The sequence below is a fragment of the Arthrobacter rhizophilus genome (genome assembly GCF_026241105.1).
Classification (GTDB): domain Bacteria; phylum Actinomycetota; class Actinomycetes; order Actinomycetales; family Micrococcaceae; genus Arthrobacter.
In genome coordinates, this window is sequence record NZ_JAPFFT010000030.1 from 1 (window position 1) to 43017 (window position 43017).

Consider the following 43017-nt stretch of genomic DNA (forward strand, 5'->3'; position numbering starts at 1 on the left):
ACGATCAGGCAGCTGGGAAGTCAACCCGCTAAGGATGTGTGAGGTCTCTTCTCCTGCAGCCACGTCCAACCTCTCTTCATTGAATGTCTGGGCGCTTGCACTGTAGTGCGCGCTGAAACGTGCATAGAAATTTCGTATTGTGAGAATAAAATTCTGTATTTCGAGATTAGCCATGCGGTCGCCGGGCGTCAATCTAGCGCCGCGGAGGCTAGTCCCTGCGAGGCTGCACGGCGCCAGATGGCCGATTGTGACCGCCGTCGGGAGCGTAACCCTTGACCAAAGGTGACCTGGCTCATACAGTTATTTCACTATTCAATAACTAGATTCCACGATGCGAAAAAATCTCATCTCCTCTCACAGCGTCTCGGAAGCCTAGTTGCAGCACCACAAAGAAGTGGAGAACCACGATGCAATCGACTCCCCCAGTCGGCGTGACAACGGCTTCGGAGCAGACCATACTGCCTGGCAGTTCGGTACATCCGTCAGTAGGAAATGAAACGCTCTGCGATGTAGCGTCCGTCGCAGCAGGCCGGACCATCAGCCCCAGCCTCTACAACCTGGACCTTGCCCCCACCAAGAGAGAGGGCAGGCGCTGGACCAGCTACAGCATCTTCACCCTCTGGGCCAACGACGTCCACAGCCTTGGCAACTATGCGTTCGCCATTGGCCTCTTCTCGCTTGGCCTGGGCGGGTGGCAAATCCTCGTGGCCCTTGGCATCGGCGCGGTTTTGCTGTTCACGCTCCTGACCTTCTCCGGCTTCATGGGCCAGAAAACGGGCGTTCCCTTCCCGGTGATGAGCCGGATCAGCTTCGGTATCCGGGGCGCCCAGCTGGCCAGCCTGGTCCGCGGGGCCGTGGCCATCGCCTGGTTTGGAATTCAGACCTACCTCGCCTCTGTGGTGCTCCGCGTCATGCTTGTCGCCATGTTCCCCGGGCTCAAGGACCTGGATGCCAATTCCATCCTGGGCCTGTCCACGCTCGGCTGGATCGCCTTCGTGTCGCTCTGGATTGTCCAATTGGTCATTGTCAGTTTCGGCATGGAAATGATCCGCAAGTACGAGGCCTTCGCTGGCCCCATCATTCTCGCCACCATGCTGGCCATTGCCATCTGGGTCTTCGTCGAGGCCGGAGGTGCCATCCAGTGGTCCGGCATCAAGGGACTCGAAGGCGGCGAGATGTGGCGCACGATCTTTGCCGGCGGAGCCCTCTGGGTCTCCATCTACGGCACCTTCGTCCTGAACTTCTGCGATTTCACCCGTTCCTCGGTGTCCAAGAAGTCGATTGTCCGTGGCAACTTCTGGGGCATCCCCATCAATATGCTCCTGTTCGGCGCGATCGTGGTCATCATGGCCGGCGGCCAGTACAAGATCAACGGCAAGATCATTGAAAGCCCATCGGACATCGTGCAGAGCATCCCCAATACGCTCTTCCTCGTCCTGGCCTGCCTTGCCTTGCTGATCCTGACCATCGCGGTGAACCTCATGGCGAACTTCGTGGCACCCGTCTACGCCCTCACCAACCTATTCCCCAAGCACCTGAACTTCCGAAAGGCAGCATGGGTCAGCGGTACCATCGGCCTGATCATCTTGCCGTGGAACCTCTACAACAACCCTTTGGTGATCGAGTACTTCCTGGGCGGACTCGGCGCCCTGCTCGGACCGCTGTTCGGCGTCGTGATGGCCGACTACTGGCTCCTGCGCCGCGGCAAGGTCAACGTCCTCGACCTTTACACGGACCACCCTTCCGGCACCTACTTCTACAAGCGTGGCGTCAACCCCCGGGCGATCGCCGCCATGGTTCCGGCCGCCGTCGTCGCGATCCTCATTGCGTTCGTTCCCGCACTGGAGGCCGCAGCACCGTTCGCCTGGTTCTTCGGCGCCGGCATCGGGGCGTTGTTCTACTACTTGCTTGCGGACAAAAAGCAGCAGCACAGCGACATCTCCGGCGAGCCGATCGCCGTCGTCAGCAACCACTAATATTCAACTGACTCGCAGTTAGCGTCGTTTTGGCTCGTCAAAACGACAACGACTGCGAGTCAGTTGGGCTAACCCCTCCAGGAGGAACCCATGCGAATCCTCGTCGCAAACGTCAACACCACCCAATCCATGACGGACTCCATCGCGGCCCAGGCACGAAGCGTCGCAGCTCCGGGCACTGAAATCATCGGCATCACCCCACGGTTCGGCGCCGATTCCTGCGAAGGGAACTTTGAAAGCTACCTTGCCGCCATCGCTGTAATGGACCGCGTGGTCAATTACCCAGAATCGTTCGACGCCGTCATCCAGGCGGGTTACGGCGAGCACGGCCGTGAGGGACTACAGGAGCTCCTCGACGTCCCCGTGGTCGACATCACCGAGGCCGCTGCCAGCACTGCGATGTTCCTCGGCCACAAATACTCGGTGGTCACTACCTTGGATCGTGCCGTTCCGCTCATCGAGGACCGCTTGAAGCTTGCCGGCCTGGACGCCCGCTGCGCCTCGGTCCGTGCGAGCGGGATGGCCGTGCTGGAACTGGAGGAGTACCCGGACCGCGCTGTGGAGGCCATTGTGGAACAGGCTGAACGGGCCGTGCGTGACGACAAGGCAGAAGTAATCGTCCTCGGCTGCGGCGGCATGGCTGGCCTCGACGAGCAGATCCGCCAACGTTGCGGCGTGCCGGTAGTTGATGGGGTGGCCGCCGCGGTGACCATCGCCGAATCGCTCGTCCGCCTGGGCCTGTCCACGTCCAAGGTCCGGACCTACGCCACGCCGCGTCCCAAGACCGTCGTAGGCTGGCCACTGACTGCGGCGGATGCTCCCGCCGCGCACTAGTTCAACAACCAGGAGAACCGCGTGAGTGAAACCATCCCCACCCAGCCCCGGGTCGCCGTCGTCACTGGGGCGGGCTCCGGGATCGGGCGGGCAGTTGCCAGGCTTCTGTTGGCCGAAGGCTACCGCGTTGCACTCGCCGGACGCCGGGAAGCACAGCTTCTCGAGACCGCAGAGGGCCACCCTGAGGCGCTTGCGGTGCCGTGCGACGTGACAGTGCCCGACGACGTCGCGCGCCTTTTCGTCGCGGCCCGACAGCGCTGGGGGAGGGTCGACATCCTGTTCAACAATGCGGGCATCTTCGGTCCTTCCGGCAGTGTGGACGAGATCGGCGTGGCCGATTGGAATGCCACCCTGGCCGTGAATGTCACAGGCTCCATGCTGTGCGCGGCAGAGGCTGCGCGGACCATGAAGTCGCAGGAACCACAAGGCGGGCGCATCATCAACAACGGCTCAATCTCCGCCCATTCGCCGCGGCCACTGTCCGTTGCGTACACGGTGAGCAAACACGCCATGAGCGGCCTGACCAAGAGCATAGAGCTGGACGGGCGTCCCTATGGCATCAGTTGCGGACAAATTGATATCGGCAACACCCGTACCGAGATCATGGACACCATCGGCGTGGGCTCGGGCGCGCTCCAGGCCGATGGGAGCAAGCGCGTGGAGCCAATGTTCCCCGTGGAGGATGCCGCACGCGCGGTGCTCATGATGGCCAATATGCCGGCGTCGGCCAATGTTGGTTCAGTGGTGGTGACCGCTGCGGGGATGCCGTTCGTGGGCCGCGGCTAGCTGGCTGCGGCTAGCTCGACGCGGCTGGAAGCCCAGCACCGGCTAGAAGATCGACCAGCCCGTGCGGGTGGTGAACTCATCCAGGGCGGCAACGCCCGCCAGCGAATTCCCGGATCGTCCCAGGCCAGGGCTCCAGACGCAGATGGTGCATTTGTTGGGCACAACAGCCACGATGCCGCCACCCACCCCGCTCTTGCCGGGGAGTCCCACGCGGTAGGCGAATTCGCCGGCGGCGTCGTATGTGCCGCATGTGAGCATCACCGCGTTGATCCTCTTGGTCTGGGACGGGGACAGCAGCGGTGTGCCGTTCCCGCGCAGCCCGTTATTGGCCAGGAACCTGCTCGCAAGGGCCAAATCGGTGCAGCTCATTTCCAGGGCGCACTGGTTGATGTAGGCCTCGAGGACTGAGTCCACGGGGTTTTCGAGGTTTCCGTAGCTGGCCAGGAAGTGTGCCAGCGAGGCATTGCGGTGACTGTTCGCCGCCTCTGAAGCGGCCACCACGGGGTCGGCATCGATAGAGCCGTTGCCGCTTTCTTGCCGGAGCAATTCCCGGACGGGAGATGGCGAGTTGCCCGCGATGCTGAGCAGCCTGTCGGTGACAACCAAGGCGCCGGCATTGATGAACGGGTTCCGCGGAATTCCGTCTTCGTGTTCCAGCTGCACCAGGGAATTGAACGGATTGCCGGACGGCTCCCGGAACACGCGCTTCCAGATGCGGTCGCCGTCCCCGTCCAGCACCAGGGCGAGGGCATACACCTTCGAAATGCTTTGGATCGAGAAGGGCACGTCAGCGTCGCCGGAGGAGAATACGTCACCGCTGGAGGTTGCCACGGAAATGCCGAATTGCTTGGTATCCACCGCGGCCAGGCTTGGGATGTAGTCTGCGGGCGCTCCTTGGCCGAGCAGGGGCTGAACCGTGCCGACAATGTCGTCAAGGAGATTCTGGAGATCCATGTTTCTTAGCGCCGTCCTTCGGAGTGGGTCCACAGCCTGAGCTACATTACCCGCACTCTGCCGGTGTGGGGTCCACTGCGTCGGTGCGGGGTCTTCGCAGACAGGAACAGCTGAGTCGAATGATTCCACATTGTGAAATTTGAATTTCCCCTTGTGGAATCGTGTGAGCGGGATTACATTGAATTCATCCCCGAAATCAGGGGCTGTTCCCAAACTGATTGGTTCAGATCAATGAAGATCCCAGACTCTGCGGCGCTGAAGGCGAGTTCGGCCCCGCGGAAGAAGAAGCCACTGTACAAGTCGCTCTTCTTCCAAATTCTGATCGCCGTCGTCGCAGGTGTACTCATAGGCCATTTCTGGCCGAACATCGGGTCCACCCTCCGGCCACTGGGCGATGGTTTCATTCAACTCATCAAGATGATCATCGCTCCACTGATCTTCCTCGTGATCGTCACGGGAATCTCGGCAGTGGGCGACGTCAAGGCGGTCGGAAGGGTCGGGGTCAAGGCCCTCTTGTACTTCACCGGCGCCACGCTTTTCGCACTGGTTTTCGGCCTGATCGTCGGAAACCTTGTCCAGCCGGGTGCTGGACTGCACATCGATCCCAGCACACTCTCCCAAGATGCGCTGAACGCAAAGACCGGGACCGCCCCGCCCAAGGACGCGGCTTCCTTCCTCCTGGACATCATTCCCACGTCTGTGATCGGCGCTTTCGCCAGCAACAGCCTGCTCCAGGTGCTCTTCTTCTCGGTCTTCTTTGGCGCGGCGATCGTCGTCATCGGGCGTGAGCGCTGCCTCCCGGTCATCAGCCTCATGGAAACCGTCCTGGAACTGATCTTCAAGATCATGTCTTGGATCATGAAAGTGGCGCCCATTGGTGCATTTGGTGCCATGGCATTCATCATCGGCCAGTACGGACTGGACACCCTGGGGACGTATGCGCTCCTGATCGCCTCCTGTTACGGGGCGGCCATCGTCTTCATCGGCCTGCTGTTCCTCGTCGCCTGGACCTTCGCCCGCGTGCCCCTGTGGCAGTTCCTGAAGTACACCCGTGAGGAATTCCTCCTGGCACTTGGCACGGCATCCACCGAAGCCGTCATGCCGCGCATCATGACCAAGCTGACCAATGCCGGCTGCTCCCGTGCCACCACAGGCCTGGTTGTCCCCACGGGCTACTCATTCAACCTCGACGGCGCCGCGATCTACCTTTCGATCTCGTTGCTGTTCCTGGCCCAGGCCTTCGGTCATCACCTCGACCTCGGGCAGCAGTTGGCAGCCCTGGGTGTCCTACTCCTGACGTCCAAGGGCATGGCCGGCGTACCGGGCTCGTCGTTCCTGGCACTGTCCGCCACGGCGGCCGCGCTCGGCATCTTCCCGGTTGCAGGCGTCGCCCTGCTCCTCGGCGCCGACCGCCTCATGGACTCCATGCGCGTCGTCGTCAACCTTCTAGGCAACTGCGTAGCCACGTTCGTCGTCGCGAAATGGGAAGGTCAGTTCGACCGTTCTGTTATGCTCCGTGCCTTCCGCGGTGAAATCACCAACGAGGATTCCGCCATTATGCTCGGAGCCGAGGACGTCTTTGAGGAACAGGAAATCGAACGCATCAGCGAAGGGCGGGAGCCCTCTCCGAAGTTCCGCGGCGGCCCGAGCGCGGATGAGATCCCGCAGTTCGAGATGATCAAGCCGGGCCAACACCGGAGTCCCTCGGTCAGTCCCGACTAGAGACACCGCGCCCATTCCAGTTGAGCGCCCCACGACACCGTCGCGGGGCGCTCAACTGCATACCGGGGATCGCTACTGTTTCAGTGGCGCGAGCTGTATTTGCTTCGCAAGCCCGTAAGCGATCGGCAGATCGCTGTCGCTCTCGACGAAGACACGGCCAATGACGAGCGCGGAATCGGTTGGCGAAGAAATCTGCGTCATGCCGTTCGGTACGGTTCCCTTCCAGCCGGGCCCGCTGAGAACATAATCGCCAGCCTTGGTTCCTGTCGTACGTTTGCCGACGTAGGCAAAATTGGTGCTCGTCGACGGGTCGGTGAACTGCACGCTGAAGTAGCGGCCAGCCAAGTCCGGTACGTGCAGGACTTGCGGCCCCTTGCTCAAATCGAGCCAGCCGCCGACGTAGAGGAGATCGTCCGCTCCGGTTGCCATAAGGCTCCCGCGCGACGCCGACGGGGAAGAGGTGCCCGGCACGGCATACAGCGTGTTGACGGGGATCGGGCCGTCACCGAACCCATGCTTGACAATCGCCCTCTTGTATCCATTGACCGTGAGACGCGGCCAGAGGTAGATGAAGGCCGGCGCGCCGATCACCCATACAATGACTGCCGCTATGGCGAGTGGAGTGATCCCGTCCCCGCTGGCGATCCGCCGGTAGATGACCCAAGCGAAGACTGCCAGTATGACGGCTGTAAGGGGGCGTCCATACTTCAAGATGAGGCGGTTCATCACGGCGCCTTTACAATGGAGGGCAATTGGTACGTGCCGTCGAGAATTGCCGCGCCAGGCAGATACACGCGGAACGTCAGCTTGAACTTCCCGGACGGAGTTGGCAGCCAGTTCTGCTCGTGCCTGCCCGGAGCCTGATGCTGGAGATAGATATCGACTGAACCGTCGGCGTTCTGCGCGAGAGGTGACCGGTCACCAACGCTGTAGCGATTAGTTGGATTGTTCACCATGTATCCGACGATATCGGTCGGAATGAGCGACCAGAAGGCGTCATTCGGCGGGAGTTTCCCGGCAGGAAAATGCAGGACGTATCCATGCCCGCCGCTCAGCGTTTGCCCTGAGCCATCCACAGTGGTGGTCCAGTACGCGGCCTCTTCAAACACATTGACGACCGGCAGGGCTTTGGCGCAGGCGGCCCGAACGAGGACTCCGTTGCCGGGCTGGCCGCATTTGCGGATGGCACTCCAGCCGTTGACAGTTGTTGTGATCGTCCGGGCCACGGCATTCATCAAGAGGATCGCCGTCAAGAACGCCAGCACGGCACCGAGAATTAGTCCTTGCACCACACCGGACTGGGAGAACCACGCGAGGGCATTTACCATAACCGCAAACTACCACTGCGCTAAATACCTGAGGGCTGTTGGCGCGGCCGCGGCGCTGGTCGCCTCAGAACAGCGGCAGTAGCTCCGACAAATCCGCGCGCAGACCCGATGCGGCTACCCGTCCGGCGTCGACCGCGGCGGACCACGCCAAGCGGCCGGTCACCATCGCCAGCCAGGTGGCGGCGTCGCACTCGATGACATTCGGGGGAGTGCCGCGCGTGTGCCGGGGACCTTCCACACACTGGGTGACGCCGAACGGCGGCACCCGGACTTCAACCGAGTTGCCGGGCGCGCGGGCGGTGAGCTCCTCGAGCGAGTAACGCACCGCGGTTGCCAAGACAGTGCGCGACGGCGGTGTCCCCGTCTCTGTTTCTTGCCCGACGGCGGTCTGCCATGCGGCCAGTGCCGCGCGGCCCTGCTCAAGGTCGATCCGGCGTCGTGCAATTGCCATCTTTCGGAGCCCCAATCAGTCCAGCAGCGCAGAAACGGCGTGTCCGAGGCGGATCCTGCCGACGGAGTGGCCACCGCCGAGGACCGGCTCCACGACCTTTTCGAGCACGCTGGAGACCCCGGGAATATCCACAGCGCCAGCAACGGCGAGAAGCGTCAAGCCAACCAGGGTAGCTGCGCGGGGATTCCCATCCAGGATCTTCACTGCAACGGAAGCGCCAGTGGGCGTTGCCAAGACCAGGACACCTTCCGCTCCGCCCTTGGCAAGCACTTCGAGTTCGTCCATGACGATGGTGTTCGCCTCGCCGCGGCCCTGCACTGCCCACGGGTAGTCCAACATTGACGTTGCAATGGTTGCCGCGCGGGCATTGGAGCTCTGGTCCCGCGGGGCCTGCGCCAAGCGTGAGTAGGCCCGCGCCAGCCCGGTCAGGGAAAGCGCGGCCACGGGTGCTCCACAGCCGTCAATGCCGAGGTGGGCGATTTTCTCACCGCTATATTCCTCGATGACGGTCCGTACGCGCTGTTGCAAGGGATGGTTGGGCTCCAGGTAACTGTGCGTGTCCCACCCGTTCTCGGTGCACGCCCAGAGGAACGCTGCGTGCTTTCCTGAACAGGTGAAGGCCAATTTGGACTTGCCGTGCTCGGAACGGATCAACCAGTTGCGGGCAACTTCGTCCTGCGGCCACGCCGAGGGGCACTGCAGTTGCTCTTCCCGGACGCCGGCGGCTTTGAGCATTCCTTCCACCACGTCCATGTGATCCAGGGAGCCCACATGGCTGGCGCAGGCCAAGGCAACTTGGGCGCCCCGCAAGGGCACGCCCGACTGCATCGACGCGAGCGCCTGGAAGGGCTTGAGCGCGGAGCGGGCATAGATGGGGGTGGTGATGTCGCCGAGTTGGGTCACCACCGAGCCGTCACCGGAAAGGACGACGGCGGAACCGATGTGGCGCGATTCGATGAACCCGCTGCGTTCAATCACTGCCAGCTCGACGGCGGAATCAACGCTGAAGGTTTCATGCGAACTCAAGGGCATGATGCAAGTCTAGGGTGCGGCAACCGTCTTCCCGGGCTACTCCACGGTCACCATGACGGACTGCCATCCCGAGGCGCCGTCCGGCACAGGATCCGTTCGCTTTTCAGTCTGCAATTCCCCTGTTCCGTCTGTGGCGCGGACCTTGATGTAGTGGGGTCCTGGCGTGGCGTCCCAATTGAAGGACCACTGCCGCCACGTGACCACGGATGCTTCCGCGGCAAGGGTGGCTTCGGCCCACGCGCCGTTGTCGATCTGCACTTCAACCTTCTTGATGCCGCGGGTCTGGGCCCAAGCCGTGCCACCCAGGGCGACCCTGCCGGCCGGCACTTTGGCGAAGGATTTGGGCACTTCCAGCCGGGCCATGGTCTTGATGGGACCCCGCTCGGACCAGCCGCGATTGGTCCAATAGGCTTTGTTGTCGGCGAATCGGGTGACCTCCAGATCCACCACCCACTTTGTTGCCGAAACGAACCCGTAGAGCCCGGGAACCACCATGCGCACGGGGTAGCCGTGTTCCAGCGGCAGGGGTTCGTCGTTCATGCCGATCGCAAGGATCGCATCCCTGCCGTCCTGGAGTACTTCGAGCGGTGTGGAGGCGCTGAAGCCGTCTATTGAGGTGGAGAGAACCATGTCCGCTCCGGCCTTGGGGCGGGCTCGCTTGAGCACGTCGCGGATGGGCAGTCCAAGCCATTTGGCGTTGCCGGCCAGGTTTCCGCCCACGGGGTTGGACACACAGGTGAGCGACACATGGGTTTCGATCAGTTGGGCGTCGAGCAGATCCTGAAAGTTCAGCCGGACCTCTTGTTCCACCATCCCGTGGATCCGCAGCTCCCAGTCCTGGGCGTTGATCTCAGGCACGCTGAGTGCGGTGTCGATTCTGTAGAAGTCCTTGGCTGGGGTGAGCCAAGGGGTGACTCCCGGTGTCGGGGACTGGACACCGGCTGGAACCGGAGCAGCCGCCCGGGCCGGAGCGGGGAGCTTCAACGAATCCCGTGCCCTGGCCACATTGCTGCGTGCGGAGCTCAGGAAGCGCCCGCCCCCGGCAGCGATGGCCGCTGCGGCAACGGTGATTCCGGTAGCGGCGAAGAAGGTTCGGCGCGTGGTGGCGGGACGCTCGATGCCTTTTGCTGCGGTGTCGGCGGGTGCGTCGGGGAAGGACTTCAGCCGCCAAAGCCGGGCCACCAAGAGACGGAGGACAATAAGCCCAGCCACAGTACCGATCAGGCTCGGTATGGAATCCACGGGCTTCACGCTGGCCCGGGTCACCACGGCAGCCACAATCACCGCACCCATGCCGAGAACCCCCAACACACCCAGCGCCCAATTGCGGAAGGCCACGACACCCAGCACGCAGGCCAGCACGAAGATGGTCAGGCCCATGCCGACAAACAAGGCGGTCTTGTCATTGGTGCCGAACGTGGTCACGGCGAAGTCCTTCATCCACGGCGGGGTGAAGTCGATAAACGTGGACCCGAGCGCAATCACAGGAGTAGCCCGGGCCGTAAAGAAGGCGCCGATCAGTTCCGCAACGGAAAGTACGACGGCGGCAGCGGCCACCCCGGCCAGTGCAGCCAATGCGGTGGGTCCACTGAGCCAGTTCCTGAGCTTCTTCATGCAGGTTGTTCGTAGCCGGAGGCCCCCGAGATGGGTTGGACATCTGCCTTCTTGGCCGCCGCGGTCCGGGTCGGACATGCTCGGCGTTGGTGCTCAGGAGTGGGCATATCAGTGTTATGTCCATTGCTCGTAACGAAGGGTGGGCATGCTCACTCTTGCTGCCCGCGGTCCGGGTGGGCATGTCCAATGGTGGAGACAGCTTAGGAGTCCTGCCCCCGCACAAAGTACCCTTGAAGACTGTGAAGGTACTCGTCATTGGCCCCGGCGGCCGCGAACACGCAATTGTCCGCTCCTTGCTCAAAGATCCCAACGTTTCCGAGGTCCACGCGGCTCCGGGAAACGCGGGCATCGCCAAGCTGGTCCCCACCTACGCGATCGACGGGAACAACCCCGGCGCCGTCGCAGCGCTCGCGACGAAGCTGGCGGTTGACCTGGTTGTGGTCGGCCCTGAAGCTCCGCTCGCGGCAGGCGTTTCCGACGCCGTCCGCGACACCGGCATTCCGGTCTTTGGCCCCAGCAAGGCCGCGGCGCAGCTCGAAGCTTCCAAAGCGTTCGCCAAGGAGGTCATGGCCGAGGCGGGCGTGCCCACCGCCATGGCCCGCGTGGCAACAAACGCGGCAGAGGCCGCTGACGCCTTGGACACTTTCGGCGCTCCGCATGTCGTCAAGGATGATGGACTGGCCGCCGGCAAGGGCGTGGTTGTGACGAATGACCGTGAGGAAGCGCTCGCCCACGCGCAGACTTGTTTCGACGCTGGTGGAACCGTGGTGATCGAGGAGTTCCTGGACGGACCCGAGGTTTCCCTGTTCGTGCTGTGCGACGGACGCACCACTGTGCCGCTGTCTCCGGCGCAGGACTTCAAGCGAATTTTCGACAATGACGAAGGCCCCAACACGGGCGGCATGGGCGCTTACACCCCGCTCGACTGGGCACCTGTTGGCCTGGTGCAGGAAGTCATCGACCGCGTGGCCCAGCCCACCGTGGACGAGATGGCAAGCCGCGGCACACCGTTCGTTGGCGTCCTGTACTGCGGTCTGGCCTTGACCTCCCGCGGCACCCGCGTCATCGAGTTCAACGTCCGCTTCGGCGATCCCGAGACGCAGGCTGTCCTCGCTCGCCTCAAGACCCCACTCGGCGGCCTCTTGCTGGCAGCTGCCAAGGGCGAACTGGACCAGGCCGAGGAGCTGCGCTGGTCCAAGGAGTCTGCCGTCGCCGTCGTCGTCGCCGCCGAAAACTACCCGGACACGCCCCGAACGGGGGACCGCATCCGCGGCCTGAACAAGGTGGATGCGCTTGAAGGCGTCCATGTCATCCATGCCGGCACCAAACTGGACGACGAAGGCAGGGTAGTTTCGGCCGGCGGCCGGGTGCTGGCCGTTGTGGCGCTTGGGACGGACCTCGTGGAGGCCCGCGAGCGGGCTTACGACGGCGTGGAGCTGGTCCAGCTCGACGGCGGGCAGTTCCGTACCGATATTGCCGGCAAGGCAGCCCGTGGCGCAATCCACGTAGTCTCCCCGGCCACCGGCTCCATCCCTAACGTGAAGGCCTGAACCATGCCTGAAAACAACGCAAAAGGCCTGCAGACCGAGACCCCCGATCTCCCGGGCTGGAAGCACGTCTACTCGGGCAAGGTGCGCGATCTCTACGTCCCCGCGGACGACGCCACGGCGGCCGAAGCCGGCCAGGACCGCGTCTTGGTGGTGGCCAGCGACCGCATCAGCGCTTATGACCACGTCTTGAGCAGCGAGATCCCGGACAAGGGCCGGATCCTGACGCAGCTGAGCCTGTGGTGGTTCGAGCAGCTGGGCGTGGAGCACCACGTCCTCGCGTCGACGGCCGCCGGGGGAGTGCCTGCGGAGGTCGAGGGCCGCGCCATGATCTGCAAGCGGCTGGAGATGTTCCCCGTGGAATGCATCGCCCGCGGGTACCTCACGGGTTCCGGCCTGGCCGAGTACCGCCAATCGGGCACTGTCTGCGACATCCCCCTGCCCGAGGGCCTGGTTGACGGCTCGCGGCTTGAGCACGCCATCTTCACGCCTTCCGCCAAGGCGGAGGTCGGCGAGCACGACGAGAACATCACCTACGACGACGTCGTTGCGATGGTGGGCGACGACATCGCCGCCCGCTTGAGCGAGCTGACGTTGAAGATCTACACCCGCGCTGAAGAGATCGCCCGTGGACGCGGCATCATCCTGGCCGACACGAAGGTGGAGTTCGGCATCGACACCGCCACCGGTGTCATCACCTTGGGCGATGAGGTCCTGACGCCGGATTCCTCCCGGTTCTGGGACGCTTCCACCTACGAACCGGGCAAGGCACAGCCTTCGTACGACAAGCAGTTCGTCCGTGACTGGCTGACGTCCGCGGAATCGGGCTGGGACCGCTCGGGTGATACCCCGCCGCCGGCACTTCCGGCCGACGTCGTGGAGAAGACGCGTGCCCGTTATGTGGAAGCCTACGAAAAGCTGACCGGCCGCACTTTCGCCTAGGCTTCAGCGCCTGGCCGGCGGCTACCAGCAAGCGCCAGCAAAGCGGGAGAGCCCCGGACCATCTGGTCCGGGGCTCTCGCCGTTGTAAGGGGCTCTCAGCTTGCGCGAGAAGACTTCGCGCTCTCACCGTGGCCTGACGCCGCCCGTCGTTCCGCCAACCGGATTTCCAGGACGGAGTCCATGGCCTGCTGGACGCGGTCGGCCGCTCCCGCAGCGGTGAAATCGCGTTGCGCTTCTTCGAGATGAACCAAGGCATCCGCGTTTTCACCAGCCGCTTTGAGCGCTTTCCCGAGGAGGAAAGCGACTTCGCCCGCGGTGTGCCGGGCAAGGACGTCGCGGTCCGCGTGGATTTCGCGCAGCTTGGTGACGGCGGCCGGGATGTCGCCCGTCAAGTAGAGCCAGCGGGCGCGGATAAAGGCAACCTCCAGCTGGTCCGTCTTGTTTCCGCCCACGATCGACAGGGCGAGTTCAGCCCGTTCAATGGCCGAGAGTGTCTCCGGCTCCACGATTCCCGAGGAGAGCCGGACCGCCGCAGATGCCTTGTTGAAGCGGGCCCAGAGCTCAATGTCATTGGCGGGGGACAACAGCTTGGCGGCACGCTCGTGGTGCTTGATGCCCTCGGTGTAGTCGTGCCGCATGAAGGCCACGTTTCCCACCACCCAGGCAACCTCGCCCGCGAGCTGGGACATCGAACGGTCGTCCATCTGGCTGTTCATGGCCTGGCAATACGTCCAGGCTTCGTCCAATCTGCCGCTCTCAGCCAGTGCCCCGATCAGCGCCCGATGCGCCCCGATGATAAGGGTTGAGCCTTTGGGCAACTGCTCGGACAGCCTTACGGCTTCCATCGCGTGTTCGACGGCGGTGGTCAGCTGGCCTTGCCCGTGGCAGACCGCGGCAAGCATCTGCCGGGCACGGACTCCCAGGCCCGCGGATTCCGTGGCCATGGGGTGTTCCAGAAGATGCTGGATGATCTGCTGGCATTCCTTCAGTTGCCCCTGCTTCATGAGGCACTCGGCCTGCATGTACGTCATGTTCCACCACGCGCTGGTGTTCTTTGCTTCGAGCGCGATCTGTGCCGCGGTTGATGCGTGGCTAGCGGCAAGAGGGTAGTCCCTCAGGTCCCAGGCTTGCCTGGCATACAGCCCCGCCAGCACGTATTCGGCGTCGCTGACGGATACGGGCTGACTCCAGGCTTCCAGGGCTTTTGGTGCCAGCTCGAGGCGCCGGGCGAGTTCTTCAATGACCTCGGTTGTCGGTTCCCGGCGGCCAGTTTCAAGAAGTGAAATGTAGCTGGGCGAGTAAAGGTCCCTGCCCAATTCAGCCTGGGTCAGCCCACGTTCGAGCCGTTCGGCACGGAGTTTTTCCCCGAATCCGTTCCCCACAGGTTCCTCCTAGAGGCTTGTCTTTGCACTGTCTCTACGCGTAAGCCTTGACAGTCGCTGTGGAAAACATTTTACAATGAATGTCAACAGGGACCGCGTAATTTCCGTAACGAATCCGACTCGCATTGAGGAAAAATTATGTTGAAGAAGATTGCTGCAGCAGTCGCCTTGGCTGGCGCTCTTGCATGCTCCGCCGCGGCGCCAGCCGTGGTTTCCGCAGCCCCTGTGGCAGACACCGTCAGCTCGGTGCTCAGCATTGGTATCTGGCCTGACCCTATGCGGATCGCCCAGTCTATCGGCATCTGGCCTGACCCGATGCGGGTCTCGCAGGCGATTGGTAATTGGCCTGATCCCATGGTGGTGAGGCCGATGACCGGTATCTGGCCTGACCCCATGTAGGCGAAACTCGAGGACGGCTTCCGGTGAACCGGGCAACCGTTGGATAATTCAAATGAAATGAAGAATCCCCGGGGTGTGAAAAATCGACACGCCGGGGATTTCTTTTGCGCAAGGATCCGCAGGCCGCCATGGTAACTGGCGAGCCATTGCTTCCGGTTGTTAACAACACTTGTCTCTAAACCTCGGGCAAGCCCAGGAAAACCGGCCATCGGAATATTTTGGCGTTTTCCTGGTCCGGTCTAAACCTTGTTAAATAAAGGTAGAAGGCCTTCTAGTGGAAGGCCTTCTACCTTTTGGTCGGGATGACAGGATTTGAACCTGCGACCTCTTCGTCCCGAACGAAGCGCGCTACCAAGCTGCGCTACATCCCGATCCGCTGCGAAAGCAACTGTTCAAGAATAGCGGATGCCTGCCCGGATGCGAAATCGAACACGGCGCCGGAATCAGACCAGCGAGTCCTTCCAGGCGCCGTGCAAGCGAGCGAAACGCCCGCCGCCGCGGATGAGTTCGGCCGGTGTGCCGTCTTCCACGATGCGTCCCTCATGCACCACCAGTACCCGGTCTGCGGTCTCCACGGTAGAGAGCCGGTGGGCGATGATGATAGCGGTCCGTTCGGAATCCGATCCCGACAGGAGCCGGGACAACCCGGCCTGGACCAAACGTTCGGAGGGAATGTCCAACGAGGACGTCGCCTCGTCCAGGATGAGTACCGCCGGAGCGGCAATGAATGCCCGGGCGAAGCCGATCAGCTGCCTTTGCCCTGCAGACACGCGTCCGCCGCGCTTGTTGACGTCGGTATCGTAGCCGTCGGGCAACGCGGAGATGAAGTCGTGCGCACCAACGGCCTTCGCAGCGGCTTCGATCTCCGCGCGGGAGGCCTCCGGCCGCCCCAGTGCGATGTTGTCCGCCACGGAGCCGCTGAAGAGGAATGCCTCCTGGGTGACCATTACGACGGCGCGGCGCAGGTCCGCCGTCGAGAGCTCCCGCAGGTCAACTCCGTCGAGGGTCAAGGAACCTTCGGTGACGTCGTAGAAGCGCGCGATCAGCTTGGCGAAGGTGGACTTGCCGGCTCCGGTCTGTCCCACGAGCGCGACGGTCTGGCCCGCGGGGATGTGTAGGTCCAACTCGGGGACCACCACACTGCCGTTGCCGTAGCCAAACTCCACGCCGCGGAAGTCGATTTCGCCACGGGCCCGTGGCAAGGGCACCGGGGTCTTGGGAGGCCGGACGGTGGGAACCTCCTGGAGCAGGCCGGACACCTTCTCCAAGGCGGCCTGCGCGCTCTGGAAGGAGTTGTAGAACATGGCCATCTGGTCCACCGGCTGGAAGAAGCGCTTGGTGGAAAGGATCAACGCCAGGAGTACGCCCACCGCCAGCTCGCCGGAGAGCACGCGGAAGCCGCCGAACAGCAGGACCACCGCCACGCACACATTGCCGATCAGGACCAGGCCTGGTTGGAAGATGCCGTTGAGGTTGATGGAGCGGACCGTCACCTTGCGGTAGTCCTCGGACAGCCCGGCATAGCGTTCAGCGTTTTCCGGCTCCTTGCGGAATGCCTTGATGGCCCGGATGCCGGTCATGGTCTCCACGAAATGGACGATCAGCCGGGCGGAGACCACCCTGGATTCGCGGAATGCGATCTGGGAATGCTTCTGGTACCAGCGGGCCAGGAAGAACATGGGCACGCCGGTGGCGAGCATGATGAGCCCGCTGCGCCAGTCGAGGGCGAAGACCGTGAATGCAGTGAAGAGCATGAACAGCAGCCCGGAAGCCAGCGAGCTGACGCCCGAATCAAGCAATTCGCGCAGTGCCTCAAGGTCCGACGTCTGCCGGGCGATAATACGGCCCGAGGTGTACTTCTCGTGGAACTCCAAGCTGAGCCGTTGCGTATGCCGGAACACCCGCAGCCGCAGGTCAAGGAGCATGGCCTGGCTTAGCTTCGCCGTGGACGTGACGTAGAGGGCCGTCAGCAGCGCGGTTGCGATGGCCGCCGTCAGGTACAGGACTCCGGCCAGGAGAAGTGGCACGTTGTTGCCGACGAGCAGTGCGGGCAGTGCATGGTCGATGCCGAAAGCGATGATCGCCGGCCCCGCCACGCGGGTGGCCTGCGAGAGCACCACCATGCCCAGCGTCAGCCAAAACCTCAACCGGACCGGGCGGATGAGCGAGCCCAGCAAGGCGACCGACCGCCGTCGTACTGCTTTGCTTTCGCTCCGGCTCAGGTGGGCGTTGTCTTCATTGGCGGTTCCGAAAGTGCTCATCGGCGGCCTTCCCCGGCTTGGTCCATGTGCTGTTCGGAATCGAGTTCGTGTTCCAGTTCGTCCAGTTCGCGGTCGAGGTCCTTCGGACCCGCATCGAGGCTCGCGATCACGTAGCGGTAGTGCGCATTGTCGGCCAAAAGCTCTGTATGGGTCCCGACTGCGGTGATGCTCCCGTTTTCGAGCAGCGCCACGCGATCTGCCAGGGCCACGGTCGAGGGCCGGTGGGCGACGATGAGCGTGGTGGTGTCCCGGAGGACTTCGCGCAGCCTGGCCTCGACGAGTTCCTCCGTGTTCACGTCCAGGGCCGACAATGGATCATCCAGCACCAGGACCTTGGGCTTGGCTGCGATGGCCCGGGCAAGGGCGATGCGTTGCCGCTGACCACCGGAAAGGCTCAGTCCTTCTTCTCCAATGAGGGTCTCGACGCCGTCCGGCAGCGAATACGCGAAGTGCGCCTGCGCGACGTCGAGCGCTTCGTCGAGCGCTTCCTCGGAGGCGTCGGGCGCGCCAAGCAGCACGTTGTCCCGGACCGAGCTGGAGAACAGCGTAGTGTCCTCAAAGGCGACCGCCACAACGGTCCGAAGCTGCTCCACGCTGAAGTCGCGCACATCCACGCCGTCGATCCTCACGGAACCTTCAGAGACGTCGTAGAGCCGGGGGACCAGCTGAAGCAAAGCACTCTTTCCGCTCCCTGTGATTCCTACGAGCGCCATTGTTTCGCCGGGCTTGATGTCCAGGGTGATGTCGTGCAGGAGCCGGGCGCCGTCGTCGAATCCGAAAGCGGCACCGTTGAAGCTCAAGGCCCCACGCAGTTCAGCCGGGGAGGTGGGGTTCGCTGGGTCCGTAATGATATTGGGCGTGTCCATGACCTCGAAATGCCGGTCCAATGCCGTCTTGGCGGTCAGTGCCATGGCCAGGAGCATCCCCGAGAATTCCACGGGCGACGCCACAACGGCCGCCGTGGCGAAGAACGCAACGAGGGAGCCAATGCTGAGTTCGCCCGTGGACACCAACAGAATCCCCGCAACGAGCCCGATTCCGAGTGCCAGTTCGGGCAGCAGCGTGACAACCAGGGTGAAGGTCGCCTGGTGCTTGGCCTTGGTGATCTCGGTCTGCCTCAGCTCCTCGGCCTGCTCATTGAAGTTCTCCAATGCTTCGCGGCTCCGGCCGAACGCCTTGAGCACGCGGATCCCGTGGACGGATTCCTCCACGGTGGTGGCGAGGTCGCCGGCCTGGTCCTGGCTGAGCCGGGTCACCAGGCTGAAGCGGCGACGGAAGCGGAAGGAAAAGATCATGATGGGCACCGCGGCGGCCAGGAAGATCAGAGCCAGCTGCCAGCTCATGGAGAACATCACGACGACGCCGATCACCACGGTCAGGGTGGTGACCACCAGCATGATGGCCCCGAACGCCATCCAACGCCGCAGGAAGTTCAAATCCGTCATGGCGCGCGACAGCAGCTGCCCGGAACCCCAGCGGTCATGGAAGGAAACCGTGAGGTCCTGCAGATGACCGTAGAGGGACACCCGCATCCTGGTTTCCACGGTGGTTGCCGGATTGATGACGAACTGGCGCCGCAGCGCCACGAGCCCGGCCTCTGCGATGCCGAGGGCAAGAACCACGACGGCGGCAATCCAGACGGCGTTGCCGGAGCCGCCGGGGCGGAGGGAACCGTTGATCAAAACCCGCAATACCTGTGGGATGGTAAGCGCCACAATGCTGGCCATCAACGCGCTGAGCAGCCCCATGAAAAGCCGGGGGAGGATCGGTTTTACGTGCGGATAGAGACGTTTGACGGAGGTGAAGAATGAAGTCTGTTTGGCCATGCCCGCTTCTCAACAGCTTTGTCCCGGTGTTCCGCGCCAACCCGGCGCGACACTCGGATGTAGTTTCCTGTAGCAACTACCCTATGCCATCGCGTGACGGGATTCACAGCAGCATTGCGGTGTGTGATACGAGCTATTGGGGGCGTGATTCGTCGGCCTGCACCGAGGGACATGCTCAACTTGGGCAGCCAAAGATGGACATAGTGGTGATATGCCCATCCTTGGCCCGGCCCGGCGGACATGTCCAACCTTGGTGTGGTTCGACGGACATGCTCAGGGTTGGATGGGGCTAACCGCGCGCCGAGTTGGTACCGGCGGGTTCGGCGCCCGTGGCTACTGGCGGGCCGTCAGCGTCAGCAGGACTGCTTCGGGCTTGCACGCGATCCGCACGGGCGCGAAGCGTGAGGTGCCGATACCGCCCGAGACGTTGACCGGCGTCGTACGTCCGTTGTTTTCCCAGTCGTGCAATCCCTTGGCGCGCCACGTGGGGAGGTCGCAATTGGCCAGCAGGGCGCCGTAGCCGGGGATGCAGATCTGGCCGCCGTGGGTGTGCCCGGCGAGGATGAGGTCTGCGGAGTCGTCCGTGAAATGGTCCAGGACGCGCTGGTAAGGGGCATGGATGACCGCGACCCGCAGGTGCGGGCGGGAGTCTTGTCCCGCAGTGCCGCGGGGCCAGCCAGCGTAGCGCTCCCGATTGAGGTGGGGATCATCGACGCCGGAGAAATCGAAGCGGATACCGTTTATGGGCAGCGACTGGTGCCTGTTGGTGAGATCGATCCAGCCGGACATCCCGAAACCCGAACGCAGCCGCGGCCAATCAAGCTCAACGGGGTTGTTCTTAAGCCGCGATGGGCCAAGGAAATATGTGGCCGGATTCTTGAACCGAGGCGCGTAGTAGTCGTTTGAACCGGGGACAAAGACGCCCGGGAACTTCAACAGCGGCTGCAGGGCATCCAACAACGGAACGACCGCATGGGGGTGGCTGAGGTTGTCGCCGGTGTTAACCACGAGATCTGGTTGGAGCGCGGCGAGCGAACGCAGCCACGCGGCCTTCTTTCGCTGGCTCGGAACGAAATGGATGTCACTCAGATGCAGGACCCGGAGGCGAGCTGATCCTTCGGGAAGGATGGGCAGTGTCTCTTCGCGGAGCACAAACTGGTTCTTTTCCCAGAGGCCATAAGCAAGACCGGCAACGCCAGCGGTTGCGCCTGCACCAGCAGCGACGGCAAAGCCGCGTCCGATGCTTCGGACGCGGCTTGCCAGCGATTCAATGGCGGGCTTGGAGCTGCTAGCCATTCTTTTTTCCATTGTCATTGCTAGTGGGCTGGGTGCTCGGCTGGGTGCTCGGTGAGGTGTTGCTCGGAGTCGGGGCACGGAACGAGGGTGCGTCCAAAAGGTTGGACGGCGGAGCCGGGAACGGATTCGTTCCATAAGCAGGGGCAATCTGGGACATGTAGTTCGAGAACTGAGGCCCGGCGATCATGTAACCGTCGACGTTGGGATAGAACTTGCCGTTGACGGTGATGTTGCGGCCGAAGCGGTTTTGGCCGCCCAGGGGATCGCCGAACCAGCTGGCCGTTGCGAGGCCCGAAGTGTAACCAACAACCCAGGTGGAGCCGTTGTTGTCATTCGTTCCGGTCTTGGCCGCGATGGGGAAACTCGTCTTGGTGGAAATCCTGGGCTGGATCAGCGAACCAGAACCCTGGTTAAGAACTTCCTGCATGGCGTAAGCAACACCGTGAGCAACCGCCGGGCTGACGGCCTCGCGACAGTTCGGAGACTGGGCAGGAAGCTTTGCACCCGTCTGGTCCGTCACGGACGTAATAGCGATGGGCTCGCAGTACTTGCCGTTGTTGGAGAACGTTGCCATCGCACTAGCCATGGTGAGCGGTGCAGTTTGGGTGGAACCGATCAGGTTGGCCAGCGTAGTCATGGGGACTTTGGGATTAGGATTTGTGATCTGGCCGCTACCGTCACGAGCGGGATTTCCACCATGGATCCCCACGGCGTCCACGATCTTTTGGATTCCACAAAGGTCCACCTTGGATGCCGAGGCGAAGGTAGCTGTATTGATGGAGTTCATCAAGCCATATAGGACCGTCATGGGGCGGTAGTAGCCGGTGTCCGAGTTCTGGAGGTCGAAGCTACCGGAGACATTGCTGTCATACCAGCCCACGGTGGGGGCGGGGCAGGTGTTCTTCCAAGGGAAGTTCTGCGGGTATTTTCGAACCGAGGCATCGATGGTGGTGTTCATCGACTTGCCCTCATCGAGCCATTCGGCGAACGTGAAGGGCTTCATGGTGGAGCCGGGCTGGAAGCCGCCCAAACCGTTGAGGTCGTTGCCCTTGGCGTCAAGCACATCCACGTTGAAGTTCTGTGTCTGATCGAACTTTCCGGCAGCCGGCAGCCACACGGTGTTCTGAGCCATGGAGACAATCTTGCCGCTGCCCGGCTGGACCGAGACGATGGTGGCGCCCCACTTGTCCGGGTTGGCGCCGGTGGTGGCGTCAACCTGGGCTTGGGCGACGTTTTGGGCCTTGGGATCGAGGGTGGTCTGGATGGTCAGGCCACCGCGTGAGACGCGGCTGTTGCGTTCTTCCGGCGTGGCGCCGTAGGCCGGGTTGTTGAGGAGCAAGTGAAGCACATAGTCGCAGAAGTACGGGGCCGTAGCGGCGTAGGCACAACCCTGGCGAGGCTGTGTGACCTTGGTGGTTACCGGCGTCGCGATGGCGGCGTCGTAGTCCGCTTTTTTGATCTTTCCCTGGTCCAACATGAGTCCGAGCACAAGGTCGCGACGCTGCTTCGCGTGGTCCGGGTTCGTGATCGGGTCATAGTAGGACGGGCTGTTGACAACTCCCGCGAGCAACGCGGCCTGCGGCAAGGTGAGGTCCTTGGCGCTGGTGCTGAAGAAGAGCCTAGAAGCGGCTTCGATGCCGTAGGCATCTTTGTTGAAGAAGACGATGTTGAGGTAACCCTCAAGGATCTGCTGCTTGGTGAACTTCTTCTCCAGCGCGATGGCCAGCTTCATTTCACGGAGCTTGTCGCCCACACCCTTGTTGACGCCATTGAGCTTTACGTCGGCCCCTTTGTCCTGGGACACGAGGGACTCGTTGATGACGTTGTTCACGTACTGCTGGGTGATGGTGGAAGCACCCTGCTTCTGGCCGCGTGCCGTGCTGACGATGGCGCGCATGATGCCTGTGGCGTCGATGCCGCCGTGCTCGTAGAAGCGGCTGTCCTCGACCGCAACGATCGCGTCCTTGATGTTCTGACTCATCTGGTCAAGGGGGACGCGCGTGCGGTTCTCCGTGTAGATGGAGGCGATCTGACTGCCATCGGCAGCCAGGATGGTGGTCGCCTGGCTGGGCGGGTTCACCTGGAGTTCCGCCGGCAGCGTGTCAAAGAACTGAATGGACCCACTGGCCGCACTGCCTGAAACGGCGGCGGCGGGGACGAGCAAGCCCGCCACCAGGACACCACAAATAGCGCTCACACCAAGGAATCCGAGGATCTTTCCAAGAGTGGTGGCAGTGTCGAATAGAGGGTTCCTACGAGTCACCATGTTCTCCACTTTACCGGCAAGGGCTAGTCTTTCTTTCATGACCAAATGGGAGTACGCGACGATTCCGCTCATCATTCACGCCACAAAGCAGATTCTGGACCAGTGGGGAGAGGACGGCTGGGAGCTTGTCCAGGTTGTTCCAGGGCCCGATGGTAACGGACTTGTTGCATACTTGAAGAGGGAGAAGCAGTAACAATGACAACCCCCGCAGAAGCCACCGTTGGCGCGGATTCCACAGTTCCGGCATCCGCCGTCGAGCAGCGCCTTGCCGAGCTCGGTCTGACCCTGCCGGCAGTTGCCGCTCCGGTCGCGGCCTACGTGCCGGCCATCGTCTCCGGCAACCACGTGTACACCTCCGGACAGCTGCCCTTTATTAACGGCAAACTTGAAGCTACGGGCAAAGTCTCCAGCGGTGAAGAGGGCCTTTCGGACGAGCCGACAGTGTCTCCGGAAGACGCTCACAGGTACGCAGCCGTCTGCGCAGTCAATGCCTTGGCTGCCGTCAAAAGTGTCATCGGAGATCTCGACCGAATCACGCGCATCGTGAAGGTGGTCGGCTTCGTGGCCTCCGATACTTCCTTCACCGGCCAGCCCGGTGTAATTAATGGTGCCTCCGAACTCCTCGGGCGTGTCTTCGGCGATAAAGGGCAGCACGCGCGTTCCGCCGTCGGTGTTGCAGTCCTTCCGCTCGACTCTCCCGTCGAGGTCGAGTTGATCGCTGAATTCAGCTAAGGAACCGGTTCATTCAATTGCCACAACTAGCCCGACGCCTGTTTGCGTTGCCCCCCGAACTCGAAGGGGCGGCACGGAACTGGCTTCAACTCGGCGAACGGACCCCCCGCGCCGCGCGTTACGCATCATCTGTTGTTCTGCTCCGCGATTCGCCCGCAGGCCTGGAGACGTGGATGGGTTACCGTCCCGGCTCCTCGCCGTTGGGTGTGGTCGCGTTTCCCGGCGGTTCATTGGAGCCCACCGACGACGACGCCCTCGGCTGGCTCGGCCCCTCGCCTCAGCATTGGGCTGAGGCGCTCGGGACCACCGACGTCGGACTCGCCCGCCGCCATGTTGTGGGCGCTATCCGCGAACTGTTCGAAGAGACAGGTGTTTTGTTGGCCGGCCCGGACCTGTCCTCCACTGTGGAGGCAACGTCCACGCCCGAGTGGATGAAGGCCCGCGAAGCGGTAGCTGCCCAGGACAAGTCGTTCACGGATGTACTGGCCAAGCGTGGCTTGTCGCTCCGGACAGACCTGCTCAAGCCACTGGTCAACTGGCTCAGCCCGGACTTTACACACAGGCGCTTCAACACCCGCTACTTCGCGGCCACGCTTCCCGTGAACCAGCAGCCTTCGCTGCTGGCGAGCAAGGGGGTCTGGGGCCGCTGGGTGTGCGTTTCAAAACTCATCGACGAGCGCCACACAACCGCTTTTGGCGACGAAATCGGCCAGGAAAACACTGCTGGCCTGACCCTGGGCCAGTTGCTGGTGCCGGGTTCGGAGATCATCCTCGAAAAGATGGCCGGCGCCCAAGGCTGCATCGCGTATCTCAGCTACAAACGCAAGCCGCACATGTACCAGCCGCGTCTTGTAGACGAGGACGGCGCGCTCATGCTCGAAGTCGAGGCCGCCAGGACGGTTTCAGGGGAGCCGCAGCGGGAGCGCTGACGACGCGCAAATCCAGTGGGGATACGCAAAATGCCTGGCGACACCGGAATTCCGGAATCGCCAGGCATTTTCTGTGTCGCGGGAAATTAGCGGGAGCGCTGGCGGAGGCGCTGCATGTCCAGGATGACTACTGCGCGGGCTTCCAGGCGGAGCCAGCCGCGCTGGACGAACTCGGCCAGGGCCTTGTTGACCGTCTCGCGGGAAGCGCCAACCAACTGGGCCAGTTCTTCCTGCGTGAGTTCGTGGGCAACCAGGACCCCGTCGGTGGCAGGCCGGCCGAAGCGGTCGGCAAGGTCCAGCAGGGCCTTGGCGACGCGGCCCGGAACGTCCGAGAACACGAGGTCGGACAGAGAGTCGTTGGTGCGACGCAGGCGGCGGGCAAGTGCCTGCAGCAACTGGGCAGACACCTCGGGACGCGTCCGGAGCAGGGCGTTGAGGCTTTCGTTCTTCAGGCCTGCCAGGCGCGTCTCGGAAACGGCCGTGGCCGTCGCGGTCCGGGGGCTGGGGTCGAACAAGGCCATTTCTCCAAAGAGTTCGCCCGGACCAAGGATGGCCAAAAGGGATTCACGGCCATCCGGGGAGGTGCGGCCGAGCTTCACCTTGCCGGACACGATGAAGTAGAGCTGGTCACCCTGATCACCCTCGCGGAAAACGGACGCTCCACGTGAAAGGTCCACCTCGGTGAGCTCGTCCGTCAGTAGACGGAAAGCGTCGTCGTCAAGGGTCGCGAAGAGGGGTGCGCGGCGCAATACCTCGATATCCATGAAATCTCCTGAGTAAAAGTTCGGCTGGGGCGCTTCAGCCATTGTTTCAGAATTTTGTCGCGTCTGTGACGTACTTGGCAGCCGAAACGCCCTAAATCACGCGGAAGAGCCCCAAAATCGCATCCCAACTGGCCGGGAATGCTCCGCCAGGAGGCGGCTTCGCGATGCGGTTGGCAGCGTGCTCGTGAGGGAAAGCTGTCAGGCTATGCATCTACAATTGGGGCTTACTCGGCTGTGAGGAGCTTTGGTGTTCGGCTTGACCATATTGGACCTGGCGTTGATTCTGACGCTTCTTTCCTACCTGATCTACGGACTGCGCAACGGCTTCTTTGTGACCCTCGGTGGAATCGCAGGCTTCGCGGCAGGAGCCGTGGCAGCCTTCATCGCGGTTCCGCTTGTTGGCGATTGGGTGAAAGACAGCGGCTGGAGGCTGACGGCCATCATCGGCTCGGCTGTATTACTCATCGTCTTGGGGCACGGTCTGGGCACATGGATCGGCCAGAAGGTCCGCAGGGCCGTGCGGATTCAGCCATTGAACGCCTTGGACCGCCTGCTGGGTGGGTTCGTTAGCCTGGTGGTCGCGGCATTGGTCATGTCCATGTTGGCGTTCAGTATCGGCTCCTTGGGCGTGCCACTCGTTTCGCAGCAACTCGCCGATTCCAAGGTGATCCGCTTCATCGACACCATGACGCCCACACCCGTCAAAGCCGGCGTCGCGCAGCTGCGCTCCACCGTCATGGGCAACGGCATTCCCCACATCATCGAAGGCATCGGTCCTGTTACCCCGTTGCCCGTCCCGAACACAAGCACAGACACCCCCGCGCTCAACAATGCGGCACATTCTGTTCTGAAGATTGCCGGCACGGCATATCAGTGTGGCCAGAACCAGACCGGCTCCGGCTTCGTCGTCTCTCCTGGCCGCGTAGTGACCAACGCGCACGTTGTGGCCGGCGTGTCCCAGCCTGTGGTGGAAATCCCCGACGGCGGCGCGTTGCAGGGCCGCGTGGTCTATTTCGACAGCCAACGCGACCTCGCTGTGCTCGCCGTCGACGGTCTTCCGACGGCGCCGCTTCAGTTGAGCGCTGATCTTCCGGCCGGCTCGCCCGCAGCCTTCGCCGGCTATCCTCACGGCGGTCCCTTCCAGTCCAAACCTGCCGCGGTGGAGGGCATCTCGACACTCCTGGTCCCGGACATCTACGGCAACAACCCTTCACCGGAGCAGGTCTACAAACTGGCCGGTGACGTGCAGCCAGGCAACTCGGGCGGTCCCCTGCTGACGACGGAGGGCCAGGTCGCTGGCGTTGTCTTCGCCAAGACCACCTCGGACGTGGCCGTGGGCTACGCCCTCACCATGGACGAGCTCTCGCCGGTGGCCCAGCAGGCACCATCTCTGAGCTCGGCCGTGTCGCCGGGCCAGTGCACCAAGAAATAGCCCTCCCACCACGGGACATGCTCAGCGCTTGATCTGAGAACTGGACATAGTGCGTTTATGTCCAACGCTGGCCACGAAGAATGAGCATGTCCCCAAGGGGAGGGCGAGCTTAGAGCCACTCCAGGCTCTGGCCATGGGGGCCGGTGATGGCTGTCGGAACGCCGTTGTGCATGAGCAGGAATCGGCCCAGCAGCCGCTCTTCGGGCATCTCGGGGACCACGCTTGAGCCGTCCTGCTGGTCGATGACCATGTGGCCTTCGTTGGAGAGCCAGTGGCAGCCTCGGGTCGCCGCAAGTTCGGATATGGTGGCCCGGAATCGTGCCCGTTCCCGGGCATCGAGATACCCGAGCACCGCGCTGTGGAAGACCACAAGGGTGGAGTCCGCGGGTGCTTGGCTCGCCACTTCCAGCAACTTGTCATTGAGGTCCCCCGCCACCAGCAAAGGCGGATCCTGACGGGCGATCGCGATCGCCTGTTGGAGCCGTTCCCGGCGGAAGTCCTGCTCGGGCCAGATCAGGGCATCGAGCCACGCGACGTCGCTGGGATTCGTCACGTCCAACGGGTTCAGGTCGATGCCTGCCCGCCAACTGACTCGCGGCAACCGCTCGGGGATGGGGACCGGCCCCGAATCGGTGCAACGGAGCACCGGAGCATCAGCATCGGCGCGGCCGATGCGCTTTTGCCGGGTGCCGTCGTCGTACTCGTAGCGGTATTTGTCCGGGTACAGCGTGAGCCCGGCAGAGGCCCCGACTTCAAGGAGTGCGAGCGGTTTCTTTTCGGCGGCGGCGATCAACGCCAGCGACGGCAGGAGCGTGGCACAGCGGCCCGCTTCGTTGGTCTGCGTGGCGCGTGAAAGCACGGTCCGGGAAACATCGGCCCAGTGGGCATCCAGGAAGCTCCGGAACTCCGGATAGGGGCTGACGCGGGCGCCAAGATAGCGGGCGGCGGCGAAGAGCAAAATGGGTTGCCGCTTGCTGTGCGGCCATTGGTCGATCCGGGCGATAAGTCCCGGATCGTCGGCCGCGGCAAGGGCCCAGCGGGCATAGCAGTCCGACGATCCGGGCGCGTCGAACGTGCCGAAGTGCCGGTACCAGTCAGCCGTGCCGCCCAAGGGAACCCCGCTCAGATCGACGATTCTAGACCGCGGTGGCGAGGTAGTCGATGGCCAGCTTGTAGCCATGGACTCCTGCGCCGACGATCACCGCGGAACAGACGGGGGAGAGGTAGGAGTGGTGCCTGAACTCTTCGCGCTGGTGCACATTGGTGATGTGGACCTCGACGGCGGGAAGCTGCACCGCAGCAAGTGCGTCACGCAGTGCCACGGAAGTGTGGGTGTACGCGCCAGCGTTGATGACGATCCCGACGGCGGTACCGCGCGCGCCGTGGATGGCGTCAATGAGGTCACCCTCGTGGTTGGACTGGACGCAGTCCACCGTGAAGCCGTTGGCCCCGGCGGCTGCCATGGCGAGCTGTTCGACGTCGGCCAAAGTGGATGTACCGTACTTTTCCGGCTCGCGCGTTCCCAGGAGGTTGAGGTTGGGGCCGTTGAGGACGAGGATGGTGCCGCGGCCGGCTTCGGTGGCGGTGGGAGCTTCAGTCATGACTCCCAATCTATAGGGGTGCGGCGTCCGCCCGGCGTTTCTTACGCTGCTTTGGACAGCGCGCAGTCGCCGGGCGGACGCCAAACAGTTGCCTTATGCCGCAGTGATCCGGAGCAAGAGAGCATGCTCCGGGTTCAGGACCGGCATGGGAAGGCCTACCTCTGCCAGGAAGCGGCCGCTCGCCGTAGCGCCCGAGGGCAGCCAAGCCGGCGGCTGCACCTGGGTGAACGTGCGGGCATAGTCGGCGTCGCCGGGGGCCGGGAAGATGGCCTCCACTTTGTACGAGCGCCCAGGATCGAGCCCTGGAATCGCAACGCGGCCGGGTTGTTCGGCGAACGAAGTCCGGGTGCTGACGACGGCAAACAAGCCGGCGGCGCCGTCGTCGGACACCACACCGTGCAGCATCAGGGAGTCGTCTGGAACGTCCGCACGGACCATCCGCCCACTGTGGATTAGCGCCCGGTGTTCCTTGTACAGGCTAATGAAGCGCTTGAGCTCTTCGCGTTCGGCGCCCTGTACCTGTCGGACGTCCCATTCCATGCCGAAATGTCCAAAAAGTGCGGTGATGGCTCGGAAAGAGAGATCATGCGTCCGGGTCGTTGTGTGCGACGTGGTGGGGCCGATGTGCCCGCCCACGAGTTCCGGGGGAACCACGACGCCGGTCCAGCGTTGGATGGTCTGCCTCTCAAGGGCGTCGTTGCAGTCCGATCCCCAGATCCGGTCGGTTCGCTCAAGGATACCGAGGTCCACCCGTGCGCCTCCGGAGGAACAGCTTTCAATTTCGACGCCGGGGTGCGCCGTGCGGAGCTCGTCGAAGAGCCGGTAGGCGGCCATGGTCTGCTCGTGAACGGACGCGCGTCCCGCATGGCCGTGTTCCAGCAGGTCTCGATTTTGGTCCCACTTGAGGTAGCTGATCTTGTTTTCCCGCAGCAGGGAATCGATCCGGTCGAAGACATACTGCCAGGCAGCGGGATTGACGAGGTCGATGATCTGCTGGTGTCGCCATTCCAAGGGCAGCCGGCCGCCGTCCTTGTGGGACAGCGCGGCAGGACCCACGATCCAGTCAGGATGCGCACGGGCAACATCGGAGTCCAGGTTGATCATTTCCGGCTCAACCCAGAGCCCGAATTCCATGCCGTGGGAGTTGACGGCTTCGATGAGTGGCGTCAGGCCATCCGGCCAAAGGGTTTCGTCGACGTACCAGTCGCCCAAGCCGGCGTGGTCGTCGCGGCGCCCGCGGAACCACCCGTCGTCGAGCACGAATCGCTCAACCCCCAGTTCGGCGGCGGATTCCGCGAGCTCGATCAGGGTGTCCAGCTTGTGGTCGAAGTACACGGCTTCCCAGGTGTTCAGGACCACGGGGCGGGGCTTGCCGGCGGGGAGCCCCGTGGAAGCCGCGGGAAGGACGTGATGACGACGGGACCGGAACCAGCTGTAGAACGCTTCGCTGATGCCGTCCAGGCCACGATCCGAGTAGGCGGCAAACAGGGCGGGCGTGGTGTAGCTTTCGCCCGGCTGGAGGACCACTTCAGCCGGGCCCAGGAGCTCCGAGCCGCCGATCATGGTGCGGCCATCGGCTACGGTGTCGGCGAACTGTTCGTGGTTGCCGCTCCAAGCCAAGTGGGTGGCCCAGACCTTTCCGTGGCGATTGCCGAATCCGGCGGTGCCCGCCGCGAAAAGCAGTGAGGAATCGTGCCCTGTGCGGCCGTGGCGTCCAGTGCGTACCCACGTGCCTTGCTGGACGGCACGGCGCTGTGGGTGCCGCTCGCGGCACCAGCGTCCGGTGAGGTCAAGGAGCTCGACGGCGTCCGGCCCCACCGGGAGGACGGTGGCCAGTTCGTCGAGCTGGAAGGGGGACGTGCCGTCGTTGACGGCAGTGTGGCGAAGCTCAAGGAGCCCGCCGGGGTGAAGTGTCAGGGCGGACGTCACCGTGATTCCGGCGTCGGGATCTTTTTGGACGACGACGGCGGAGCTGCCGTCAGCGTGGACGTCCACCACGCGAAGCCGGACCGAAAAGTCCAGGCCGGGGACGCCGTCGGCGATTCTGTGGCCGCGCAGGCCCGGACGGCCTTGCCAGGCAGAGGAGCCTTGCGGGAGCAGCGCCGTCGGGACCGTGGCGTCGACGGCGGAGTGCGGGATGGGTTCGCCCAGGATGGCGAGGTCCGGGAGGGTGCTGCCGAGATCTGCGCCCCAATGGATGACCTCGGCCTCTCCGCTGTTGAAACTGACCACCAGGCTTGTGCCGGTGGAACGGAGGTGGAGCGGGTCCATGAGCGGTTCTCTTTCAGGGAGTCGTTGAGTTGCTGGTGAGTGGGGAGTCCGGGCGCCGCCGTCAAAGGAGTGAAGCGGCGGCGCCCGGACTGGTTCGGGGTTACTTGAAGAGGTTGTTGACCTGGTTGTTGGCATCGGACAGCGAGCTGGCGGGCTTCTTGCCGCTGAGCACTGCGTCCATTGCGGGCTTCATGATGCCGTCAACTTTGGCAGCCTTGTCCGCGATGGGGAAGAGGAACGTGGTGCCGTCTTTGACCTGGGTAGTGAAGGCGGAGACGTCTACGCCCTTGGCCGCGAAAGCCTTGGCCGCCAAGTCCGAGGAAGTGGAGATAGCGGGGAAGACCACTGCCTTGTTGGCGACGACGTCCTGGCAGGCTGAGGAACCGAGGTATTCAACCCATTTGGTGGCTCCTGCAGGGTTCTTGGTGCCAGCCCAGATGGAGTCCGCCAGGCCGTTGAACATGGACGCACGCTTGCCGCTGGGGCCCACCGGGGTTGGGGCGATGGCAGTCTTGATGCCCTTGTAGCTGGTGTACTGGCCGATCATCCATGAGCCGCTGGTGTTGATTGCAGCCTTGCCGGCGCCGAAGTTGTCCGACACGCTGGCGCCTACCGTTGTTTCAAGTTTGGGCATGTAGCCCTTGTCCGCGAGTCCGGCCCACCAGCTGATGGTCTCCTGGAACTTGGGGTCGTCGTAGTTGAACTTGCTGGCCCACGGGTTCTTGTCAGTGGCGGTCCAGCCGTTGGTGGCTGCCAGGAAGCTCCACTGGGTCTGGCCCTGCCCGGAACCGGAGGACTCCAGGCCCAGGCCGTAGACGGCCACATTGTTCTTGTCGAAGCCGGCTTCGTCTCCGCGCTTGCCGTTCTTGTCCACGGTCAGGTGGGCGATGGCCTTTTCGTAGCTGCCACCATCCTTGGGATTCCAGTCCAGCTTGGCCATTTGCTCGGCCGTGATGCCTGCGGAATCGGTCATGGCCTTGTTGTAGAAGAGGCTGATGGTGTCCCAGTCCTTGGGAAGGCCGTAGCGCTTGCCGTCCTGGCCTACCCAGAGATCGGCCAGGCCCTTGTTGTAGCTGTCCAGCTTGATACCGTCCTTGGTCACGGCGTCGTCAAGGGCCAGCAGTTGCTTCTTGGAGGCGAACTCCGGGTACTTGGACAGGTGGTCAGTGAAGACGTCCGGAGCGGTGCCGGACACAAATCCGTTGGTCAGGGTGGTCCAGTAGTCGTCCCAGCCGCGCTGGGTGATCTTGACCGTGATGTTCGGGTTGGCCTTGGTGAAGTCACTCGCGCACTGCTGGTAGGCGGGCAGCTGGTTGGCATCCCACAGCCAGTAGTTGATCTCACCCTTTGCCTCGCTGGAGGCGGGGGCGGAGCCGCCACAAGCGGAGAGTGATAGCGCGGCTGCGGCAGCGACGGCGACGGCAGCTGCGACGGTGCCAATGGATTTCTTCATGGTGGACCTTTCAGGGGGTTGCGATAGAGCGGGGTGTTGGTTGGGGAGGGGAACTACTTGATGCCGGAGAAGCCGATGGAGTTGACTACCTTCTTGCCGAAGGCGATGAAGAGCAGGAGAACCGGGAGGGCAGCCACGAGGGTGGCGGCCATGAGTCCGCTCCAGTCCGGTGCCCCTTGCGGGGACTGGGACTTGAAGACGCCCAGGCCCACGGTGAGGACGCGGACGTTCTCGTCCTGGCCCACCAGAAGCGGCCAGAAGTATTCGTTCCACTGACCGATGAAGGTCAGCAGCGCCAGGGTGGCGAGGGGAGCTGCGGCGTTGGGGATCACAATCTGGAAGAAGATCCGGAGGTGCTTGGCGCCGTCGAGCATGGCTGCCTCTTCGACTTCGCGGGACATGCTCAAGAAGAACTGGCGCAGGAAGAAGATGGCGAAGGGCGTCATGAACATGTAGGGCAATGCCAGGCCGGCGAAGCTGTTGAGCAGGCCCAGGTTCTTGATCATCAGGAAGTTGGGCAGGGCCGTGAAGATCGGCGGGACCATCATGGTGGCCAGGAAGATCGCAAAGACCTTGTTCCGACCCGGCCAGCGCAGCCTCGAAAAGGCGTAGGCGGCCATCGCGCTGAAGAACACCTGGCCTGCCGTGGTCATGGTGGCGAAAACAATCGAGTTTCGCAGGTACAACCAGAAATTGATGGCGGCGCCGGAACCGCCCTCGGCAATTGCCTGCTCGGGGCTTTGCAACCCCAGGACGCGTTGGAAGGCGCCCCAGCTGAAGTCTGCAGGAAGGAGATTGCCGGCATTGGAGGCCAGCGAGTGATTGCTGGACAGTGCGGTCCGGAGCATCCAGAGGAACGGAGCGATCGTGACCACGACGGCGATCATCACGAGGACCCAAGCGCCGGTGCGGCGCCAGTTGACGGGTTTCGTGCCACGGCGGCGGGACTGTGGGGAGCCGACGACGGCGGCAGCGGACTCGCGCGGGCGGCGGGAATGGGTAGAGGTACTCATGGCGGGGTTTCCTTAGTCCAGGTCCGTCTCGTTGCCCTTGAGGAACTTCATCTGGATGAAGGCCACCAGGGCGAGAATGATGAAGAGAATCACGGACAGCGCCGAGGCGTAGCCGAAGTCGGACTCGCCGAAGGCCTTCTGGTAGATGTACATCTGGATGACGCGGGAGGCGTTGACCGGTCCACCGCCAGTGGTCACGGCGACCGTATCGAAGACTTGGAACGAACCGATGACGGTGACCACCAGGACCAGGACCAGCACGGGGCGCAGGAGCGGCATGGTGATGCTCCAGAACGTCCGGGTGGGAGAGGCTCCATCAAGGTTGGCTACCTCGTAGACGTGGTTGGGGATGGACTGCAGGCCGGCGAAGATCAGCAGGGCGGTGTAGCCCATGTGCCTCCAGACGTTGACGAAAGCGATGGTGGGAATGGCCCATTGCTCACTTCCGAAGAATGCGATGCGGGGGAGGCCCATCCAGCTGATGACCTCGTTGACGATGCCCAGTTGGTAGTCGAGCATCCAGAACCAGAGCAGGGCGACGATTACGTTGGCCACCAGGAACGGGAGCAGAAGCGCGCCGCGGATAAACGTTGATTTGGCCACGCGGTGCATGAGCAGCGCGAGCCCGATAGCGATGACGGTCTGGAATCCGATGTTCAGCGCGACGTACTGGACCGTGACGGCCATCGCGTTCCAGAACAGATCGTCGCTGAATATTGCCGTGTAGTTCTTGATGCCGATCCAGGTGGGGTCGCCCAAGATGCTGTACTCGGTGAAGCTGAGGTAGATGCCCCGGATGGTGGGGATCAGGAAGAAAACTACAAAACCGATCAACGCCGGGAAGATGAACAGAAGTGCGATCTTCAAGTCCCCGATCCGGCGAATGCTGAACCTGGACGGTTTGCCCGATTGGGGAGGTGCGGCGGGCTCCGCTTGTTTGGCAAGGGTGGTCATCTTCGACCCTTTCCTGACTGTGATGTGGGTTACAACTGATGGAAATCTACACGAGTAGATCAAGGGGGGTCAAGAGGTTTTGTTAAGTTTTGTTCGATTATTTTGGATTTATTGCGTTTTGTTGACTCGAGTAGATCGTAGTGATTCACTGGCCTGAGCCACTGTCGGAGATATCCGTTCCGGCGAGAGCACCCTGAAGCCACCCACATCATCGAAGGGCTAACAATGACGTTTTCAATGGGAGTAGTAGGACTCGGCCAGTTTGGCGGGCAATTTGCCCACCTCTTCAAGCTCCACCCCGGGGTTTCCGCGGTCTACGCGGTGGATGAGCTACCCGAGCGGGCAGCCAAGGCTGTTGAACAGCTGGGCCTGGACGGAACAATGGACAGCTTCGATGAGCTGTTGGCCTCCGACGTCGATGCCGTCGCCATTTTCACGCAGCGCTGGACTCATGGCCCGTTGGTGATCAAGGCGCTGCGCGCCGGAAAGCATGTCTACTCAGCCGTTCCCATGGCAATCTCCGAGGAGCAGATCGCCGGGATCATCGACGCTGTGCGCGAGACCAAGCTTGTCTATGCCATGGGCGAGACCAGCTACTACAACCCCGCCACGGTCTACGCCCGCAAGCAGCACGCCGCTGGCAAGTTCGGCCGCATCTTCTACACGGAGGGCGACTACGTCCACGACATGGACTTGGGCTTCTACGAGGCCTACCAGTACAGCGGCGGCGAAAACTGGAAGGCAACCGCCAGCTACCCGCCCATGCTTTACCCCACACACGCCATCGGCGGCGTGCTGGGTGCCGTGCCTGGCCATGCGGTGAGCGTCAGCTGTATCGGCGTCAAGGACGATCGGGGCGACGGGGTCTTCGACAAGGCAGTCAGCATGTTCGACAACGACTTCTCCAACGCGACGGCGCTCTTCGAAATGAACGACGGCGGCGCTATGCGCACCAACGAGATGCGCCGCGTGGGTTATCCCTCGCACATCCGCGAGTCCCGGTTCCGTTTCTTCGGTACGGAGGCCAGTTTTGAGCAGTTGGCAACCACCACGCTGTGGCAGGACAAGGAAGGTGTGCTGGACGTCTCCGAGCAAGTGGAGACCAAGCCGAGCATGTCGGCCGACGACCCCTCCTTGGCGGACGTCGCCCCGGAGCTTCGCGGTGCCTTCATCTCCGGCCTCGCTCCCGTGCACGACGCCAGCCGGCTGCCTGCTGAATTCGATGGCGCCCCCACCGGCCACGAAGGCAGCCACCAGTTCCTTGTGGACGATTTCGTTACCGCCGTGAACCAGGGAAGCCTTCCTCCGGTCAATGCCTGGGTGGCAGCCCGCTTCACGCTTCCGGGAGTCGTGGCACACGAGTCTGCCCTCCGTGGCGGTGAGCGGCTCCCCATCCGCGATTTCGGGGATGCCCCGGAGGCTTTGTAGTTAGCATGATCCAATGACTACTTCGGCAGTGCACACCCCGCGCGGACCGGTGACGCGCAAAGACGTGGCCCGGTACGCCGGGGTGAGCACCGCCGTCGTGAGCTATGTGGTGAACGGCGGTCCCAAGAAGGTGGCGCCGGCCACGGAAGCCAAGGTCCAGGACGCCATCCGGATCCTGGGGTACCGGCCGAACGCCACCGCGCGTGCGCTCAAAATGGGTTCCAACCAAACTGTTGGTTTGGTGATTCCGGATTCCAGCAACCCGTTCTGGGCGCTGCTGGGGCACGCAGTCGAGGTGGCGGCCGGCGAGCGCGGATATGCGCTGTTATTGACGAATTCCGACAACAAACTGGACTCGGAACGCCGCCACATCCGCAACCTCGCCGCCCGGCAGGTTGATGGTGTGGTCCTGGCCAGCGTCATGTTTGAGCCAGACCTGCTGGAGCTTGTGGGAGCCGGAATCCGCTCGGTCCTGCTTAACCATGCCTCGGTCGCTCCCGGATTCAACAGCGTGGGAGTGGACCTCGAGGCCGGTGCCCGGCTGGCCGTGGAACATTTGATCAGCCATGGTCACAAGAGCATCGGCCTTGCCATGGGAATCACGGCGGACAATGAGGCTGATGGGCGCGAGGCTGGTTGGCTGCGGGCTCTGCAAGCTGCGGGACTGCCTCCTGGACCCCTTGCCCGCGGTGGTTTCGACCGCCCCGGTGGCTACGCAGCCGGTCAGCGCCTCCTTGCCTCTCCCAAGCGTCCGACGGCGATCTTCGCCAGCTCCGATATGCAGGCAATCGGGGTTCTGCGGGCAATCCGCGAGGCTGGTCTGTCGGTTCCGGAGGATATTGCCTTGGCGTCCTTTGACGGCTCGGTTGAGGCCGAGTACAGCTGGCCGGCGCTGACCACCGTGGAGCAGCCGGTGTGGGAGATGGCCGAGGCCGCTGTGTCCGCCCTGGTGGGTGAAGACCGCAACGAGCCCCCGCAGCACAGGGTCTTCCCGACCCAACTCCGCATCCGGCAATCGTGCGGGTGCCCTTAGCGGTTCTTCCACCCAACTGGCAGCGCGCCCGGGCGGGCCGGTTCTAGGGCGTCGCGATCCTGAGTTTCCCAACGCCTTCGGCGAGGATGCGCCGGGCATCCTCGCCGAGATGCGAGTCCGTCACGAGCACATCGGCCTCTTCCAGCTGGGCAATCGAGGCGATGCCCACCGTTCCCCATTTGCTGTGGTCCGCCAAGACCACCACGTTGCGGGCCGCGCTGATGAAGGCCCGGTTGGTTTCGGCTTCCTGCAGGTTCGGAGTAGTGAATCCTGCGTCTGCGTCCATGCCGTGGACTCCCAGGAACAGCGTGTCCAGGTGCAGCTGCTTCAGGGCGGACGTGGCAATGGGACCCACCAAGGCGTCCGACGGCGTGCGCTCGCCACCCGTGACGATGACCGGGAAACCCTGGCGGGAACCTGACGCATTGTGAAAGAGATCCGCGATCCTCATGGAGTTCGTCACCACCGTGATCCGAGGGCCGTCCAAGAGTTCCTTGGCGAGCTCGTAGGTGGTGGTTCCTGCGCTCAGGCCCACGGCCATGCCTTCGTGGACGAGGGTGGCAGCCTCTACCGCGATCGCGTGCTTTTCCTCGATCAGCTGCGTGGACTTCAGCTCGAAGCCTGGCTCGTGGGTCCGCGCATCACCGGGTATCTTGGCCCCGCCATGGATACGCTCGACGAGCCCTGATTCCTCAAGCGACTCGATGTCGCGCCGAACGGTCATCGCGGAGACGCCCAGCTGTTGCGCGAGATCCGAGACACGGACAACCCGTTCGCGCTGGACGGCGTCGACGATGGCGGTGTGGCGCGCTGCCTGAAGCATCGGAGCCTTTCTGGAGTGACGGCAGGTGGTTAGGCGGGAGTGGCGACGACGGCGACGCCTCCGGCAGTAAGGATTAGCGTACCTCCGGTGGGGGCTCCGCTTAGGAGCTCGACGCCGTCGAGCGGCACATCCACGTCATGGGCGCTGTGGTTGATGACGAAAGTCCAGTCCTTGGTGCCGTTGCTTCGGCGGACGATTTCCACGTCTTCCGGAGGCGCAACGCCCAGGACCGGCTCCACCCCGGCGTCCGAGCAGAGGAGCTGGACCAGTTCAGCCAGCCCGGTGCGGCCCAGGCTGGTGGCGACGTAGTACGCGGCACCGCGTCCGCTCGCTCCCGCTCGGCGGGTGACCGCCGGAGAGCCTCCGACGCCGGATCGCCCCGCACCGCCGTCGAACGTGGCGAGAACCTCAGCGTCGGTCGCCTTTCCCAACTCGCTCCACAGCGTCCCGGAGCCGAACTGGCTCAAGCCCACGGTGTCTCCGGAACGCAGGGGGAAGAATTCCTCCATGCTCACGCCAAGCAGTTCGGAGAACGCTCCCGGGTAGCCGCCGCCATTGACCGGATCCATGCGGATGTGGTCGTTCTCGTCAACGATTCCGGAGAAATACGTGATCACCAGGGTTCCGCCGGCTTCGACGTACTTGTGGAGCTTTGCGGCGCCTTCATCCGTGACCAAATACAGCATGGGCGCGATCACCAGCTTGTAGCCGGAGAGGTCGTCGGTGCTTTGCCGAATGTCCGTAGTGATGCCGGCCCGGTAGAGGGCATCGTGCCAACGCCGCGTTTCGGGCACGTTCCGGGCATCCTCGCTGGGGTGCGAGTCCAGTTCGGTGCCCCAGCGGGCATCGGTGTCGTGGATGATGCAGGCCTCGGCCTGGACCGTGGAGCCGGCGACTTCTGAAATGCTCTCGAGCACGCGGCCCAGCTGCACCACTTCGCGCCACACCTTGCTGTCGCGGCCGGCGTGAGGGACGAGTCCGGAGTGGTACTTTTCGGCACCGGCCCGGGAGGCCCGCCATTGGAAGAACAACGCTCCATCGCTTCCCCGGGCCACGTGTTGCAGGGAGTTGCGCAACATTTCGCCCGGCACTTTGGCCACGTTTCGGGGTTGCCAGTTGACTGCCGAGGTGGAGTGTTCCATCAGTAGCCACGGTTTGCCCTGAGCCCATCCGCGGGTGAGGTCCGCCGTCATGGCCAGTTCCTGGAAATTCCGTTCGTCGGCGGCAATCAGATAGTGGTCATTGGAGACGACGTCCATGTGTCCGGACCAGCGCCAATAGTCCACCGGGGCGTTCAGGCCCATGTTGAAGCCCATGAAATTCGTGGTCACTGGATGCTCCGAATGTGCCCGGATGACGTCCGCCTCGGCCTTGAAGCATTCAAGAAGCGCATCGGAGGAGAACCGCGCGAAATCCAACTGTTGGGTGGGGTTCACCCAGGTTCCGGAGCGGCGCGGCGGCAGGATCTCGGCCCAGTCGTAGTAATGCTGTGACCAGAACGCCGTGCCCCATGCCTTGTTGAGCGCGTCAAGGCTGCCGTATCTGTCCTGGAGCCACTTCTGGAAGCCACGCTCCGCATGCGGACCGAAGTCCGGTTGGTTGTGGCAGCCATACTCATTGTGGACATGCCACATGACGACGGCGGGGTGCTCGGCGTAGCGCTGCACGATCGCCGTCGTCAGGGCTGCTGCCGCCCGGCGATAGTCCGGGGAGCACGCCGCGAAAGCCTGCCGCGAACCGTAGCTTTGCCGCACGCCGTCGGCATCGACGGGAAGCGAGTCAGGGTACTTGCGGCTGAACCAGGGCGGGGGAGAGGCGCTCGCGTTGGCGAGGTCCACGCTGATGCCGTTGGCGTGGAGCAACTCAAGGACCCTGTCCAGCCAGCCGAACTCGTAACGGCCTTCCTCGGGCTCGAGCAGGGCCCAGCTGAAGATCCCGACGCTCACCAGGTTCACCCCGGCTTCCTTCATGAGTGCGACGTCGTGTTTCCAGACTTCTTCGGGCCATTGCTCGGGGTTGTAGTCCCCGCCGAAGGCAATCCGTCCGCCCAGCTTGTCGACGATGTAATCCATGGCCATGCGTTTTTATCCTTTGCTGGAACCGAGCGTGAGGCCGGCTACGAATTGGCGCTGCAGCGCGAGGTAGATGATCAGAGTGGGTATCAGGGTGATCATGGCGCCCGCGGCAATCAGGTTGTAATTGCTGAGGAACTGGCCCTGGAGGTTGTTGATGGCCGTGGTGATGGGCAAACGGTCGCCACTTTGGATGAAGAGCAACGGCCAGAAGAAATCGTTGTAGATGAAGATGACTTCCAGCGTGCCGAGCGCTGCGAGGGCAGGCCGACACAACGGCAGGATGATGTTCCAGTACTGCCGCCAGATTCCGGCCCCGTCCACCAATGCGGCCTCTGTGAGGTCGGACGAGAGGGCCTTCATGTAGTTGGAAAGCACGAAGGTGCAGAAACCGATCTGGAAGGCCGTGTCCACGGCGATCACGGATATGTAGGTGTTGAGCAGGTTGCCGGAATCGCTGAAGGAGTACGGCAGCGAGAGGTGCTTGAACATTTCGAACAACGGGGCCGCGAGGACTTGCGGTGGCAGGAGGTTGCCCGCCGTGAACATGATCAGCAGCGTGATGTTGAATTTCCAGTTCACCCTGGAGACGGCGAAAGCCATCATCGAGGCAAAGAACAGCGTCAATAGCACCGCGGGGGCCGTGATGAGCAGGGAGTTCAAGAGATACTTCGAGAATCCGCCTTGAGTCCAAGCTTGGATGAAGTTGTCGAAGCTGAAGCTGCCGCCAAAACTGAAGTAGCCGTACTTGTCCGTGTCGGCTTTGGGGCGCAAGGCCGTGTACAGGGACCAGCCCAGCGGTATCAGCCACATCACTGCCATGACGGTCAGGAAGATATGGGTCCCGTAGTGGCGCTTGCCGGAGTTCCGGGATACGGCCGCGGCTCCTGCTGTGCTTGGGATGGGGTTGGCGAGGGTGCTCATGCCTTGCTCTCCTTGCCGAAGGTGCGGATGAGGTAGAAGACGATGGGGATCAGTGAAATAACCAGGAGGATGACCGCGAGGGCCGAGCCGACGCCGATTACCTGGCCTTCACCGACGAGGTTCTGGATCACCAGGGCGCTGATCAATTCAAGGCCGTTGGTTCCTCGGTTGATGATGTACACGATGTCGAAGGCACGCAGCGACTCGATGATGGTGATCACCACGATCACGATGTTCACCGGCCGCATGGCCGGGAAGACCACGCGGAAGAACGTCTGCACGGCGTTGGCGCCGTCAATCGACGCCGCTTCCCGCAGGGTCGGGTCCACACCCTTGAGCCCGGCCAAGTACAGGAGCATGACGTAGCCGGCATGGCGCCACGTAGCTGCAACCATGGCTGCCCAGATATTGACGTTGGAGTCTCCAAACCAGTCCACGGCCCGCGGAGTGCCGGCCGTGCCGAGCAGGTAGTTAAGCAAGCCGCTGTCGCGGTTATAGAACAGTTGCCAGATCACGCCGATGAGGGCTAAGGACAGCATGACGGGCGTGAAGAAGATGCTCTGGTAGATCTTGCTGCCGCGGATTTTCTGGTCCAGAAGCACGGCCAGCAGCAGGCCTAGGGGTGTCGCGATGAGGGCTAGGAACGCGAGCCACAGGATGTTGTGCTGCATGGCAGGCCAGAACGGGGGATAGTCCTGGACTACGAAGCGATAGTTGTCCGTCCCGGCTGGCTTGATGTCCTTGAGGTCCAGGCCATTCCAGCGGGTGAAGCTCAGCGCGATGGAGAAGAGCGTGGGCAGCCAGACCAGCAGCAGTTGGATCAGGGTAGGCAAACCCACCATGACCGCGAGGACCAACTTGTCACGCCGGGTGAGGCGTCGGACTTTGCGTGCTTTGCCCGGCCGCCTGCCGGCGCCGGGGCGACCCCTGCCGGCCGTGGTTCGCCCGGCAGCGCCGGGCTCGCTGTCCGGTGCGGCCGGTTTTTCGGCGGTAGTACTCATGGGGATTCCTTCAGTTTGCAAAAGGTGGCCCGACGACGGCGGGCGGAACCGCCGTCGTCGTTCCTGTCACGGCAACTACTGGGCGGCGTAAAGGGTCTTGGCCTGCGCTTCAAGGTTCTTGACGTCCACGGTGCCGTCCTTGATGAAGGACTGCAGCGCGGGGATCATCACGTTGTTGGCCATGGCGGGGAGGGCGTCGCGGTCCAGGAATTGGCTGATGTACTTGGCGTTGGCGATGGTGTCCGCGCACTTCTTGTTCAGCGGGGTGAACTTTGACGTGTCGGCGCCCTTGACGGTGGCGATGTTGGAGGTGTCCACGGCTGCGTAGGCGTTCTGTCCCTCGGCGGATCCCAAGAAGGCGAGGAAATCGTGGGCGGCCTGGTTGTCGCCGCCCTTTTTGGAGAGAAGCAGACCATCGATGGGAGCTTCGACGGCGTCGGTGCCTTCCACGGCAATCTCCGGGAAGGGGAAGAAGTCGATGTCTGCCAGCACCGCGGGATCCGTGAACTGCTGGGTCACGAAGGAGCCCAGCAGGTACATGCCGGTCTTCTTGGCCTCAAGGGCTTTGGCCGCGTCCTGCCAGGTCTGGCCGAGGGCAGCTGGATCCTGGAACGGCAGCAGGGCCTTCCAGGTGTCAAACACGTCGCTGACCTTCTTCTGATCCCAACTTTCCTTGTGGGCGGTCAGGTCCACGTGGAACTGGTATCCGTTGAGGCGCATGTTGATGTAGTCAAAGGTTCCCATGGCCGGCCAGCCGTCCTTGTCCGCGAACCCGATGGGGATGATGCCGTCACCCTTCATCTTGGCGGCCAGGGTCTTCAGCTCGTCGAACGTCTTCGGGACTGCGTAGCCCTTTTCGGCCCAGAAGCTCTTCCGGTAGAAGAAGCCCCAGGGGTAGTTGTAGTTGGGGACCAGGTACATCTTGCCGTCGGGGCCGGTGGAGGCTTTCTTCATGGCATCGGAGAAGTTGCCGCCGATCTTTGCCCAGACGTCGTCCACAGGAGCCAGCAGGCCCTTACCCGCGTAGTACTGCATGCGGTAGCCCGCGAACCAGGTGAACGCGTCATCCGGGCTGCCCTGGAGGTAGGAGTTGATTTTGTTCTGGAAATCGTTGTGGGGAACCACGTTGGTGGCCACCGTGATGCCGGATTTCTTGGTGAAAGCGTCGGTGACGGCCTTGTAGGCGTTCTTGGGCACCTCGTCCGAGGAACCTGAGCCGAAAGTCAGGCTCTTCGAGGAGGCTCCCGGAGCCGGGCCGGAGCCTCCGGTGCAAGCCGCCAGCAGCGGAATGCCCGCCAAGCCGGCAGCACCGATACCGAGCGTTTTCAGGATGGTGCGGCGTCCAGGCCCGGCGTTGTGGGCCGACTGGAACGGGTCAAGATTCGCTGCCATGTTCTCTCCCTTGAAAAGCGTGGTGCTTGTGAGTTATCTCACGTAGAACTCGACTATAACCGCTCAAAAGAGAACATGAAAGAACTAAATATAACATTCTTGCGACGGCGGGTTTCATGACAAAGGCGGCGGTCCTCGTGGGAGGGGACCGCCGCCTTTGCGTGGTGGTTTGGTGCCGTGGGTGGCCCGGTGAGGGGCTTACTTCTTCAGCGATTCGGCGATCTGGGCCATGATGGTGGGGTCCGAGAGGGTGGTGGCGTCGCCGGGTTCGCGGCCTTCGGCGACGTCCTTGAGGAGGCGGCGCATGATCTTCCCGGACCGTGTTTTGGGCAGTTCGGGGACCACGAGGATGTGCTTGGGTTTGGCGATGGGGCCGATTTCCTTGCCCACGTGGTTGCGCAGTTCGGCGACGGTGGCGTCGCCGCTGTCCTGTCCCGACGGGGCGGATTCGCGCAGGATGACGAACGCGACCACGGCCTGGCCGGTGGTTTCGTCGGCGGCCCCGACGACGGCGGCCTCGGCCACCCACGGGTGGGAGACGAGCGCGGATTCGATTTCGGTGGTGGAGAGCCGGTGTCC

At 63.0% G+C, this 43017-nt stretch carries 37 protein-coding genes and 1 tRNA gene; 13 read left to right on the plus strand and 25 right to left on the minus strand.

All coding sequences use genetic code 11. The features are described from left to right. Positions 1–407: 407 nt before the first annotated feature. The 3 genes from OOZ51_RS18820 (at position 408) to OOZ51_RS18830 (ending at position 3596) form a co-directional block, all read left to right on the plus strand. Entirely contained in the window at positions 408–1976 is a 1569-nt protein-coding gene (locus OOZ51_RS18820) for an NCS1 family nucleobase:cation symporter-1 (RefSeq protein ID WP_265981295.1), read from the plus strand. Between the two features lie 90 nt (positions 1977–2066). After that, on the plus strand, positions 2067–2810 hold the full coding sequence (locus tag OOZ51_RS18825; RefSeq protein ID WP_265981296.1) for an aspartate/glutamate racemase family protein: 744 nt from the start codon (positions 2067–2069) through the stop codon (positions 2808–2810). A 21-nt stretch (positions 2811–2831) separates the two neighbouring features. Next, the gene (locus tag OOZ51_RS18830) at positions 2832–3596 is read left to right on the plus strand and encodes an SDR family oxidoreductase (protein WP_265981297.1); all 765 of its coding nucleotides are present in this window, start codon (positions 2832–2834) and stop codon (positions 3594–3596) included. Positions 3597–3638: 42 nt separating this feature from the next. Here the strand turns inward: OOZ51_RS18830 and OOZ51_RS18835 are convergent, their stop codons facing one another. Next, complete coding sequence (locus tag OOZ51_RS18835) at positions 3639–4550, minus strand: glutaminase (protein ID WP_265981298.1); 912 nt, start codon at positions 4548–4550, stop codon at positions 3639–3641. 231 nt (positions 4551–4781) lie between these two features. Here OOZ51_RS18835 and OOZ51_RS18840 point away from each other — a divergent pair, with 231 nt between their 5' ends. Next, positions 4782–6272 carry a cation:dicarboxylate symporter family transporter gene (locus OOZ51_RS18840; protein ID WP_265981299.1) on the plus strand — a complete coding sequence of 497 codons (1491 nt, stop codon included), beginning with the start codon at positions 4782–4784 and terminating at the stop codon, positions 6270–6272. A gap of 72 nt (positions 6273–6344) precedes the next feature. Here OOZ51_RS18840 and OOZ51_RS18845 read toward each other — a convergent pair whose 3' ends face one another. From OOZ51_RS18845 to OOZ51_RS18865, 5 genes are all read right to left on the minus strand, one after another. After that, the gene (locus OOZ51_RS18845; protein ID WP_265981300.1) at positions 6345–6998 is read right to left on the minus strand and encodes a DUF1254 domain-containing protein; all 654 of its coding nucleotides are present in this window, start codon (positions 6996–6998) and stop codon (positions 6345–6347) included. After that, positions 6998–7525 (minus strand): DUF1214 domain-containing protein, encoded by a 528-nt coding sequence (locus OOZ51_RS18850; protein WP_265981301.1) that lies wholly within the window; start codon positions 7523–7525, stop codon positions 6998–7000. The genes OOZ51_RS18845 and OOZ51_RS18850 overlap by 1 nt, the downstream gene beginning before the upstream one ends. A gap of 139 nt (positions 7526–7664) precedes the next feature. After that, positions 7665–8051, minus strand: coding sequence for a sterol carrier family protein (locus OOZ51_RS18855; protein ID WP_265981302.1), 387 nt, complete (start codon positions 8049–8051; stop codon positions 7665–7667). A 15-nt stretch (positions 8052–8066) separates the two neighbouring features. Next, entirely contained in the window at positions 8067–9083 is a 1017-nt protein-coding gene (locus tag OOZ51_RS18860; protein ID WP_265981303.1) for an asparaginase, read from the minus strand. 36 nt (positions 9084–9119) lie between these two features. Then, positions 9120–10697: a molybdopterin-dependent oxidoreductase gene (locus OOZ51_RS18865; RefSeq protein ID WP_265981304.1), complete on the minus strand. Its 1578-nt coding sequence runs from the start codon at positions 10695–10697 to the stop codon at positions 9120–9122. Between the two features lie 239 nt (positions 10698–10936). Between OOZ51_RS18865 and purD the strand changes: the two genes are divergently transcribed. Both purD and OOZ51_RS18875 read left to right on the plus strand, forming a co-directional pair. Beyond that, positions 10937–12247, plus strand: coding sequence for a phosphoribosylamine--glycine ligase (gene purD, locus OOZ51_RS18870; RefSeq protein WP_265981330.1), 1311 nt, complete (start codon positions 10937–10939; stop codon positions 12245–12247). Positions 12248–12250: 3 nt separating this feature from the next. Further along, positions 12251–13186, plus strand: a complete 936-nt coding sequence (locus OOZ51_RS18875; protein ID WP_265981305.1) for a phosphoribosylaminoimidazolesuccinocarboxamide synthase — start codon at positions 12251–12253, stop codon at positions 13184–13186. A 95-nt stretch (positions 13187–13281) separates the two neighbouring features. Here the strand turns inward: OOZ51_RS18875 and OOZ51_RS18880 are convergent, their stop codons facing one another. Continuing rightward, positions 13282–14568, minus strand: coding sequence for a helix-turn-helix domain-containing protein (locus OOZ51_RS18880; protein ID WP_265981306.1), 1287 nt, complete (start codon positions 14566–14568; stop codon positions 13282–13284). A gap of 138 nt (positions 14569–14706) precedes the next feature. On the opposite strand from OOZ51_RS18880, the gene OOZ51_RS18885 reads away from it, so the two are divergent. Then, a complete protein-coding gene (locus OOZ51_RS18885) occupies positions 14707–14967 on the plus strand; it encodes a hypothetical protein (protein WP_265981307.1) in 261 nt (86 codons plus the stop codon). A 294-nt stretch (positions 14968–15261) separates the two neighbouring features. Here the strand turns inward: OOZ51_RS18885 and OOZ51_RS18890 are convergent. The 5 genes from OOZ51_RS18890 to OOZ51_RS18910 form a co-directional block, all read right to left on the minus strand. Continuing rightward, positions 15262–15338: transfer RNA gene (locus OOZ51_RS18890), tRNA-Pro, on the minus strand. Between the two features lie 72 nt (positions 15339–15410). Beyond that, positions 15411–17228 carry an ABC transporter ATP-binding protein gene (locus OOZ51_RS18895; protein WP_265981308.1) on the minus strand — a complete coding sequence of 606 codons (1818 nt, stop codon included), beginning with the start codon at positions 17226–17228 and terminating at the stop codon, positions 15411–15413. After that, positions 17225–19054, minus strand: coding sequence for an ABC transporter ATP-binding protein (locus OOZ51_RS18900; RefSeq protein ID WP_265981309.1), 1830 nt, complete (start codon positions 19052–19054; stop codon positions 17225–17227). The genes OOZ51_RS18895 and OOZ51_RS18900 overlap by 4 nt, the downstream gene beginning before the upstream one ends. Before the next feature lie 333 nt (positions 19055–19387). Then, on the minus strand, positions 19388–20350 hold the full coding sequence (locus OOZ51_RS18905; protein WP_265981310.1) for a metallophosphoesterase: 963 nt from the start codon (positions 20348–20350) through the stop codon (positions 19388–19390). Next, positions 20343–22616, minus strand: coding sequence for a transglycosylase domain-containing protein (locus tag OOZ51_RS18910; protein ID WP_265981311.1), 2274 nt, complete (start codon positions 22614–22616; stop codon positions 20343–20345). Before OOZ51_RS18910 ends, OOZ51_RS18905 begins: the two co-directional genes overlap by 8 nt. A 37-nt stretch (positions 22617–22653) precedes the next feature. On the opposite strand from OOZ51_RS18910, the gene sp36 reads away from it, so the two are divergent. From sp36 to OOZ51_RS18925, 3 genes are read left to right on the plus strand one after another with little or no spacing between them, the layout of a single operon-like run. Beyond that, complete coding sequence (gene sp36, locus OOZ51_RS18915) at positions 22654–22809, plus strand: Sp36 family protein (RefSeq protein WP_009359196.1); 156 nt, start codon at positions 22654–22656, stop codon at positions 22807–22809. 2 nt (positions 22810–22811) lie between these two features. Continuing rightward, the gene (locus tag OOZ51_RS18920; RefSeq protein WP_265981312.1) at positions 22812–23348 is read left to right on the plus strand and encodes a RidA family protein; all 537 of its coding nucleotides are present in this window, start codon (positions 22812–22814) and stop codon (positions 23346–23348) included. A gap of 17 nt (positions 23349–23365) precedes the next feature. Continuing rightward, on the plus strand, positions 23366–24277 hold the full coding sequence (locus OOZ51_RS18925) for an NUDIX hydrolase (protein ID WP_265981313.1): 912 nt from the start codon (positions 23366–23368) through the stop codon (positions 24275–24277). Between the two features lie 86 nt (positions 24278–24363). Here the strand turns inward: OOZ51_RS18925 and OOZ51_RS18930 are convergent, their stop codons facing one another. Continuing rightward, positions 24364–25041: a Crp/Fnr family transcriptional regulator gene (locus tag OOZ51_RS18930; RefSeq protein ID WP_011775987.1), complete on the minus strand. Its 678-nt coding sequence runs from the start codon at positions 25039–25041 to the stop codon at positions 24364–24366. Between the two features lie 247 nt (positions 25042–25288). On the opposite strand from OOZ51_RS18930, the gene OOZ51_RS18935 reads away from it, so the two are divergent. After that, positions 25289–26473 (plus strand): MarP family serine protease, encoded by a 1185-nt coding sequence (locus OOZ51_RS18935; protein ID WP_265981317.1) that lies wholly within the window; start codon positions 25289–25291, stop codon positions 26471–26473. Between the two features lie 109 nt (positions 26474–26582). On the opposite strand, the gene OOZ51_RS18940 is transcribed toward OOZ51_RS18935, so the two are convergent. The 6 genes from OOZ51_RS18940 to OOZ51_RS18965 all read right to left on the minus strand — a co-directional run bounded on the left by OOZ51_RS18940 (position 26583) and on the right by OOZ51_RS18965 (position 33765). Then, the gene (locus tag OOZ51_RS18940) at positions 26583–27653 is read right to left on the minus strand and encodes a DUF2332 domain-containing protein (protein WP_265981318.1); all 1071 of its coding nucleotides are present in this window, start codon (positions 27651–27653) and stop codon (positions 26583–26585) included. Next, entirely contained in the window at positions 27610–28074 is a 465-nt protein-coding gene (gene aroQ / locus OOZ51_RS18945; protein ID WP_265981319.1) for a type II 3-dehydroquinate dehydratase, read from the minus strand. Before aroQ ends, OOZ51_RS18940 begins: the two co-directional genes overlap by 44 nt. Positions 28075–28167: 93 nt before the next feature. After that, positions 28168–30345, minus strand: coding sequence for an alpha-galactosidase (locus OOZ51_RS18950; protein WP_265981320.1), 2178 nt, complete (start codon positions 30343–30345; stop codon positions 28168–28170). Between the two features lie 100 nt (positions 30346–30445). Beyond that, positions 30446–31798, minus strand: a complete 1353-nt coding sequence (locus OOZ51_RS18955; protein ID WP_265981321.1) for an ABC transporter substrate-binding protein — start codon at positions 31796–31798, stop codon at positions 30446–30448. Positions 31799–31851: 53 nt separating this feature from the next. Next, positions 31852–32811 (minus strand): carbohydrate ABC transporter permease, encoded by a 960-nt coding sequence (locus OOZ51_RS18960; RefSeq protein ID WP_416346413.1) that lies wholly within the window; start codon positions 32809–32811, stop codon positions 31852–31854. Positions 32812–32823: 12 nt separating this feature from the next. Then, on the minus strand, positions 32824–33765 hold the full coding sequence (locus tag OOZ51_RS18965; RefSeq protein ID WP_265981322.1) for a carbohydrate ABC transporter permease: 942 nt from the start codon (positions 33763–33765) through the stop codon (positions 32824–32826). Between the two features lie 225 nt (positions 33766–33990). Here OOZ51_RS18965 and OOZ51_RS18970 point away from each other — a divergent pair, with 225 nt between their 5' ends. Beyond that, the gene (locus OOZ51_RS18970; RefSeq protein ID WP_265981323.1) at positions 33991–35193 is read left to right on the plus strand and encodes a Gfo/Idh/MocA family protein; all 1203 of its coding nucleotides are present in this window, start codon (positions 33991–33993) and stop codon (positions 35191–35193) included. Between the two features lie 13 nt (positions 35194–35206). After that, positions 35207–36226: a LacI family DNA-binding transcriptional regulator gene (locus tag OOZ51_RS18975; RefSeq protein WP_265981324.1), complete on the plus strand. Its 1020-nt coding sequence runs from the start codon at positions 35207–35209 to the stop codon at positions 36224–36226. A gap of 43 nt (positions 36227–36269) precedes the next feature. Here the strand turns inward: OOZ51_RS18975 and OOZ51_RS18980 are convergent, their stop codons facing one another. From OOZ51_RS18980 to OOZ51_RS19005, 6 genes are all read right to left on the minus strand, one after another. Next, a complete protein-coding gene (locus OOZ51_RS18980; protein ID WP_265981325.1) occupies positions 36270–37049 on the minus strand; it encodes a DeoR/GlpR family DNA-binding transcription regulator in 780 nt (259 codons plus the stop codon). A 29-nt stretch (positions 37050–37078) separates the two neighbouring features. Beyond that, a complete protein-coding gene (locus OOZ51_RS18985; protein WP_265981326.1) occupies positions 37079–39127 on the minus strand; it encodes a beta-galactosidase in 2049 nt (682 codons plus the stop codon). 6 nt (positions 39128–39133) lie between these two features. After that, entirely contained in the window at positions 39134–40045 is a 912-nt protein-coding gene (locus OOZ51_RS18990; protein ID WP_265981327.1) for a carbohydrate ABC transporter permease, read from the minus strand. Next, positions 40042–41046: a carbohydrate ABC transporter permease gene (locus OOZ51_RS18995; RefSeq protein ID WP_265981328.1), complete on the minus strand. Its 1005-nt coding sequence runs from the start codon at positions 41044–41046 to the stop codon at positions 40042–40044. Before OOZ51_RS18995 ends, OOZ51_RS18990 begins: the two co-directional genes overlap by 4 nt. A gap of 75 nt (positions 41047–41121) precedes the next feature. After that, positions 41122–42438: an ABC transporter substrate-binding protein gene (locus OOZ51_RS19000; RefSeq protein ID WP_265981329.1), complete on the minus strand. Its 1317-nt coding sequence runs from the start codon at positions 42436–42438 to the stop codon at positions 41122–41124. A gap of 198 nt (positions 42439–42636) precedes the next feature. Next, a partial coding sequence (locus OOZ51_RS19005; RefSeq protein WP_416346414.1) for an AMP-binding enzyme occupies positions 42637–43017 on the minus strand: 381 nt, incomplete at its 5' end.

Bases quoted from the DNA above. Each gene is read 5' to 3' on its own strand.
- OOZ51_RS18820 (WP_265981295.1), top strand. From the start codon at position 408: ATGCAATCGACTCCCCCAGTCGGCGTGACAACGGCTTCGGAGCAGACC.
- OOZ51_RS18825 (WP_265981296.1), top strand. From the start codon at position 2,067: ATGCGAATCCTCGTCGCAAACGTCAACACCACCCAATCCATGACGGAC.
- OOZ51_RS18835 (WP_265981298.1), bottom strand. From the start codon at position 4,550: ATGGATCTCCAGAATCTCCTTGACGACATTGTCGGCACGGTTCAGCCC.
- OOZ51_RS18840 (WP_265981299.1), top strand. From the start codon at position 4,782: ATGAAGATCCCAGACTCTGCGGCGCTGAAGGCGAGTTCGGCCCCGCGG.
- OOZ51_RS18845 (WP_265981300.1), bottom strand. From the start codon at position 6,998: ATGAACCGCCTCATCTTGAAGTATGGACGCCCCCTTACAGCCGTCATA.
- OOZ51_RS18855 (WP_265981302.1), bottom strand. From the start codon at position 8,051: ATGGCAATTGCACGACGCCGGATCGACCTTGAGCAGGGCCGCGCGGCA.
- OOZ51_RS18860 (WP_265981303.1), bottom strand. From the start codon at position 9,083: ATGCCCTTGAGTTCGCATGAAACCTTCAGCGTTGATTCCGCCGTCGAG.
- OOZ51_RS18865 (WP_265981304.1), bottom strand. From the start codon at position 10,697: ATGAAGAAGCTCAGGAACTGGCTCAGTGGACCCACCGCATTGGCTGCA.
- OOZ51_RS18875 (WP_265981305.1), top strand. From the start codon at position 12,251: ATGCCTGAAAACAACGCAAAAGGCCTGCAGACCGAGACCCCCGATCTC.
- OOZ51_RS18885 (WP_265981307.1), top strand. From the start codon at position 14,707: ATGTTGAAGAAGATTGCTGCAGCAGTCGCCTTGGCTGGCGCTCTTGCA.
- OOZ51_RS18895 (WP_265981308.1), bottom strand. From the start codon at position 17,228: ATGAGCACTTTCGGAACCGCCAATGAAGACAACGCCCACCTGAGCCGG.
- OOZ51_RS18900 (WP_265981309.1), bottom strand. From the start codon at position 19,054: ATGGCCAAACAGACTTCATTCTTCACCTCCGTCAAACGTCTCTATCCG.
- OOZ51_RS18905 (WP_265981310.1), bottom strand. From the start codon at position 20,350: ATGGCTAGCAGCTCCAAGCCCGCCATTGAATCGCTGGCAAGCCGCGTC.
- OOZ51_RS18910 (WP_265981311.1), bottom strand. From the start codon at position 22,616: ATGGTGACTCGTAGGAACCCTCTATTCGACACTGCCACCACTCTTGGA.
- sp36 (WP_009359196.1), top strand. From the start codon at position 22,654: ATGACCAAATGGGAGTACGCGACGATTCCGCTCATCATTCACGCCACA.
- OOZ51_RS18920 (WP_265981312.1), top strand. From the start codon at position 22,812: ATGACAACCCCCGCAGAAGCCACCGTTGGCGCGGATTCCACAGTTCCG.
- OOZ51_RS18930 (WP_011775987.1), bottom strand. From the start codon at position 25,041: ATGGATATCGAGGTATTGCGCCGCGCACCCCTCTTCGCGACCCTTGAC.
- OOZ51_RS18940 (WP_265981318.1), bottom strand. From the start codon at position 27,653: ATGGCTACAAGCTGGCCATCGACTACCTCGCCACCGCGGTCTAGAATC.
- aroQ (WP_265981319.1), bottom strand. From the start codon at position 28,074: ATGACTGAAGCTCCCACCGCCACCGAAGCCGGCCGCGGCACCATCCTC.
- OOZ51_RS18950 (WP_265981320.1), bottom strand. From the start codon at position 30,345: ATGGACCCGCTCCACCTCCGTTCCACCGGCACAAGCCTGGTGGTCAGT.
- OOZ51_RS18955 (WP_265981321.1), bottom strand. From the start codon at position 31,798: ATGAAGAAATCCATTGGCACCGTCGCAGCTGCCGTCGCCGTCGCTGCC.
- OOZ51_RS18960 (WP_416346413.1), bottom strand. From the start codon at position 32,811: ATGAGTACCTCTACCCATTCCCGCCGCCCGCGCGAGTCCGCTGCCGCC.
- OOZ51_RS18965 (WP_265981322.1), bottom strand. From the start codon at position 33,765: ATGACCACCCTTGCCAAACAAGCGGAGCCCGCCGCACCTCCCCAATCG.
- OOZ51_RS18970 (WP_265981323.1), top strand. From the start codon at position 33,991: ATGACGTTTTCAATGGGAGTAGTAGGACTCGGCCAGTTTGGCGGGCAA.
- OOZ51_RS18975 (WP_265981324.1), top strand. From the start codon at position 35,207: ATGACTACTTCGGCAGTGCACACCCCGCGCGGACCGGTGACGCGCAAA.
- OOZ51_RS18980 (WP_265981325.1), bottom strand. From the start codon at position 37,049: ATGCTTCAGGCAGCGCGCCACACCGCCATCGTCGACGCCGTCCAGCGC.
- OOZ51_RS18985 (WP_265981326.1), bottom strand. From the start codon at position 39,127: ATGGCCATGGATTACATCGTCGACAAGCTGGGCGGACGGATTGCCTTC.
- OOZ51_RS18990 (WP_265981327.1), bottom strand. From the start codon at position 40,045: ATGAGCACCCTCGCCAACCCCATCCCAAGCACAGCAGGAGCCGCGGCC.
- OOZ51_RS18995 (WP_265981328.1), bottom strand. From the start codon at position 41,046: ATGAGTACTACCGCCGAAAAACCGGCCGCACCGGACAGCGAGCCCGGC.
- OOZ51_RS19000 (WP_265981329.1), bottom strand. From the start codon at position 42,438: ATGGCAGCGAATCTTGACCCGTTCCAGTCGGCCCACAACGCCGGGCCT.